Genomic DNA, 57167 nt, shown 5'->3' on the forward strand with positions numbered 1-57167 from the left:
CCAGGGGCTGGTCGCCTTCACTCCCGTACGGCGCATGATGAGAGGCACCGTACGGGCCGGGCGAGGCGGGCGGGGTCATGAATCCTCCGGACAGGACAGCAGGACTGGCAATAATGCCGTCGAGCGCGGGCCGGTGGGGGGTTTTCGGCCGTACGGTCGGACGGGATCTGCGGAAAACATCGGTCAGTTCAGCAGGCTGCCCTGGAGCTCGGCGCGGAGGTCCGGGGTGAGGACGTTGCCCGCGCGGTCGACGAGGAGGGCCATCTCGTAGCCGACGAGGCCGATGTCGCACTCGGGGTGCGCCAGCACGGCCAGCGAGGAGCCGTCGGAGATGGACATGATGAAGAGGAAGCCGCGTTCCATCTCCACCACGGTCTGGTTGACGGCGCCGCCCTCGAAGATGCGGGAGGCACCGGCCGTGAGGGAGGTCAGGCCGGAGGCGACGGCCGCCAGCTGGTCGGCGCGGTCCCTCGGGAACCCTTCGGACATCGCCAGAAGGAGTCCGTCGGCGGAGACCACGACGGTGTGGGACACACCCGGGGTGCTTTCCACGAAACTGGTGATCAACCAGTTCAGGTTCTGCGCCGCCTGGCTCATCGGACTCAACTAACGCTCCTGCTGATAAGTGGGGCCAACGTTGTGGTTGCCGGTGGACGAGGGGCCGCCGGCCTGACGCCCCTGCTGGATGCCCCGGCGGAGGTTGGTCAGACGGCCGCGCACGTCGTCGGGGGCACGCGAGACCTGCGGGCCGACCTGCTGGATCTGCTGCGTCTCCGCGGTGCCCTCGACGAGGTTCGCGCGCGGGACGCGGCGCGGCAGGCCGGACGGCGTGGTGCCGCCCGAGGCGGGCTCGCGGACCTGCTCGGCCCGGCGCCAGCGCTCGTCGTTGGGGGACTGGCGCCAGTTGTCGGCCGGGGCCTGCTGGGCCTGGGGCTGCGGGGTCTGCGGCGGCTGCGGGGCCTGGGACACGCGGCGGGCCTGCGACGGCCGGGTGGGCCGGACCGGCGGGGCCGCCTGCGGGGCCTGGGGCGTCGCACCGAGCGGACCGCGCTCCGGGTCCTCGAGGGACTGGCGCGGCTGACGCTTCGGCAGGCGCTGCGCGGACGCGTCCGCACCCTGCTCCGGCGCGGCGGCCTGGCCCTCGCCGGCTGCGCCGCGGAACCAGTTGGACTCCAGCTCCTCGAACAGCGGCGAGCTGTGCCCGGCCTCACGCAGCGCCGGCCGCGCGAACTGACCGGTGGTGCTGGTCAGCGGGTCGTCGTCGGCTTCCGGCAGCGCGTGCTGGCCGGAGGTGCTGCCCGGGCCCTCGGAGGGCACGGGGCGGTCGTACTGGCCCGAGGTGCTGTTGGGCGCGTCGCCCTGCACGGGGCGGTCGTACTGACCGGACGTGCTGTTGGGCGCGTCACCCTGCACGGGGCGGGCGAACTGGCCGGACGTGCTGCTGGGCGCCTCGCCGAGGGCGGGGCGGTCGTACTGGCCCGAGGTGCTGTTGGGCGCGTCGCCCTGCACGGGGCGGGCGAACTGCCCCGTGCTGCCGGACGCGTCCGGACCCGCACCGATCGCCGGGAACTCGGCGGTGTCGCCGGGGCCTGCGCTCGGGAGGGCCGCACGGGGCGCGGCCTGGGGCCCGGCGAACTGCCCGGTGCTCTCGACGTCCTCGTGGCCGCGCGGCGTCTCCTGCGCGGGGCGCGCGGAGCCGTTGCCGGACACCGGCCAGTCGTCCACGGGGGCGGCGGGCGGCGTCGGGGCCTTGGGCGCGGCAGGGGACTGCTCGCTGCCCCAGCTCGGGGCGGGGCGGGCCGGGAGCTCGCCGGCGGCGTTGCCGTGGCCGGACTGGTCCGGCTGCGCGGGCTGCTGCTTGCGGCGGCCGCCCTTGCCCGCCTGGGGCGGGGGCGGCGGCACCGCGGCGGGGCCGCCGTTGCCACGGGTCGGCAGCGCGGCGCGGCCGCCGGGGCCCTGGGCGGGCGCCCGGTCCGCACCGCCGCGCGGCGCGGTGTCGAAGAGGCTGCCCGCGGCGGGGTTGGCACCGCCGCCGTGTTGCTGGGCGGGACGGGGCGGCATGCCGCCGTCGGGCCCACCCTGGCGCGGGGGCAGCGCGGGGCGCTGCTGGCCGCCGCCGGCCGGCATCTGCCGGCGCGGGGCGGGAGCCGCGAGGCCGGGGTTGCCGCCGGGGACGCCGGGCGCACCGTTGCCGCCGGCCGGGGGCACGGCGCCGGGCATCGGCTTCTTGCCGCCCTGGGCGACGTCGACCGGCAGCATGACGAGCGCGGTCGTACCGCCCGAGTCGGACGGGCGGAGCTGGATGCGGATGCCGTGTCGCAGGGACAGGCGGCCGACCACGAACAGACCCATGCGCCGCGAGACCGAGACGTCCACGGTCGGCGGGCTGGCGAGCCGCTCGTTGATGGAGGCGAGGTCCTCCTGGGACAGACCGATACCGGTGTCGTGGATCTCGACCAGCACCCGCCCGTCGGGCAGCGCGTGACCGGTGACCTTGACCTTGGTCTGCGGGGAGGAGAACGACGTCGCGTTCTCGAGCAGCTCGGCGAGGAGGTGCACGAGGTCGTTGACGACGCGGCCGGCGACCTCGGTCGGCGGCACGCCGCTGAGCTCGATGCGCTCGTACTGCTCCACCTCGGAGGCGGCGGCACGGAGCACGTCGACGAGCGGCACGGGGCGGGTCCACCGGCGGCCCGGCTCCTCGCCCGCGAGGACGAGGAGGTTTTCGCCGTTACGGCGCATACGGGTCGCGAGGTGGTCGAGCTTGAAGAGCGAGGACAGCTGGTCCGGGTCGGCCTCGCGGCTCTCGAGCTCGGAGATGAGCGAGAGCTGACGCTGGATGAGGCCCTGGCTCCGGCGCGAGAGGTTGGTGAACATCGCGTTGACGTTGCCCCGCAGGAGGGCCTGCTCGGCGGCGAGGCGGACGGCCTCGCGGTGCACGTCGTCGAAGGCCGCGGCCACCTTGCCGATCTCGTCGAGGCTGTGCACGCCGACGGACTCCACGGACGTGTCGACGTCCTGCGGGTCGGTCTCGGACAGCTGCTTGACGAGCTCGGGCAGACGGTCCTGGGCGACCCTCTGGGCGGTGTCCTGCAGGCGGCGCAGCGAGCGCACCATGGAGCGGGCCACGACGAAGGCGCCGACGAGCGAGATGCCCAGAACGAGGATGATCAGAACACCGTTGAGGATGGCGTCCTGCTGGGCGTCGTCACGCAGCTCGAGGGCCTTCTGCTCCATCTGGGAGAGCAGGGTCTGCTCGATCTTGGACATCTCGCCGATCTTGACCGAAGCCTGGTCGTACCAGTCCATGTAGGACTTCGGCTCGTTCTTGATCCCGTCCGGCTTGGAGAAGACGCGGTCGGTGTAGGTCTTGGCGGTCGTGATGTCCGCGTTGCCGCCGTTGATCGCCTGCAGCAGCTGCTGGGAGTCGGCGCCGCGGATGGCCGTGAAGCGACGGATCGCCTCGTTCTCCGCGTCGTACGCCTCGCGGCCGTACTGCTGGTCGTTCGGCGAAAGGGTGGGGCCCTTCTTGTTGGCGAGGGCGGCGCTGATCACGGCGCGCTGGATCGACGCGTACTCCTTGGCGGCGGAGAACGTCGCCAGGGCACGCGTGCTGGTGATCATGTCGGCGTTGCTGGTCGCCTGGGCCATGTCCTGGGACAGCGACAGCAGCGCGTTGATCAGGCCGTCGTAGTTGTTCACCGAACGAGCGATGTAGTCGCTCTCCTTCGGCTGGAACGAGCTCGTACGGACGTCCTGGATCTTCTTCAGCTGCCGGCTGATGTCGACCAGCGTGGTCTGCACACCGACCATCGTCGGGTCGGTCGGCTTCACGCTCTTGGTGGTGTCGGTGAAGGCGCTGATCGCCTGGTCGGTCTTCTCCCGGGACACCAGCACGGCGTCGGCGCCGGGGTTGCCGTCCGTCAGCGGACCGGCGGACTTGTCGCGCTCCTCCTGAAGGGCGTTGGCGAGCTGGGTCGCCTTGCCCGTCATGTCCGTGAGGAGCTTCATGTGGTCGAGCTGGTCGACGTTGGTGAGCGCGTCGTTGATGCGCAGGCCACCCAGCGTCGTCGCGGCGACGACCGGCAGGGCCAGCAGGGAGATCAGACGGGTACTGATGCGCCAGTTGCGCAGGGCTATTCGTGAGCCGGGCCCACTCGGCAGCTTGGCCTTGTTCGCCTTGGCATTCGCCTTTGACGTGGCCTGCGGCCGGTCGGCGGATCCGTCGCCGGCCTGCCCGTCGGCGGGCGTGCCGCGGTCGGTCGCACCGCGCGGCTCCGGCTCCGCCGCAGCGCTGCCATCCCTCTTGAAACGTCCCTGCACTAGCGTCGCAACCTCTGGACCAGGCGCCCCGCCGGTCGAACGGCGGGACGGTGTCGAGTCGTGGGGGGACCGCGGTTGCCCCCTGGCGGTCCGTGGAATTCCAGCACAGTGCCAGATCTCCAACAAGGCCGGTGCACCCCACCGGCCCCGGCATCACGCTCAGTGCCGGAATTCGTCACGGGGCGTAGAGGACCAGCGCCTTTATAAAGGGTGTATCCGGACAGAACGCTGGGCCGGTGGGGAGCCCCGCCTGGTGTCCCAGATTCCATGATCAGGAGCGGAACGTCTGGTTCAGCCCTGCAATGTCCGTTTCGTGAGCGCCGGACGGCCGCCCGGTTTGCGGCATATTTCGACTCGTTCGTGAGCAAACTCACAAGCAAGTCAGGACTTCTCCCGCGGACGGGTGGGGATAGGCGCGCCTAGCCTGGTCCTTTACACAGGCCGCGAGAACGACCAGCGCACCACGACACCGCGAGGCAGCAAGTGAAGACCACCACGACGAAGCTGACGTCCCGGAAGGCGACCCGGAAGGCGATCCGGAGGACCGCCAACCCGCGCCGCACGACGCTCGTCCACCTCGAGGACAGCGCCTCCCTGCGGATCGCGGAGGCCGTCGCCCACGCCGCCGAGCTGCCCCCGGTCACCGCGAACCCGCGGCGCACCGTGCTCATGACGGCCCCGGTCGTCGTCATCCCCCAGGACTGACCCGCAGAGCCCTTCCTCTTACGGAGCCCACGGAGCCCCTCGCAAGGTCCCGGCCGGACCTCACGAGGGGCTCGGTGAAGACCTCACGAGGGGCTCCGTGAAGCAAGGGGCTCCGTGACAAGGGGCTCGGTAAGCACGGACCGCGCATCCCGCCCGCGGCGGATGCGGGCGCCCCGTGGGACACCGGCCCCGCCCCGCAGGGCCCCGGCCGCCCCGCAGGGCCGGCCCTCCCCGGCGGAGCCGCCGCGCACGGGCGGCCCGCGGCCCCCGCGATAGCCTGGGGTGTCAGACTCCGGCCGGATCAGATAAGGGGCAAAAGCTTCCCGTGCGCATCGCCAGGTTCTCCATCGACGGCAACGTCGGATACGGCGTCGTGGAGGGTGACGCCGCCACAGAAGGCGGCCCCGTCCTCGACATCATCAAGGGCATCCCCTACGGCGACTTCGAGCGCTCCGGGACGAAGGTCCCGCTGGACAAGGTCCGGCTGCTCTCGCCTGTCCTGCCCAGCAAGGTCGTGGCCATCGGCCGCAACTACGCCGAGCACGCCGCCGAACTGGGCAACGAGGTCGGTGACCTGCCCGTCGCCTTCCTCAAGCCCTCCACCTCGGTGATCGGCCCCGGCGGCAGCATCGAGTACCCCTCCTTCTCCAGCGAGCTGCACCACGAGGCTGAGCTGGCCGTCGTCATCGGCCGCATGTGCCGCGAGGTGCCCCGTGAGCGCGTCAAGGACGTCATCCTCGGCTACACCTGCGCCAACGACGTCACCGCGCGCGACGCCCAGCAGCGCGAGAAGCAGTGGGCCCGCGCCAAGGGCTTCGACACCTCCTGCCCGCTCGGCCCGTGGATCGAGACCGAGCTCGACCCGGGCGACCTCGGGATCATGTGCACGGTCAACGGCGAACAGCGCCAGCTGGGCCGCACGGCCGACATGGTGCGCTCCGTCGAGGACCTGATCGTCCACATCACCGAGGCGATGACGCTGCTCCCCGGCGACGTCGTCCTCACCGGCACCCCGGCCGGCGTCGGACCCCTGAACGTCGGCGACGAGGTCGCCGTCACCATCGAAGGCATCGGCACTCTCACCAACAAGGTGATCAAGCGTGGCTAACGCGAACGTCCGCGTACGTTTCTGTCCCTCGCCGACCGGCAACCCCCACGTGGGTCTGGTCCGCACCGCCCTGTTCAACTGGGCGTTCGCCCGCCACCACGGCGGCACCCTGGTCTTCCGCATCGAGGACACCGACGCGGCCCGCGACTCCGAGGAGTCGTACGAGCAGCTCCTCGACTCGATGCGCTGGCTGGGCTTCGACTGGGACGAGGGCCCCGAGATCGGCGGCCCCCACGCGCCGTACCGCCAGTCGCAGCGCATGGACATCTACAAGGACGTCGCGCAGAAGCTCCTGGACGGCGGCTACGCCTACTACTGCTACTGCACCGCCGAGGAGCTCGACGAGCGCCGTGAGGCCGCCCGCGCCGGCGGCCGGCCCTCCGGCTACGACGGCAAGTGCCGCGTGGTCACCGCCGAGCAGAAGGCGGCGTACGAGGCCGAGGGGCGCCCCTCGATCGTGCGCTTCCGGATGCCCGACGAGGCCATCACCTTCACCGACCTCGTGCGGGGCGAGCTGACCTTCACCCCGGAGAACGTGCCGGACTACGGCATCGTCCGGGCCAACGGCGCGCCGCTCTACACGCTGGTCAACCCGGTCGACGACGCCCTGATGGAGATCACCCACGTCCTGCGCGGCGAGGACCTCCTCTCCTCCACGCCCCGGCAGATCGCCCTGTACAAGGCGCTGATCGAGCTGGGCGTCGCCAAGACCGTCCCCCAGTTCGGCCACCTGCCGTACGTGATGGGCGAGGGCAACAAGAAGCTCTCCAAGCGCGACCCGCAGGCCTCCCTGAACCTCTACCGGGAGCGCGGCTTCCTCCCGCAGGGCCTGCTCAACTACCTGTCGCTGCTCGGCTGGTCCCTCTCCGCCGACCAGGACATCTTCTCGATGGACGAGATGATCGCGGCGTTCGACATCAAGGACGTCAACGCCAACCCGGCCCGCTTCGACCTCAAGAAGGCCGAGGCGATCAACGCCGACCACATCCGGCAGCTGGACGTGAAGGCGTTCGCCGAGGCCTGCGAGCCGTGGCTGCGGGCGCCCCACGCCCCCTGGGCGCCCGAGGCCTTCGACCGGGCGGCGTGGGAGGCCATCGCGCCCCATGCGCAGACCCGCCTGACGGTCCTCTCCGACATCACCGCCAACGTCGACTTCCTCTTCCTCGACGAGCCGGCCGAGGACGAGGCGTCCTGGGCGAAGGCGATGAAGGAGGGCTCGGACGCGCTGCTGCGCACGGCGCGCGCCAAGCTGGCGGACGCGGACTGGAACGCCGAGGCCATCAAGGCCGCCGTCGTCGCCGCGGGCGAGGAGCACGGCCTGAAGCTCGGCAAGGCCCAGGCGCCGGTCCGGGTGGCCGTCACCGGCCGTACGGTCGGCCTGCCGCTGTTCGAGTCCCTGGAGGTCCTGGGACGCGAGCGCACGCTCGCCCGCATCGACGCGGCGCTGGCCAAGCTCGCCGCCTGACGCACCCGGCGCAGCCGCCGCACCCACGTGCCCGACGCGCACGGCGCGCTCGCTGTCTGCGCCTGACGGGCCCGGCAGGGTCGCCCCACGGGGCCCGGCAGCCTCACACGAGGCTGCCGGGCCCCGTGGCGTTTGCGCGGGGCGTCTATCGATTTTGGCGCCCCGTCCTCCTTCGGGTAATGTTCTTCCTGCGCCGCCCGAGAGGGCCGAGAGGCCGGAGCGGAGGGCGCAAGCCGGACAAGCCCCCCTGAGGGGGGTGGAGTTACGGTGGGGTATGGTGTAATTGGCAGCACGAGTGATTCTGGTTCACTTAGTCTAGGTTCGAGTCCTGGTACCCCAGCAAGAGAAATTCTTCGCCGAAATTCTCTCGCAAAACTACTGATAAAGTAGGAAGCGCGCGAAAGCGCAAAAGCGAAGTGCAAGCCCCCGTTGTGTAGCGGCCTAGCACGCCGCCCTCTCAAGGCGGTAGCGCCGGTTCGAATCCGGTCGGGGGTACAGATTTCCACTCAGGGGGACCTGGAGGAGATCGCTAGGGCCCCCGTTGTGTAGCGGCCTAGCACGCCGCCCTCTCAAGGCGGTAGCGCCGGTTCGAATCCGGTCGGGGGTACTGGTTATAAAACCACCATGGGCTATGGTGTAATTGGCAGCACGAGTGATTCTGGTTCATTTAGTCTAGGTTCGAGTCCTGGTAGCCCAGCGCAGATTGCTTTTTGAGTCTGCCGAGCAAAACAAAAGCAAGCCCCCGTTGTGTAGCGGCCTAGCACGCCGCCCTCTCAAGGCGGTAGCGCCGGTTCGAATCCGGTCGGGGGTACCACTGAGAGAATGCCTCCTGCATAAGCAGGGGGCATTTTTTCATGCGGCCTTCCGCGCGCCCCGGCCCGGCCCGATAATCCCCCCATGGCCCATCCCAGCGGCGGCCGGTGCCGGCTCCGTCGCGCCACGAAGCCCTGCCTGCCGCGGAGTTCGGGCACCGGCGGGGCGCCGGAGCCGCAGCACCACGGCATCCGCCGCCGAGAGCCCGCCGCGCCGGACGCCCCCGCAGCGGCCCATCCCAGGAGCGTCGAAGTGGATCCTCTCGTCCGCACGGCCGAACTGACCGTCGTCCCCACCGTCAGCCCCCCGGGACTGCGGATCGAAGGGGTGGTCGACGCTTGCTCCCACCGCCACCTCAGGGAGGCCCTGCAGTCGGTGGCCTCCGTCCGCGGCGACCTGCGCCTGGAGATGTCCCGGGTGGAGTTCCTGGACCTCGCCGGGCTGCGGCTGCTCATGACCTTCGCCCGGGCCCGCGCGGCGCGCCACTGCACCGTGGAGCTCGCCTGCTTACCGCCGCACCTCCGGCAGGTCATCACCCTCATCGGCTGGGACACCACGCCGGGCCTGCGCCTCGGGGCCGTGCATGGCTGCTGACCGCGCCGGCCCGGCCGCCGGATTCACCCACCACGCCTGTCTGTACGGTTCCGACGCGGAGTTCCTGGCGATGGCCGTGCCCTTCGCACGGGACGGGTTCGCAGCCGGGGAACCCGTCCTCGCCGCCACCACGCCCGCCAACATCGAGCTCCTGCGGGAGGCGCTGGGGGACAGCGCCCACCACCTCGACACCGCCGAGACCGCCTACTTCGGCCGCCGCCCCGTCGACCGGGTCTCCGCCTTCCTGCGCTACCACGAGCGCCGGACCCGCCCCGGGCGGCGCACACGCATGATCGCCGAACCCGTGTGGGCCGGCCGCTCCGCCCGCCAGACCGCCGAGTGGAAACGCATGGAGTCCGGGCTCAACGTGCTCCTCGCGGACCTGCCCGTGTGGATGGTCTGCCCGTACGACCTCCGCACCGTGCCCGGCGACGTGGCGGAGGCGGCCGTGGCCACCCACCCCGTCCGCCTGGACGGCGAGCGGCAGGCGCCTTGCGCGGCCTACACGGACCCTGCGGCGTACGCGGCCGCAGTGGAGGCGCCGGCCGCCCCGTGCGCGCCGCTCCCCGCCGCCTGCACGGAGCCCACGGCCGATGCGGGGGTGCTGCGCCGTCTGGCCCGTGAGCGGGCCGCAGGCGCGGGCCTGACCGGTGACCGGCTGGCTCTGGCCGAACTGGCGGCGCATGAGGCCGCCGCCTACCTCCTGGCTCCGGACGGCGCGCGCGTCGTGCTGCGGGTCTGGGAGGAGCCGGGCGCGGTGGTGTACGAGCTGCGGCGCACGGAGCCTGACGGCGGGCGCACGGGGCCGGACGCCGCCGTCCCGCCGTTCGCGGGCTACCGCCCGCCCGCGCCGCCCGGAGGAGCCCGCAGCCTTGAGGACAGCCTGTGGCTCGCCCGCAGCCTCGGCGAGTCACTGGAGGTGCACGCACGGGGCCCGGAGACCGTCCTCGTGCTGCGAGTGGCCGGGCCGGGGGACGCGGAACGCTTGTGAGGCGGGCGCGGGGCCCGGTGGGGCGGCGTGAGGCTTGTCGGGGCGTGGGGCCGGCGGCGCGGTGCGAGGCTTGGGTGGGGCTTCACGCCCGGCGGGGCCTCGTGCCTGGGCGGGGCCTCATGCCCTGGGAGGGCCTCATGCCGGCAGGGCCTCATGCCGGCAGGGCCTCATGCCGGCAGGGCCTCATGCCTCGCAGGGGCGGCGCTCAGGCCTCGTCGACGGCCGTGAAGCGCCGGGCTGATTCCTCGGCGTGCGCGAGGCGCCGCAGGCTCAGCAGCACCGGCTCGTAGAGCACGGTCAGGGCGACGGCCGCCTCGATCTGCCCGGCCTCCGTGGGCTGCTCCTCGATCAGGTCCAGGTCCGTGACCGCGAGCTGCGCGGCGAGCCGGGCGTACGGGAGCAGGTGGGCGACGCCGCAGGGGTAGCCGAGGCGCCGCAGCGCGGCGACGGCCGCGACCAGCGTGCGGTAGGCGGGGGAGACGGCACTGCGGCTCTCGTCGTGCTGCCACCCGACGTGCTCCAGCAGGGCATCCACCGTGCGGCCCGCGGCGTCGGCCTCCGGGTCGCCCTCCGCGGGCTCGGGACCGTGCGCCAGGGCCCACGTGGCCGCGCCGAGTCTCCGGTGGTGGTCCAGCGAATCGTCCTCGGCCGCGGCGATCACCTCGCGCGCCCTGGCCACCGGCACCTTGCCGAGCTGGATCAGCGCCCGCACGAGGCGCAGCCGGCGGACGTGCTCGTCGTCGTACTCGGCCTGGGTGGCGGAGACCCTGCGACCCGGCTGCAGCAGCCCCTCGCGCAAGTAGTACTTGATCGTCGCGGTGGAGACCCCGCTGCGTTCGCTCAGTTCCGCCAGTCGCATATCTCTTGCGCCCTTCCTTGGGGAGTGGCACTATCCAAGCATGGATAGCAGCGCTATCCAATGATTCCTGGGGGAGCTCTCATGAGTGCACAGCCGATACCCGGACGCGTCACCGCCGCAGCCGAAGGGGAGGTCGTCGTCTTCGTGATCGGAATGCGCATCAACCGCTGGCGCGCGGTGCGTCACTGGCTGCCCACCCTCAGGGCGATGCCGCGCATGCTCAAGGAGCTCTCGCGCGACCGGGACAGCGGACTGCTGGGCTACCGGACGCTCGCCGGCGGCCCGAGGGAGCTCACCGTCATCCAGTACTGGGAATCACGCGAAAAGCTGCTCGCCTACGCCTCGGACCCGGGCAAGGAGCACCGCCCGGCGTGGGCGGCGTTCAACCGCCGGGTGCGGGGCAGCGAGGGGAGCGTCGGCATCTGGCACGAGACGTATCTCGTGCCGGCCGGTTCGTACGAGTCGATCTACGTCGGCATGCCGGCGTACGGGCTGGGTGCGGCCCACGGCGTCGAGCCGGTGGCCCTGCGCGGGGAGCGCGCGAAGGAGCGCCTCGCGAGCGCATGAGGCGGGGGCACGGGGCGGTGCCTCATGGGCGGTGTCGCATAGAGGGGGCGGGGCATGGGGCGGCCGGGGGTGCTTGCCGGAGGCCGCCGCACAGGGCAGCCCCGGCACCCCCGCATAGCGCATGGGGCGGCCCGCGCGGGGCCTCATGCCCGTGCGGCCCGCCCTATGCGGTCGTCTCAGCCGGCCGTGTCAGCCGGCCTATCGGCCGTTACGGCCATCAGCCGTTGCGGCGCAGCGCCTCCGTGAGTCGCATCGCGGCGTCCAGCACCGCCTGAGCGTGCATGCGGCCCGGGTGCCGCGTGAGGCGCTCGATCGGTCCGGAGACCGAGACGGCCGCGACCACGCGGTTGGAGGGCCCGCGGACGGGAGCGGACACCGAGGCGACGCCCGGCTCCCGCTCGCCGATCGACTGCGCCCAGCCGCGGCGCCGCACGCCGGAGAGCGCGGTCGCCGTGAAGCGGGCTCCCTGCAGGCCCCGGTGCAGCCGCTCCGGCTCCTCCCAGGCCATCAGCACTTGGGCTGCCGAGCCGGCCTTCATGGGCAGCGTGGAGCCCACCGGCACGGTGTCCCGCAGGCCGGACAGCCGCTCCGCCGCGGCCACGCAGATGCGCATGTCGCCCTGGCGCCGGTAGAGCTGCGCGCTCTCGCCCGTGACGTCCCGCAGGTGGGTGAGCACGGGGCCCGCCGTCGCCAGGAGCCTGTCCTCGCCCGCCGCGGCCGCCAGCTCGCTCAGCCGCGGGCCGAGGATGAACCGCCCCTGCATGTCCCGCGCCACTATCCGGTGGTGCTCCAGCGCCACTGCCAGCCGGTGCGCCGTCGGGCGCGCCAGGCCCGTGGCCGTGACGAGCCCCGCAAGGGTCGCCGGCCCGGACTCCAGCGCGCTCAGCACCAGAGCCGCCTTGTCGAGTACTCCCACGCCGCTCGAGGCGCCACCAGTGTTGTCCATGCAACGATACTTGCGTCTCACAGTGTGAAACGCAAGTTCAATTTTCCCGGAGAGGCGCCAACCTGGACGGAGAGCACCCGCAGGCAAACGAACGTGACTGGCGACGGCGCCGGCCGGAGGGACAGCGATGGGACGCACACTCGCAGAGAAGGTTTGGGACGACCACGTCGTCAGGCGCGCCGAGGGCGAGCCCGACCTCCTCTACATCGATCTGCACCTGCTCCACGAGGTCACCAGCCCGCAAGCCTTCGACGGCCTCCGCAAGGCCGGCCGCCCCGTGCGGCGACTGGACCTCACCATCGCGACCGAGGACCACAACACCCCGACCCTCGACATCGACAAGCCCATCGCCGACCCGGTCTCCCGCACCCAGCTGGAGACGCTGCGCAAGAACTGCGCGGAATTCGGTGTCCGGCTGCACCCGCTGGGCGACGTCGAGCAGGGCGTCGTCCACGTAGTGGGACCGCAGCTGGGACTGACGCAGCCCGGCACCACCGTCGTCTGCGGCGACAGCCACACCTCCACGCACGGCGCCTTCGGCGCACTGGCGTTCGGCATCGGCACCAGCCAGGTCGAGCACGTCCTCGCCACCCAGACGCTGCCGCTGGCCCCGTTCCGCACCATGGCGGTCACCGTCGACGGCGAACTGCCCGAGGGCGTCACCGCCAAGGACCTGATCCTCGCCGTCATCGCCCGCATCGGCACCGGCGGCGGCCAGGGCTACGTCATCGAGTACCGCGGCACGGCCATCGAGCAGCTGTCGATGGAAGCGCGGATGACCGTGTGCAACATGTCCATCGAGGCAGGCGCCCGCGCCGGCATGATCGCGCCCGACGAGACCACCTTCGCCTACCTGAAGGACCGGCCCCATGCCCCCCGGGGCGACGACTGGGACGCCGCCGTCGAGTACTGGCGCACCCTCCGCACCGACGACGACGCGGTCTTCGACCACGAGGTCGTCATCGACGCCTCCGAGCTCTCCCCGTTCGTCACCTGGGGCACCAACCCGGGGCAGGGCGCGCCCCTGTCGGCGGCCGTTCCCGACCCCGCCGCGTACGCCGACCCGTCCGACCGCCTTGCCGCCGAAAAGGCCCTGGAATACATGGGGTTGACGGCAGGTCAGCCGCTCCGCGACATCAGCGTCGACACCGTCTTCGTCGGCTCGTGCACCAACGGCCGGATCGAGGACCTGCGTGCCGCCGCGGCCGTCCTGGAGGGCCGCCGGATCGCCGGCGGCATCCGGATGCTGGTCGTCCCCGGCTCCGTACGGGTGGCCCTGCAGGCCGTCGACGAGGGGCTCGACAAGGTCTTCACCGCGGCCGGCGCCGAATGGCGCCACGCGGGGTGCTCGATGTGCCTCGGCATGAACCCCGACCAACTCGCGCCGGGCGAGAGGTCCGCATCGACCTCCAACCGCAACTTCGAGGGCAGGCAGGGCAAGGGCGGCCGTACGCACCTCGTCTCGCCCCAGGTGGCCGCCGCCACCGCCGTACTGGGCCATCTGGCCTCCCCGGCCGATCTGCCCGCCCCGTCCGGCCCGGCCGGCACGTCCGACGTCCGCACTCCCCTGGGGGCCTGAACAGCCATGGAAGCCTTCACCACGCACACCGGCCGCGCCGTACCCCTGCGCCGCAGCAACGTCGACACCGACCAGATCATCCCCGCGCACTGGCTCAAGAAGGTCACCCGCGACGGATTCGAGGACGGCCTGTTCGAGGCCTGGCGCAAGGACCCCGAGTTCGTCCTGAACCGTCCCGAGCGCCGCGGGGCGAGCGTCCTGGTGGCCGGCCCGGACTTCGGCACCGGCTCCTCCCGCGAGCACGCGGTCTGGGCCCTGCAGAACTACGGCTTCAAGGCGGTCATCTCCGCGCGCTTCGCCGACATCTTCCGTGGGAACTCGCTCAAGAACGGACTGCTGACCGTTGTCCTGCCGCAGGAGACCGTCGACGCCCTCTGGAAGCTGACCGAGACCGACCCCACCGCCGAGGTGACCGTCGACCTCGTCGCCCGCCAGGTCCGGGCCGCGGGGATCACGGCTGGTTTCGACCTTGACGAGAACGCCCGGTGGCGTCTGCTGGAGGGGCTCGACGACATCGGCCTGACCCTCCGGCACGAGGCCGACATCGCCGCCTTCGAGGCCGGAAGGCCTGCTTTCAAGCCCTCCACGGCCCGGATCTGACACGGATTTCACGTCTCTTCGGACGCCCGCCACGGCCCCCGGGGCACCCCGGATTTTCGCTGCTCACCCAGGGTTTGGCATGATGCGCCCCCTGTCTTCGGACAGGGGGCGCATCGTTCTGTTGAGGCCCTGTGAAGCGACAACTCGCCTCAGATGGCACAATCGGTGCATGGAACGCGACAGCCAACTCGAGCTTTACCGGCTCGTTGCGGACCGGCTCAAGGAAGCGCACTCCCGGGTGCGCACACTGCAAGTCCCGGAGGGCGTACGGATGGCGCTGTCCCGGAAGCTGCTGGCCATCACGGCCGCGGCGAAGCACGATCTCTCAGGCGCCGCAATGCGTCTGGACCGGCTGATGAACGACCTCGACGAGGGCCGTTTCCCCGAAGGGCCCGACCGTGACGGAACTCCGTGACGGCCGAGTTCGTTGCGGCACAAGGGTGATTAGACCGTTTCGTGTTTGATTTGCGGTATATATCTGCCTAACGTGCGAAAAGGCTGGAGCGCATTCGTTCCAGCAATGTCTCCGAAGGGGAAGACGTGAACAAGGCGCAGCTCGTTGAAGCGATTGCCGACAAGCTCGGCGGCCGTCAGCAGGCCGCAGACGCCGTCGACGCGGTGCTCGACGCGATCGTCCGCGCGGTCGTCGCGGGTGACCGGGTCTCGGTCACCGGCTTCGGCTCGTTCGAGAAGGTCGACCGCCCGGCCCGTTACGCCCGCAACCCGCAGACGGGTGAGCGCGTGCGGGTCAAGAAGACCTCGGTGCCGCGTTTCCGCGCGGGTCAGGGCTTCAAGGACCTGGTGAGCGGCTCGAAGAAGCTGCCGAAGAACGACGTCGCCGTCAAGAAGGCCCCCAAGGGCAGCCTTTCGGGCGGCAAGGTCACCGCCAAGGCCGCGGCCAAGAAGGCCACCGCCAAGAAGGCCACGGCGAAGAAGGCCACCACGGCCGCCACCACCAAGAAGGCCGCCGCCAAGAAGACGACGCCGGCCAAGAAGACCACGGCCGCCGCCAAGAAGACCACGGCCGCGAAGAAGACCACGGCCAAGAAGGCCGCGCCCGCGAAGGCCACCGCCAAGAAGGCCGCGCCGGCGAAGAAGGCCACCACGGCCGCCACCACCAAGAAGGCCGCCGCGAAGAAGACCGCGCCCGCCAAGAAGGCCACGGCGACCAAGGCCACGACGCGCAAGACCACCGCGCGCAAGACCACCGCCAAGAAGACCGCCGCCAAGAAGTAAGAAGGCGGCGAACGGCGTCACGCGCCGGGCCGGGCTCCCCTCGGGGAGCCCGGCCCGCGGTGTGTCGGCGACCTGGTTTCAGGATGTCCGCCCGGAACGCCCGCCGTAGCGCCCGTCAGGGCGTCCGCTCAGAACGTCTGCAGCGTCACCAGCGTCACGCGGCGCCCCCCAGGGGCATCCTCCGCGCCCGCGGCGGGCTCCGTGCACTCGATGCGCACCCGCTGGCCCGGCCGCAGCAGCCTCAGGCCCCCCGCGTCGAACGCCGCGGCGTCGAAGGACAGCGGGGTGCCGTCGTCCAGGAGCACGCTCCCGGAGCGCGTCTGAGGGTCGAAGGTGTACGCGGTGGCCTGCATGTCAGCAGCCTAGTCGGCGCATGGGGCGGAGCGTTCCGCAGCGGCCCCGTGCGGCCCCGTGCCCGCCTCATGCGCCGGCCCCGTGCCCGCCCCGTGCGCCGGCCCCGTGCCCGCCCCGTACGCCTGCCGCACGGGGCGGCCGCCGAACGCGCCGCGCGCCATCGCGGGAGTTCCCACGGCCGCAGCCGTACGGGGCCCCACGCCCAGTGCCAGGGCGGCCCGCAAATCCTCCTCCGTGTCCACGTCGAGGCGCACGGAATCCACTCCCGTCAGCCCGATCTCACGGGCTCCCGAACCCCGGTGACGGGCGCGCGAACGTCCTTCGAACGCCGGCGCCAATTCCCTTCCCGGCGCCGCTGCCAGCAGCGTCGTACCGATTCCCGCCGCATCCGCGAGAAATGCACGGGGAAATTCCGCGGCCGAATCGAGCACCCGCGCCAGTTCAGCGGGGCGCAGTGCGGGAAGGTCCGCATTGAGCGTCGCCACCGCCGCGTCCGGCCGCCCCGCCCGTACGCTCCGGGCCCCGTGCGCAAGAGCGCCGTTCAGGCCGCCCGGCCCCGCAGGTTCGGCCACGACGCGCGCCCCGAGAGCGGCCAGCTCGGCCCCCGCCAGCGGATCGCCCGTGACGACCACCACATCCCGTACCGCCCCACAGGCCAGCGCCGCGCCCACCGTGTCCACCGCGAACGCCAGCGCGAGGGCTGCCCGCGCCCCCGCCCCGGCCCCCCCGGCGAGACGGCTCTTGGCCAGGGCCAGCGGCTTCACCGGCACCACCAGCGTCCAGACCACATCCGCCCCCTCTCTTCGCAACGGCCTCATTGTCACCCGCTGCCGCAGCCGCCCGCGGAGCGCGGGGTTACGGTGTTCTCGACAGACCGGGGACCTGGGGCGACACTTGTGCGGCCTCCGGGTTCAGCACATCAGCACAGCGTTCAGGTCCCAAGAGAAGGGTGTCCGAGTGTCCCGCCGCAGAATCGGCTTCTGGTACCGCTTTACGGCGGTGTTGGCCAAACCGCCGCTCGTGGTTCTGTTCAAGCGGGACTGGCGGGGAATGGAGCACATTCCGGCCGACGGCGGTTTTATTACCGCCGTCAACCACAACTCGTATCTCGACCCGCTCTCCTACGCCCATTACCAGTACAACACCGGGCGTGTCCCGCGCTTCCTCGCCAAGGCGGCCCTCTTCAAGGGCAGCTTCGTCGGCGCCGTCCTGCGCGGCACCGGCCAGATCCCGGTCTACCGCGAGTCGGCCGACGCCGCGGCCGCCTTCAAGGCCGCCGTAGCAGCCATCAACAAGGGCGAATGCGTGGCCTTCTACCCCGAGGGCACCCTCACCCGCGACCCCGACATGTGGCCCATGGAGGGCAAGACCGGCGCCGCCCGCGTCGCCCTGCTCACCCGCGCCCCCGTCATCCCCGTCGCCCAGTGGGGCGCCAACGAGGCCATGCCCCCGTACGCCAAGGAGAAGAAGCTCCGGCTCTTCCCCCGCAAGACCCTCAAGGTCATGGCCGGCCCGCCCGTCGACCTCTCCGCGTACTACGGCAAGGAACCCACCGCGGACGTCCTGCGCGCGGCGACCGAGGACATCATGAACGCCATCACCGCCCTCCTCGCCGAACTGCGCGGCGAGCCGGCCCCCGCCGAGCCGTACAACCCCAGGAAGGCCCGCGCCGCGGCCCGGCGCAAGGCCCAGGAGGACGACAAGTGACGCGCTGCGCCGTCTACGGCACCGGTTCCTGGGGAACCGCCTTCGCCATGATCCTCGCGGACGCCGGCTGCGAGGTCACCATGTGGGGCCGCCGCGCCGCCGTCGTGGAGGCGATCAACACCACCCGCACCAACCCCGACTACCTCCCCGGCACCGAGCTGCCGCCCACCGTGCGGGCCACCACCGACCCCGCCGAGGCCGCACGGGGTGCCGACTTCACCGTCCTCGCCGTCCCCTCCCAGACCCTGCGCGGCAACCTCACCGAGTGGGCGCCCCTGCTGCCCGCGGACACCGTCCTCGTCTCCCTGATGAAGGGCATCGAGCTCGGCACCGCCAAGCGCATGAGCGAGGTCATCGAGGAGGTCGCCAAGGTCTCCGCCGGCCAGGTGGCCGTCCTGACCGGCCCCAACCTCGCCAAGGAGATCGCCGCCCGGCAGCCCGCGGCCGCCGTCGTCGCCTGCCGCGACGAGTCCGCGGCCAAGCGGCTCCAGGCCGCCTGCCACACCGCCTACTTCCGCCCGTACACCAACACCGACGTGGTCGGCTGCGAGCTCGGCGGGGCCGTCAAGAACGTCATCGCCCTCGCCGTCGGCATCGCCGACGGCATGGGGCTCGGCGACAACGCCAAGGCATCCCTCATCACCCGCGGCCTGGCCGAGACCACCCGGCTCGGCCTCGCCATGGGCGCCGACGCGCACACCTTCGCCGGTCTCGCCGGCATGGGGGACCTCGTCGCCACCTGCGCCTCGCCGCTCTCCCGCAACCGCACCTTCGGCGCCGGCCTCGGCCGCGGCATGACCCTGGCCGAGACCGTAGCGGTCACCAAGCAGACCGCAGAGGGCGTCAAGTCCTGTGAGTCGGTGCTCGATCTGGCCCGCCGCCACGGCGTCGACATGCCGATCACGGAGACCGTGGTGGAGATCGTGCACGAGGGCAAGCCGCCGCTCGTCGCCCTCAAGGAACTGATGTCGCGCAGCGCCAAGCCCGAGCGGCACTGACGCGGCCCGCACCACGAGGTACTCTCGTCGCGATATGAGCAGCGAGATCACCCCCCAGAGCCCTGGCCGCAAGCCGCGTGTGGCGGTCGTCTTCGGCGGCCGCAGTTCCGAGCACGCCATCTCCGTGGTCACCGCCGGCGCCGTGCTGCGCGCCATCGACCGCACGAAGTACGACGTGCTGCCGATCGGCATCACCACCGACGGCCGTTGGGCGCTCACCGCGGACGACCCCGAGCGGATGGCCATCGCCGACCGCACGCTGCCGAGCGTCGAGCAGCTCGCCCAGTCGCCCGACGGCACCGTCGTCCTGCCCGTCGACCCCTCCGACCGCGAGGTCGTCTACACGGAGCCGGGCGCCGTGCCCAAGGCGCTGGGCGAGGTCGACGTGGTCTTCCCCGTGCTGCACGGCCCCTACGGGGAGGACGGCACCCTCCAGGGCCTGCTGGAGCTCTCCGGCATCCCCTACGTGGGCGCCGGAGTGCTCGCCTCGGCCGTCGGCCAGGACAAGGAGTACATGAAGCGCGTCTTCGTCTCCTTCGGCCTGCCCGTCGGCCCGTACGAGGTCATCCGCCCCCGCGAGTGGGACACCGACCCGGCAGCCGCCCGCAAGAAGATCGTCGACTTCGCCGGCGAGCACGGCTGGCCCGTCTTCATCAAGCCCGCCCGCGCCGGCTCCTCCATGGGCATCACCAAGGTCGACGACGTCTCCGGCCTGGACGACGCCGTCGCCGAGGCCCGCCGCCACGACCCGAAGATCCTCGTCGAGTCGCTGCTGCGCGGCCGGGAGATCGAGTGCGGCGTCCTGGAGTTCGAGGACGGGCCGCGCGCCAGCGTCCCCGCCGAGATCCCCCCGGTCACCGCCCACGACTTCTACGACTTCGAGGCGAAGTACATCGACTCCGCCGCCGGCCTCGTCCCCGCGCCGCTGACGCCGGAGGAGACGGCACGGGTGCAGGAGCTCGCCATCCGGGCCTTCGACGCCGCCTCGTGCGAGGGCCTCGTGCGCGCCGACTTCTTCCTCACGGAGGACGGCGAGTTCGTCATCAACGAGATCAACACCATGCCGGGCTTCACTCCGATCTCCATGTACCCGCGCATGTGGCAGGAGAGCGGCGTCAGCTACCCCGAGCTGATCGACAGCCTCGTCCAGGCGGCGCTGCGCCGGCCCACGGGCCTGCGCTAGCCGAACGGGCCTGCACGGGCCTGCGGGTCCGCGCGGGCCTGCGGGCTCGCGCTAGACGACCCCCACCGGGATCGTCTTCGCGACGGCGCCGGCGAGATCGGTGAGCGCACTGAGATCGCCGGCCCCGCCGACGACCTTCCCGGGCAGCGTCACTTCCACGAACGCCTCCCGCAGGGTGGTCGTGCAGCGGACGCTGCCGTCCGGCTGCCGTTCCGGCAGCCAGTCCACCCCGTCGATCTCCACCGAGTCCGCGGCGGGGTTGTAGTGTTCGGAACCGGGCTTGATGATCTCGGGCCGCTCCACACCGCAGCGCAGGGCGATCGGGGGATCACCCCACACGGCGGTGAAGTCCGAGACGGGATCGGCGGTGCGCCGCTGCTTCCCGTCCACGGTCTTCGGCAGTTCCTTGTGCAGTGCCCGGCAGAGCCCCGCCGCCCGCGCCGACGGCGTGGGGACGGCGGGACCCTCCGCGCCGCCCGCCGGCGAGCAGCCGGCGGCCGCGCACAGCACGACGACAGCGGGCAGTCCGAAGGGCCGGCGGAGGAAAGACTTCACCGGCCGAGCATACGGGGGACCTAGAGATGGACGACCGGGCAGGTCAGTGTGCGGGTGATGCCTTCCACTGCCTGGATCCTGGCCACCACCATGCGGCCGAGCTCGTCCACGGTCTCGGCCTGGGCGCGCACGATCACGTCGTACGGACCGGTCACGTCCTCGGCCTGGATCACCCCCGAGATCTTCGAGATGACTTCGGCCACGGTCGACGCCTTGCCGACCTCGGTCTGGATCAGGATGTACGCCTGTACCACGGAACCTCCAGGGCGGCTACGAGGATCATGTGGGGAGAAGAGACGCCACGGTACCGCGTCGCCGCACGGCGCGGGGAGACCCGCGCTGCCTGCGCGGCGCGGCGTATGTCACAACCGATACTCCTAGGAGGAGCTCAGTGAAAGGCACCGTGGGCGAGTTGGGGGAGTTCGGGCTCATCAGAGAGCTTACTTCCCGGCTCACCACCACCCCTGCGGTCCGGCTCGGGCCGGGTGACGACGCCGCGGTGGTGGCTGCGCCCGACCGCAGGGTCGTGGCCAGTACGGATGTGCTTCTGGAGGGGCGGCACTTCCGCCGCGACTGGTCGACCGCCTACGACGTCGGGCGCAAGGCCGCCGCGCAGAACCTCGCCGACATCGCGGCCATGGGCGCCGTGCCCACCGCGATCCTGCTCGGCCTGGTCGTCCCCGCCGAACTCCCCGCCACCTGGCCGACCGAGCTGATGGACGGCATCCGCGACGAGTGCCAGGTCGCGGGCGCGGCCGTCGTCGGCGGCGACGTGGTCCGCGGCGACACCATCACCGTCGCCATCACGGCCCTCGGCGACCTGCGCAACCACGAGCCGGTCACCCGCTCCGGCGCCCAGCCGGGCGACGTCGTCGCCGTGACCGGATGGCTCGGCTGGTCCGCCGCAGGCCTCGCGGTCCTCGCGCGCGGTTTCCGCTCGCCCCGTGCCTTCGTGGAGGCCCACCGCCGCCCCGAGCCCCCGTACCACGCCGGCCCGGCCGCGGCGAGCCTCGGCGCCACCGCGATGACCGACGTCAGCGACGGCCTCGTCGCCGACCTCGGGCACATCGCCGAGGCCAGCAAGGTCCGGATCGACCTGCGCACGGCGGCCATCGACGTACCGACCCAGATGTCGGACATCGGGCAGGCCGTCGGGGTCGACCCGCTGCAGTGGGTCCTGACCGGAGGCGAGGACCACGCGATCGTGGCGACCTTCCCGCCGGACGTGAAGCTGCCGGCCCGCTGGAAGGTCATCGGCGAGGTCGTCAGCCCCTCCGCCCTGCCCCAGGTCACGGTGGACGGCGCCCCGTGGGACAAGACCAGCGGCTGGGACCACTTCGGGGACCTGGAGCCGGGGGAGTAGCACAAGAACGGGAGAGGCAGCGGAGGGCCGGGGGAGCGGCGCGGGGCCGCGAGTGCTTGTACGGGGCTCGCCGGCCGCATGGGGCCGTGGCGCGGCATGGAGCGGGCGGTGCTGGGCCGCGGCACGGGGCGGTGGTGTGCGCCTGCACGGGGCCCCGCGAGCTGCACGGGCCCCGAGGGCCCGCATGGGGCGGCGCTGTAGATTCGGCCCCATGCCGATACCCCCACGCGTGCTGACCGTCGCCGGATCCGACTCCGGCGGCGGCGCGGGCATCCAGGCCGACCTCAAGACCATGCTCGCCCTCGGCGTCCACGGCATGAGCGTCCTCACAGCCGTGACCGCGCAGAACTCGCGCGGCGTGCAAGGTGCCTGGGAGCTGCCCGCCGAGGCCGTACGGGCCCAGTACCGCAGCGTCGTCGACGACATCGGCGTCCAGGCCGTCAAGACCGGCATGCTCGCCTCCGCCGGCCTCGTGCGGACCGTCGCCGAACTCCTCGCCGGCACCCCCGCCCCCGTGGTCGTCGACCCCGTGGGCATCTCCAAGCACGGTGACGCCCTGCTCGCCGCTTCCGCCCTGGACGCGGTCCGCACGAAGCTGCTCCCGGTCGCCACCGTCGCCACCCCCAACCTGGACGAGGTCGCCTGGCTGACGGGGCTACGGGTCACGTCGGAGGACGGCATGAGGCGCGCGGCGGACGCGGTGCTCTCCTACGGGCCCCGGTGGGCGCTCATCAAGGGCGGCCACCTGGAGGGCGACGCGGTGGACCTGCTCAGCGACGGCACGGAGGAGCACTGGCTGCGGGCCCCGCGCCACGACAACCGCCACACGCACGGGACGGGCTGCACGCTGGCGAGCGCGATCGCCTGCGGTCTCGCCAAGGGGCACACGGTGCCGGAGGCAGTGACGGCGGCCAAGGACTACGTGACGGGCGCCATCGCGGCCGGCTTCCCCCTGGGGGGCGGCATCGGGCCGGTCGACCACGGGTGGCACCTGCGCCCGTAGGGCGTGCCGCGCCGGTGGCATGAGGCGCTGGTGGGCTACGGCGCCGGTGGCGTGGGGCGCCGCACGAGGCGCGCTCCGGGCATGGCAAAAGCCGGCCCACCGCAAGGGTGGACCGGCTCTCAAGGCAACCAGATGGGCAGCGCCACGACGTGAACGTCACAGCGAGACCGGCTCGCCCCCGCTCGCGCGGGGGACAGCACTCGCTTAGCGCGAGACCTTGTCGGCCTTGATGCACGAGGTGCAGACGTTGAGCCGCTTCGGCGTCCCACCGACCACAGCACGCACCCGCTGGATGTTGGGGTTCCAACGACGGGGGGTACGGCGGTGCGAGTGCGAAATAGCGTTGCCGAAGCCCGGCCCCTTGCCGCAGACGTCGCAGTTGGCAGCCACGGGTTACTCCAAAGACGGGTCACCCCCGCTTACGCGGAGACGACAGGCACGTACGGAAAATCCCTGCGTGCCGAGATCTGTAGTGACCGGCATTACCAGGGGGGATGGCCTGATTCTCATCAGGCAACCGGAGCAGCATACAACGACCGCTCCCGTTCAACGAAACTACCATGGCTGCCCGGGCTGTGACCTGTCGTATCGCCCCCCGGCCGCCCGTCTTCCCGCCGGGACCCGCCCCGGGGCTAGTCTGCGATCACCGTTCCACAGCCCAGGGAGTCCGAGGAGGACACAGGTGCCGCACACGCTCGACGCCGCTGCGGTACGCACCTGGTGCGCGCTGGCCCTCGACGCACTGGGGCGGGCCCGCGAGGAGATCGACGCCATCAACGTCTATCCCGTCCCGGACGGCGACACGGGCACGAACCTATACCTGACCCTCGAATCCGCCGCCAGGGCCGTCGACGCCGTCTTCGACGGCCACGCCACCACGGGTCCCTCCTCCCGCCCCACGCTCCCCGACGCCGTCCGCGCCATGGCCCACGGCGCCCTCATAGGCGCGCGCGGCAACTCCGGCACGATCCTGGCCCAGCTGCTGCGCGGCATGGCGGAGGTCTTGGCAGAGGGCTCGGAGAGCTCGGGGAGCACAGACGGCTCGAAGGCCACGGACGGCACGGAGGGCACGGGCGCCGCGGAGGCCGCGGGCAGGCCCCATGAGCCCGGGAACGAGGCTGCAGCCGCAGAGGGGCCCGCCGCCGGGAACGGAACCGGCCCGCACGAGGCCCGCCCCATGCCCCCCGCCGCCTCCCGCCCCATGCCCCCCGCCGCCTCCGGCCCCATGCCCCCCGCCTGCACCCGCACGGGGCACCCCACCGCCCACGACGCCGAACAGTTGCGACGCGCCCTGCGGCGGGCCGTGGAGTCCGCCTACGAAGGCGTCGCCCGCCCCGTCGAAGGCACCATCCTCACCGTCGCCGCAGCCGCCGCGGAAGCCGCCGCCACCGCACAGGGCGACAGCGCCGCCGTGGCCCGCGCCGCGGACGAGGCCGCCCGCTCCGCCCTGGCCATGACCCCGGGCCAGCTCGACGCCCTCGGCCGGGCCGGAGTGGTCGACTCCGGCGGCCTCGGCCTCGTCGAGGTGCTCGGCGCCCTCGCCCGCGCCCTGTCCGGCGAGGCGCCCCCCTGGGGATCGCGCGGCACGCGCGCGTGGACGCGCCCCGCCGCCCCGTACGGGCAGCCCGCCGAACCGGCCCCGCCCCAGGCCGAGACGCGGAGCCACGGCCCCGTGCCCTGCCCCGGCGCCGCCCCGGGCAGCGCCTCGCCCGCCTTCGAGGTCATCTACCTCCTCGACGCCGGCGACACGGCCGTCGCGCGCCTGCGCACCCGCCTCGACGCCCTGGGCGACTCCCTCGTCGTCGTCGGCGGCGACGGCCTGTGGAACGTCCACGTCCACGTGGACGACGCCGGAGCCGCCGTCGAGGCCGGCATCGAGGCGGGCCGCCCCCACCGCATCCGCATCACGCACTTCGCCGCCCCCGCGGCCACCCCGGGGGAACCGGCCGCAGCCCGGCACCGCGAACCCGCCCCGCGCGCCGTCGTCGCAGTCGTCCCCGGCGAGGGCCTCGCCGGGCTCTGCGCCGAAGCCGGCGCCACCGTGGTCGCCGCCCGGCCCGGGGAGCCCCCCGCCAGCGGCGAGCTCGTCGACGCCATCCGGCGCGCCAACGCCCGCGAGGTCGTCCTGCTGCCCAACGACCCCGAACTGCGCCACACCGCGGCGGCCGCCGCCGAACAGGCCCGCGCCGAGGGCATCCGCGTCGCCCTCATCCCCACCCGCGCCGCCGTCCAGGGCATCGCCGCCCTCGCCGTCCACGAGCCCGCACGCCGCTTCGACGAGGACGTCGTCGCCATGACCTCCGCCGCCGGCGCCACCCGCTACGCCGAACTCGCCGTCGCCGAACGGCAGGCCTGGACCATGGCCGGCGTCTGCCAGGCGGGCGACGTGCTCGGCCTCATCGACGGCGACGTGGCCGTCATCGGCTCGGACCTCGCCGTCACCGCCGCCACCGTCCTCGACCGCATGCTCGCCGCGGGCGGGGAGATGGTCACCCTCGTCCTCGGCGCGGACGTGCCCGACGCCGTCGCCGACCGCTTGGAGCGGCACGTACGGGGCGGGCACCTCGCCGTCGACACCGTCGTCTACCGGGGCGGGCAGCAGGCGCCGCCGCTGCTCATCGGCATCGAATGACACCGGCCACGCGGCAAGCGGCACGGGCCCCGCAGCGGCGAACCGCACCGAATGACGCGGCCTGTCAGTGCCGTGGTGTGCAATGGGACGCGTGCCCGCGCTTCACGAACCCCTGAAGAAGATCCTCGGCGGCAGCACCGCGAAGGTGATGGCCGAGCACCTCGACCTGCACACCGCCGGCGATCTGCTGCACCACTACCCGCGCCGCTACGCCGAGCGCGGCGAGCTGACGCGCCTCGCGGACCTGCCGCTGGACGAGCACGTCACCGTCGTCGCCCAGGTCGCCAAGGCCGCCATGAAGACGTTCAACCACGGCAAGGGCGTCCGCCTGGAAGTCGTGGTCACCGACGGGAGCGGCTCCCTGACGCTCGTCTTCTTCGGCCGCGGCGCCTACGCGCGGGAGAAGGAGCTGATCCCCGGCCGCCGCGGCATGTTCGCCGGCAAGGTCTCCGTCTTCAACCGCACCCGCCAGCTCCTCCACCCCGACTACGAGCTCCTGGACCGTGACAGCGAAGCCGGGGCCGCCGAGGCCTTCGCGGGCCGCCTGCTGCCGATCTACCCCGCCTGCAAGCAGTTCCAGTCGTGGAAGCTCACCAAGGCCGTCGACACCCTGCTGGACCTCTTCGAGGCCGAGCAGTGGCAGGGCCTCACCGACCCGCTGCCCCCCTCCCTGCGCGACGGCCGGGGCCTGGCGGAGCTCCCCGACGCCTTCCGCAAGGTCCACCGGCCCCGCACCAAGGCCGACATCGAGGACGCCAGGGCCCGCCTGAAGTGGGACGAGGCGTTCGTCCTCCAGGTCGCCCTCGCCCGCCGCCGGCACGCCGATTCCCAGCTGCCCGCCGTCGCCCGCAAGCCCGTCGCAGGCGGCATCCTCGACGCCTTCGACGCCAAGCTGCCCTTCACCCTCACCGAGGGGCAGCGCACCGTCTCCGCGGAGATCTTCGACGACCTGGCCACCGAGCACCCCATGCACCGCCTCCTCCAGGGCGAGGTCGGCTCCGGCAAGACCATGGTGGCGCTGCGCGCCATGCTCGGCGTCGTCGACGCGGGCGGCCAGGCCGCCATGCTCGCCCCCACCGAAGTGCTCGCCCAGCAGCACCACCGGTCGGTCACCGAGATGATGGGGGAGCTCGCCGAGGGCGGCATGCTCGGCGGCGCCGAGCAGGGCACCAAGGTCGTGCTGCTCACGGGCTCCATGGGGGTGGCCGCCCGGCGGCAGGCGCTGCTCGACCTCGTCACCGGCGAGGCAGGCATCGTCATCGGCACCCACGCCCTCATCGAGGACAAGGTGCAGTTCCACGACCTCGGGCTCGTCGTCGTGGACGAGCAGCACCGCTTCGGCGTCGAGCAGCGGGACGCCCTCCGCTCCAAGGGCAAACAGCCCCCGCACCTCCTGGTGATGACGGCGACCCCGATCCCGCGCACCGTCGCCATGACCGTCTTCGGCGACCTGGAGACCTCCGTCCTGGACCAGCTGCCGGCCGGTCGTTCGCCCATCGCCACGCACGTGGTGCCCGCCAAGGACAAGCCGCACTTCCTGGCCCGCACCTGGGAGCGGGTCCGCGAGGAGATCGAGGGCGGCCACCAGGCGTACGTGGTCTGCCCCCGCATCGGCGACGACCTGGGGGAGGAGAACGGCACCAAGGCCCCCGCGAAGAGCGGCCCCAAGAACGACCCGGAGAAGGCCGCCGAAGCGGACGGCGAGCGGCGCCCGCCCCTCGCCGTCGTGGACGTCGCCGAACAGCTCACCAAGGGGCCTCTGACGGGGCTCCGCGTGGAGGTGCTGCACGGCCGCATGCAGCCCGACGCGAAGGACGACGTGATGCGCCGCTTCGCCGCCGGCGAGGTGGACGTCCTGGTCGCCACGACCGTCATCGAGGTCGGCGTGAACGTGCCCAACTCCACCGTCATGGTGATCATGGACGCGGACCGGTTCGGCGTCTCCCAGCTCCACCAGCTGCGCGGCCGCGTGGGGCGCGGCTCCGCCGCAGGCCTGTGCCTGCTCGTCACCGACGCCCCCGAGGCGAGCCCCGCCCGCGCCCGGCTCGCCGCCGTCGCCGGCACCCTGGACGGCTTCGAGCTGTCCCGCATCGACCTCGAACAGCGCCGCGAGGGCGACGTCCTCGGCCAGGCCCAGTCCGGCGTGCGGTCCTCCCTGCGCATGCTGACCGTCATCGACGACGAGGAGATCATCGCCGCCGCCCGCGAGGAGGCCGCGGCGGTCGTCGCCGCCGACCCGGACCTGGAAGCGCTCCCCGAGCTGCGCACCGCCCTGGACGCCCTGCTGGACGAGGAGCGCGAGCAGTACCTCGACAAGGGCTGAGCGCGGCCGGAAGGCCGGCAAGGGGCCGGCCGGGGACGAGCGGCCTGCCCGCCCCGGCGCGGGGCCGGGGGCGAGCCGGACGCCCTCCGCCGGCCGCCGGGCGGGCCGCCCGCCGGAGCCCGCGGAGACGCCCGCACGGTGCCGACGCCCTAGGCTGAAGGGACGGCGCCCCGACCGGCCGACTGTCAGGCCGCCGTCGCTCCGTCACACCGTCGCGAAGGACCGAGGACCCCATGACCCGCGTGATCGCCGGCACCGCCGGCGGACGCCGCCTCGCCGTGCCCCCCGGCACCGGCACCCGCCCGACCTCCGACCGGGCGCGCGAAGGCCTGTTCTCCACCCTGGAGTCCCTGCTGGGCACCCTCCACGGCACCCGCGTCCTCGACCTCTACGGCGGCTCGGGCGCGGTCGGCCTGGAGGCCCTCTCGCGCGGCGCCGCGCACGTCCTGCTGGTGGAGTCCGACGCCCGCGCGGTGCGCACCATCCGGGAGAACGTCCGCACACTGGGCCTCCCCGGCGCCGAGGTCCGCTCCGGAAAGGCCGAACACGTCGTCGCCGGCCCCGCGCCCACCGCCCCGTACGACGTGGTGTTCCTGGACCCGCCCTACGCCGTCACCGACGAGGCGCTCCGCGAGATCCTCCTCACACTCCGTACGGGAGGCTGGCTTGCGGACGAAGCACTGGTCACCGTGGAGCGCAGCACCAGAGGCGGGGAATTCCCCTGGCCGGACGGTTTCGAGGCACTGAGGGCCCGTCGCTACGGCGAGGGGACGCTTTGGTACGGTCGCGCCGCCTCGACGTGCGCCGAAGAGACATCTCCCCGCGCGTCATGAATGGACCGGAGAGCGAGGAGACACCGTTGCGCCGCGCCGTCTGTCCGGGGTCGTTCGACCCCGTCACCAATGGACACCTCGACATCATCGCCCGCGCTTCCAGGCTGTACGACGTCGTCCACGTCGCAGTGATGATCAACAAGTCGAAGCAGGGCCTGTTCACGGTCGAGGAGCGGATAGACCTGCTCCGCCAGGTCACGGCCGAGTACGGGAACGTGAAGGTGGAGGCCTTCCACGGCCTCCTCGTCGACTTCTGCAAGCAGCGCGACATCCCCGCCATCGTCAAGGGGCTGCGGGCGGTCAGCGATTTCGACTACGAGCTGCAGATGGCCCAGATGAACAACGGGCTCTCGGGCGTCGAGACCCTGTTCGTCCCCACCAACCCGACGTACAGCTTCCTGTCGTCCAGCCTGGTCAAGGAGGTCGCGGCCTGGGGCGGCGACGTCTCCCACCTGGTGCCGCCGCTGGTGCTGGAGGCGCTCACCGAACGCCTCGGCAAGCGCTGACGACCACCCTCCGCCGGCGGCTGTCGGGCGGGGCCCGACTGCCCGTACAGTCGTCCCCGTTCGTGTCGTCCGGCAGAAGAAAGTGGCGAGCGCCAGGTGGACGTCCAGAAGAAGCTCGACGAGATCGTCGCGACCGTCACCGCCGCACGGTCCATGCCGATGTCCGCCTCATGCGTCATCAACCGCGCCGAACTGCTCGCCCTGCTGGAGGAGCTCCGCGCCGGGCTGCCCGGCTCGCTCGCCCGCGCGCAGGAGGTCATCGGCGACCGTGAGCAGCTGGTCGCCGAGGCCCGCGAGGAGGCCGAGCGGATCATCGAGTCCGCCCGGGCCCACCGCGGATCGCTGATCTCCGACACGGAGGTCGCCCGGCAGTCCCAGGAGGAGGCCGACCGCATCCTCGCCGAGGCCCGCCGGCAGGCCGAGGAGATCCGCTCCGAGGCCGACGACTACGTCGACAGCAAGCTCGCCAACTTCGAGGTCGTCCTCACCAAGACCATCGGATCCGTCGACCGGGGCCGCGAGAAGCTCCTGGGCCGCACGGACGGGAGCGGCGGCCACGGTGCGCAGGACCCCGGCGAGGACGCCCCGGAGCCCAGCTCCGACCCCCGCGTCCAGCGGCAGCAGGCCGACGCCTACGTGGACGCCAAGCTGGGCGCCGTCTCGGCGGTCCTGAGCAAGACGCTGGAGGCCGTGGGGCGCGGTCGCGAGCAGCTCCTCGGCGCCCGCCCGGCCGACGAGCTCGGCGCCCACATGGCGGCCCAGGACGGTTTCCGCACCGCCCACCCCACCAGCGACGCCGACTTCCTCGCCGGGCTGGCCGCGCCCCAGGCCCCCGCCGCACCCGAGCCGGTCGCGGCGCACCACGGGGCGCCTCATGCGGCGCCCCATGCGGGCGGCTACGACGGCTACTACGAGGCGCAGGGCTACCAGCCGGACCCGTACGCCTACCAGCAGCAGTACGGGGCGGACAGCGGCTCCCACGGGCACCAGCCGGACCCGTACGTGGCCCAGGGCGGCTACCACCAGGCCGACCCCTACGCCTGGCCCGCCCCGCCGCAGGGCGACGGCTACGGGGCCGCCCCGGGCGGCTACGCGCCCCAGCAGCACCAGCCCGCCCAGAACCCGCCCCATGCGGGCGGCACCCTGGACGAGACGAGCCTCTTCGACACCTCGATGATCGACCTGGAACAGCTCCGCCGGTACGAGCAGGACCGCTGACCGGCGGCGCACGGCGGCCGATTGGGTGTACGGCGACCCGTCCAGTATCCTGGCTCTTCGGTCGCGTGTGCATTCGCGATCTCGGCTGCCCGCGTCGCATGCGGCTGCAGGGCCGCCGACACCGCAGCGTAGAAAGCAGGAAGCCCTGAACGCCCGCCTCGATCACCGTTCCCCTCTCGTGTTCGACACACGCGAGCTGGGCCGGCGTCCCGGTGCGCAGAAGCGGCTCTCCCGCACCGTCCCGGCCCCCGATCACCTCGGTATCGAGGTCATCTCCGTGGCCGAGGGCGCGACCGTCGAGCTCGACCTCCGACTGGAGTCGGTCATGGAAGGGGTGCTTGTCACAGGCACCGCCCGTGCACCGCTCACCGGGGAGTGCGTAAGGTGTCTGGAGCCGCTCGAGCGAGAGCTCGAAGTGGACTTCCAGGAGATGTACTCCTACCCCGACGCCGATGACCGGAGCCGCCCCGCGGATACCGGCGACGACGCCGAGGAAGACGAAGAGGACATGCTCTTTCTCGAGGCCGACTTGCTCGACCTCGAACCCGTGCTGCGCGACGCGGTGGTGCTCGCACTGCCGCTGCAGCCGGTGTGCCGGGAAGACTGCCCCGGCCTGTGCTCCGAGTGCGGCGCACGGCTGGCGGACGACCCGGACCACCACCACGAGACCGTCGACATTCGTTGGGCGGCACTGCAGGGACTCGCCGGTTCCGACCAGGACGGCGAGAAGGACAACGCACCCCGCTCCGGCGGGGATGACTCACAGGAGAAGTAGCCGTGGCTGTTCCGAAGCGGAAGATGTCGCGCAGCAACACGCGCCACCGCCGGTCGCAGTGGAAGGCTGCGGTCACCCCCCTGGTGGCGTGCGAGCGCTGCCACGAGCCGAAGCAGCAGCACATCGCGTGCCCGAGCTGCGGCACCTACAACAAGCGCCAGGTCCTCGAGGTCTGATCGGCGGGTGACAGGCTTCATGTCAGACGCCACTACGCCGAAGAGGGCGCCGGCGGACACGGCCTCGTCTCACACGCTTCTGGAAGGGCGGCTCGGGTACAGACTCGAGACCGCCCTTCTGGTGCGTGCGCTGACCCACCGTTCCTACGCGTACGAGAACGGCGGTCTGCCGACCAACGAGCGCCTGGAGTTCCTCGGGGACTCCGTGCTCGGCCTCGTGGTCACGGACACGCTCTACCGCATCCACCCCGACCTGCCCGAGGGCCAGCTGGCCAAGCTGCGGGCCGCGGTGGTCAACTCCCGTGCACTGGCGGAGGTCGGCCGCGGGCTCGACCTCGGCTCCTTCATCCGGCTCGGCCGCGGTGAAGAGGGCACGGGGGGCCGCAACAAGGCGTCCATCCTCGCGGACACCCTCGAAGCGGTCATCGGTGCGGTCTATCTCGACCAGGGGCTCGACGCCGCTGCCGAGCTCGTCCACCGGCTCTTCGATCCCCTGATCGAGAAGTCCTCGAACCTCGGCGCCGGCCTGGACTGGAAGACCAGCCTCCAGGAGCTGACCGCGACGGAGGGACTCGGCGTGCCCGAGTACCTGGTCTCCGAGACCGGTCCCGACCACGAGAAGACCTTCACGGCTGCTGCCCGCGTCGGTGGTGTCGCGTACGGCACCGGCACCGGCCGCAGCAAGAAGGAAGCGGAGCAGCAGGCGGCCGAGGCCGCCTGGCGCGCCATCCACGAGGCGGCCGAAGCACGTGCGGCCGCCGCAGGGAAGGCCGAGGCCGCACAGCAGGCCGAAGCCGCACCCGAGGCCGAGGCCGGCAAGGCCGAAGCCGCGGAGCAGGCCGGGGCCGAGATGCCCGAGGCCGGCGCCGCATCCTGACGCACACGTCCCCGAACGCCGGGCGGACCTGACTCCAGGCCCGTCCGGCGTTCGGCGACCGTGCCGCCGTACGCAAGTACCGCCCGCCCGGAGGCCGGCCCGCCCCGTGCGCGCCGCCCCATGCGCTGGAGGAGCACCGTGCCCGAACTGCCCGAGGTCGAGGTCGTACGGCGCGGCCTGGAGCGCTGGGTCTGCGGCCGCACCGTGGCCACCGTCGAGGTCCGCCACGCCCGGGCCGTTCGCCGTCACCTCGCCGGGCCCGGCGACTTCGCCGCCCAGCTCACCGGCCGCCGCCTCGGCGCGGCCCGCCGCCGCGGCAAGTACTTGTGGCTGCCTTTGGAGACGGACGGCCCCACGGGCCCGGACCGCGCGATCCTCGCCCACCTCGGCATGAGCGGGCAGCTCCTCGTCCAGCCGCACGAGGCCCCCGACGAGAAGCACCTGCGCATCCGCATCCGCTTCGCCGACGACGCCGGCACGGAGCTGCGCTTCGTCGACCAGCGCACCTTCGGCGGGCTCTCCCTGCACGACACGGTGCCGGGCGACCCCGAGGGGCTCCCCGACGTCATCGCGCACATCGCCCGCGACCCCCTTGACCCCGCCTTCGACGAGGCGGCCTTCCACGCCGCGCTGCGCCGCCGCCGGACGACCGTCAAGCGGGCCCTGCTCGACCAGTCGCTGATCAGCGGGGTCGGCAACATCTACGCCGACGAGGCGCTGTGGCGCTCCCGGCTGCACTACGACCGCCCCACGGCGACCCTCACCCGCCCGCGCAGCGCGGAGCTGCTGACGCACATCCGTGAGGTCATGCACGAGGCCCTCGCCGTCGGCGGCACCAGCTTCGACAGCCTCTACGTCAACGTGAACGGCGAGTCCGGCTACTTCGACCGCTCGCTGGACGCGTACGGGCGCGAGGACGAGCCGTGCCGCCGCTGCGGTACGGCCATGCGGCGCCGCCCGTGGATGAACCGCTCCAGCTACTTCTGCCCGCGCTGCCAACGCCCCCCGCGTCCGGGCGCCGCCTCCTAGCGCCGCCCGGCCGGACCGGGCCCCGTGCCGCCCGCCGGCCGGCCGGCACCGCGGCGCCGGGCAGCGCTCAGTAGCCGAAGTCCTGGGTCCACCACGGGCCGCTGGGGCTGGCGTTCAGCCCGATGCCGAGCGTCCGGTACTCGCCGTTGAGGATGTTCGCGCGATGCCCCGCGCTGTGCATCCAGGCGTCCATGACGGCGCGGGCGTCCGGATGGCCCCGTGCGATGTTCTCCCCGCCGAGGTTCCGGATGCCTCGCTTGGCCGCCCGGTCCCAAGGCGTACGGCCGTCCGGGTCGGTGTGGTTGAAGAACCCCCGCCGGGCCATGTCGTCGCTGAACGACTGGGCGAGCCCCATCAGCCGCGTGCTGGCCCGCAGGGGCTTGCAGCCCGCTTTGGCCCGCTCCTGATTGACCAGAGCGAGCAGCTGCCGGGCCATCTCCGGGTAGGTGCCGGTCTGTTCGGCGGTGACCTCTTGGACGGCCGGTTGCGCATGAGCGGCGGCCCGGGTCTCGTCCTGCGCCCGACCCTGCTCCTGACTCCGGGTCTGATCCTGCGCCTGGGGCGCGGGGGCCGTACGGTCCTGCCCCGTGCTGCCGGCGGAAGGTGCGCCGGCGGAGCCACCGCCGGATCCGGTGCCCGCCCCCTGCTGCCCCGGCGCGGGCGCTGCGCCGGCCGGCGCCGCCGAGGGCGCGGACGGGGCGGAGGGTTCAGCCGGCGCTGACGGCGCCGAAGCGGCACCGACGGGCGCTGCGGTGTCCATGCCCGGCGCGAGGGGCCGTTCGGTGCGGCGGCTCACATGCGACTGTCCTCGGCCTGCCGCCGCGGTGTCGGGCAGGGCGAACTCGACGGGCGGCTCGTCCGTCCGCACCTGCCGGTCTCCGCTGGTGTCGCTGCCGAGCTGGAGGGTGCTCCCGCCGGAGAAGAGGCCGGAGGTCATCGCGACCACGCCCATGGCCATCGCGGCTGACGCGCCCAGCAGGCCCGTCCGGACCGGTGTCTTCGCGCGGCTGCGGCCGGGGCGGCGGGTGCCCGGCGGCCACGGCCCCGCCGCCGGGCCGCCGCGTTCGTCAGGGGGGCCGGGGTCCGGCGCGCCGTGCGTCGCCCCGGCTGCCGGGGGAGCGGGGACGGGGCTGCCTGCGGTCCGGGGGGCAGAGCGTCGGTGGCGACCCATCCGCGTGCCTTCCTTACGTGCTCGGCTCGATGTGCGTCACTCGTACGGGGAGACCTTGTCGACCGGCGACTGTACGGCAATAGACGAGGGGCCGAAGTGCTGATTATGCAATTGGCCGGTTAGCGTGCAGACATGAACGAGAATGTCCGTCTCACGGCGTGGGTCCGTGGACATGTGCAAGGTGTCGGCTTCCGGTGGTTCACGCGGGAGAACGCTTTGCGCATCGGAGCGCTGGCCGGCTTCGCGTCGAATCTCTCCGACGGCCGGGTCCAGGTCGTGGCGGAGGGCCCGCGCGAGGGGTGCGAACTCCTGCTCGACTGGTTGCGGAAGGGGGACACGCCCGGACGGGTCGACGGGGTCACCGAGATCTGGGGTGACCCACGGGGCGGGTACGACGGGTTCGAGATCCGCTGAGGGGTCCGCCGTAGGTCCGCCGACATAACGGTTCGGAAAACGGAAAGTCATTCCGGAGGGGTGTGCGGGGGCCGTGAAGAACGGGTGCGGAGGGTCGCGATGACCTTAGTGATATTCCTTTGGCATATGCGAAGGGCAGAAATTCCCTGATGGTTGCCAAGTCGGCCCCGGCGTGGAAGGCTGCCAGTCAACGGATGATCTCCACGCCCCTCCGGGCCCCGGCCGAGTCGGCGCCGCGCACGAACCGCCGCGCCCCCCGGGACGCCCACGGATACGGGGTGTGATCGTGTTGACCGTCAAACCTTTTGGTGAGACTCTGGAAGCCCCGCGCACCTTAGCTGTTTGGCATTGAAGACGCAGTAGCGATGGCAGACACCGCGGGTGCGAATCCCTCACGACCCACACCGCTTCGGTCGGTCACTCAGTGTGGAGGACCATCCATCATGGCAAAGGCGCTTCTCGGTTACGTCGGCGGCTCCGACCCCCGAGTCCTCGCCGAGATGCGACGGCTTCAGCAGCGTGTCCAGGACCTCGAATCCGAGCTCATCCGGATGCAGGCCGAGAATGACGCGCTGTCTGCCGCCGCTCACCACGGCGACTCGCTGCTCGACAGCATCGACGTTTCCAAGGCGGAGCCTGCGCTCGCCTGACCAGAGGCCCTGCCCCGGGGGCCGGTCGGGCTGCACTGTCAGCCGCTTGAGAGTTGTAAGGGACGCTTCGGCGTCCCTTCGTCATATCCGATCATCGTACGGTCGCGGTATATCCGCTGAGTGCGGCTATTTTTTCCCACTTTTCGGTGTGCTCTTAAGGACTGATGTGCCCTGCTCCTTCCGGGGCGAAACCCTTTGCGGCGGCGCGGCACGCCAGCACCCCGCACGGGGCGGTGCCGGGAGAGCACCGGGCGGTAGAGTCCTTCCGCGTGCACCTCAAGAGCCTGACCCTGCGGGGGTTCAAATCCTTCGCCTCCGCGACGACCCTGCGCTTCGAGCCCGGGATCACCTGCGTCGTGGGGCCCAACGGCTCCGGCAAGTCCAACGTCGTCGACGCCCTCTCCTGGGTCATGGGCGAGCAAGGGGCCAAGTCCCTGCGCGGTGGCAAGATGGAAGACGTGATCTTCGCCGGGACGACCGGCCGCCCGCCGCTGGGCCGCGCCGAGGTCTCCCTCACGATCGACAACTCCGACGGGGCCCTGCCGATCGACTACTCCGAGGTCACCATCACGCGGATCATGTTCCGCAACGGCGGCAGCGAGTACCAGCTCAACGGCGACACCTGCCGGCTCCTCGACATCCAGGAACTCCTCTCGGACTCCGGCATCGGCCGCGAGATGCACGTCATCGTCGGCCAGGGGCAGCTCGACTCCGTCCTGCACGCCGACCCCGCCGGCCGCCGCGCCTTCATCGAGGAGGCGGCGGGCGTCCTCAAGCACCGCAAGCGCAAGGAGAAGGCGCTCCGGAAGCTCGACGCCATGCGCGCGAACCTCGCGCGCGTCCAGGACCTCACCGACGAGCTGCGGCGGCAGCTCAAGCCACTCGGCCGGCAGGCCGCGGTCGCGCGGCGCGCCGCGGTCATCCAGGCCGACCTGCGCGACGCACGGCTGCGGCTCCTCGCCGACGACCTCGTCACCCTCCGGGAGGCGCTGCGCGCCGAGCTCGCCGACGAGGCCGCCCTCAAGGCCCGCAAGGACGCCGCCGAGACCGAACTGAAGGCCGCGCTCCAGCGGGAGGCGGCCCTGGAGGAGCAGGTGCGGGCGCTCACTCCGCGCCTGGCCGGTGCCCAGCAGACCTGGTACGAACTCTCCCGCCTCGCCGAGCGGGTACGGGGCACGATCGGCCTCGCCGACGCCCGCGTCACCAGCGCGACGTCCGCCCCCGCCGAGGAGCGGCGCGGCCGCGACCCGGAGGACCTGGAGCGCGAGGCGGCGCGCATCCGCGAGCAGGAGGCCGAGCTGGAGGCCGCCCTGGAGGCGGCGAGCCGGGCCCTGGAGGACACCACCGAGCACCGTGCCGCCCTGGAGCGGCAGCTGGCGGAGGAGGAGCGCCGCCTCAGGGACGCCGCCCGGGCCATCGCCGACCACCGCGAAGAGCTCGCCCGGCTCCAGGGCCGCGTCTCCGCGGCACGCGGCCGGGCGGCCTCCGCACAGGCGGAGATCGACCGGCTGGTGACCGCCCGCGACGAGGCCCGGGAGCGCGCGGCGGCCGCCCAGGAGGAGTACGAGCGACAGCAGGCGGAGGTCGCGGGGCTCGACGCCGGGGACGCCGCACTGGCGGGCCGGCACGAGGCGGCCAAGCAGGAGCTCGCCGCCGCGGAAGCCGCGCTGACCGAGGCCCGCGAGGAGGCGACGGCCACCGAGCGCCGCCGCGCCGCGACCGGTGCCCGCCGTGACGCGCTCGCCCTGGGGCTGCGCCGCAAGGACGGCACGGGGGCGCTGCTGGCGGCGCAGGATCGTTTGTCCGGACTCGTGGGCCCGGCCGCCGGGCTGCTGACCGTGGCTCCCGGGTACGAACTCCCGGTCGCCGCGGCCCTCGGCGCCGCCGCGGACGCCCTCGCGGTCACCGACACCGCCACGGCGGCCGAGGCGCTGAGGCTGCTCCGCAAGCAGGACGCGGGGCGGGCGGCGCTCGTCGTGGCCCAGGGCCTGGAGCGCAGAGCGGCACAGGCCGACGGCCCCGTGCCGGGCCCCGTGCCGTCCTCCGCACGGGGTGCGCACGAGGCCCCGTGCGGGCCCCGCCCCGCCCTCGACCTCGTCGACGGCCCCGCCCCCGTCATCGACGCCGTCCGCGCGCTGCTGCGCGACGTCGTGGTCGTCGCCACCCTGGAGGACGCCGAAGAACTGGTCGGCGAGCGGCCCGGGGCCGTCGCGGTGACCGCCGAGGGCGATGTCCTCGGGGCCCACTTCGCCCAGGGCGGCTCCGGCGGCGCACCGAGCCTCCTGGAGGTCCAGGCGGCCGTCGACGAGGCCACTGCCGAACTCGCCGACCTGGACGCACGGTGCGCCGGCCTGCAGGCCGCCCAGCACGAGGCGGCCGCACGGCGCGCCGAGTGCGCCGCGCGCGTGGAGGAGCTGGCCTCCCTCCGCAGCACCGCCGACCGGGAGAAGTCACAGGTCGCCCAGGCTCTCGGAAGGCTCGCGGGGCAGGCGCGCGCGGCCGCCGACGAGGCCGGCCGGACGGCCGCCGCCGTGGCCCGCGCCGAAGAAGCCCTCGCCCGGGCCCGCGAGGAGGCCGAGGAACTGGCCGAGCGGCTGGCCGTGGCCGAGGAGACCGCCCCGGGTGAAGGCGCGGGGGAGCCCGACACCTCCGTACGGGACCGGCTCGCCGCCGACGGCGCCAACGCCCGCCAGACCGAGATGGAGGCGCGGCTCCAGGTCCGTACGCACGAGGAGCGCGTCAAGGCCCTCGCGGGGCGGGCGGACGGCCTGGACCGGGCGGCCCGCGCCGAGCGCGAGGCCCGGACCCGCGCGGAGCAGCGCCGCGCCAGGCTGCAGCACGAGGCCCGGGTCGCCGCGGCCGTCGCGGCCGGGGCCCGGCAGCTCCTCGCGCACGTCGAGGTCTCCCTCGTGCGCGCCGACGAGGAGCGGCGCCACGCCGAGGAGGCGAAGACCGCCCGGGAACGCGAGCTCGTCGCCGAGCGCAACCGGGGCCGCGAGTTGAAGGGCGAGCTGGACAAGCTCACCGACTCGGTGCACAAGGGCGAGGTGCTCGGCGCGGAGAAGCGGCTGCGCATCGAGCAGCTGGAGGCCCGGGCCCTGGAGGAGCTCGGCGTCGAACCCGCCGGCCTGGTCGCGGAGTACGGACCGGACCAGCCCGTACCGCCGTCCCCGCCGGCCGAGGGCGAGGAGCTGCCGGAGGACCCGGAGCACCCCAGGAACCGGCCCGCCCCGTACGTGCGCGAGGAGCAGGAGAAGCGGCTCCGTGCCGCCGAGCGCGCCTATCAGCAGCTGGGCAAGGTCAACCCGCTCGCCCTGGAGGAGTTCGCGGCGCTGGAGGAGCGGCACCAGTTCCTCTCCGAGCAGCTGGAGGACCTCAAGAAGACGCGCAGTGACCTGCTCCAGGTCGTCAAGGACGTCGACAAGCGCGTGGAGGAGGTCTTCACGGAGGCGTACCGGGACACGGCCCGCGAGTTCGAGGGCGTCTTCTCCCGGCTCTTCCCCGGGGGCGAGGGGCGGCTCGTCCTCACGGACCCGGACGACATGCTGGCCACCGGCGTCGACGTCGAGGCGCGCCCGCCCGGCAAGAAGGTCAAGCGCCTGTCGCTGCTGTCGGGCGGCGAGCGCTCGCTGACCGCCGTGGCGCTGCTGGTCGCGATCTTCAAGGCGCGGCCGAGCCCGTTCTACGTGATGGACGAGGTCGAGGCGGCGCTGGACGACACCAACCTCCAGAGGCTGATCGGGATCATGAAGGAGCTGCAGGAGAGCTCACAGCTGATCGTGATCACGCACCAGAAGCGGACCATGGAGGTCGCCGACGCGCTGTACGGCGTCTCGATGCAAGGCGACGGCGTCTCCAAGGTGATCAGCCAGCGGCTGCGTTGATCTCACAGGTGTTGATCTTGTAGGCGGGCCAGGCGACTTCACCTCTTCAAGTGTTGAACTCAACCTGTGAGAAGCCTGCAGGAAACTTCTTGGTTACGACCTATTGACTTAAGAAAATGAAGACATAGGGTCTGCAGCGTTGCTAATACCTTCAAGTGGTAGGCCCCCAGGTCCTGTGCCCCACTTGAAGTGCCAGCCCCCCACGCCCGGCAGTGCCGCCGGGCCTCAGGAGTACACGTTGACCAGCACTGCGATGGCGCAGGGGTCCGAGGGCCGCAAGGCCCAGCCGGACCACCTCGGCCATGTCATCTTCATCACCGCGGCCGCGGCCATGGGTGGCTTTCTCTTCGGCTACGACAGCTCCGTGATCAACGGCGCCGTCGAGGGCATTCGCGGGAAGTACGACATCGGCTCCGCCGCCCTGGCCCAGGTCATCGCCATCGCCCTCATCGGCTGCGCGATCGGCGCCGCCACGGCGGGTCGGCTCGCGGACCGCATCGGCCGCATCCGCGTCATGCAGATCTCCGCGACGCTCTTCACGATCAGCGCCGTCGGCTCCGCCCTGCCGTTCGCCCTCTGGGACCTCGCCTTCTGGCGCGTCCTCGGCGGCATCGCCATCGGCATGGCCTCGGTCATCGGCCCGGCCTACATCGCCGAGGTCTCGCCGCCCGCCTACCGCGGCCGTCTCGGCTCCTTCCAGCAGGCCGCGATCGTCATCGGCATCGCCGTCTCCCAGCTCGTCAACTGGGGCATCCTCAACGTCGCCGACGGCGACCAGCGCGGTCACGTCCTGGGCATCGAGGCCTGGCAGCTGATGCTCGGCGTCATGGTCGTTCCGGCCGTCCTCTACGGCCTGCTCTCCTTCGCGATCCCCGAGTCGCCCCGCTTCCTGATCTCCGTCGGCAAGGTCGACAAGGCCAAGAGCGTGCTGGCCGACGTCGAGGGCCGCGGCGTCGACCTCGGCAAGCGCGTCGCCGAGATCGAGCTCGCGATGCACAGCGAGGAGAAGTCCACCTTCAAGGACCTCATCGGCAGCAAGGCGGGCTTCCTGCCCATCGTCTGGGTCGGCATCGGCCTGTCGGTCTTCCAGCAGCTCGTCGGCATCAACGTGGCCTTCTACTACTCGGCCACCCTGTGGCAGTCCGTGGGCATCGACCCGAGCGACTCGTTCCTGTACTCGTTCACCACGTCGATCATCAACATCGTCGGCACCGTGATCGCGATGATCTTCGTCGACCGCGTCGGCCGCAAGCCGCTGGCGATCGTCGGTTCGGCCGGTATGGCCGTCTCCCTCGCCCTCGAGGCCTGGGCCTTCTCCGCGCAGGGCGGTGACGGCTCCCTGCCGACCGCGCAGGGCACGGTCGCCCTGATCGCCGCGCACGCCTTCGTGCTCTTCTTCGCCCTCTCGTGGGGCGTCGTGGTCTGGGTCTTCCTCGGCGAGATGTTCCCCAACCGCATCCGCGCCGCCGCGCTCGGCGTCGCCGCCTCCGCGCAGTGGATCGCCAACTGGGCCATCACCGCGAGCTTCCCGAGCCTGTCGGACTGGAACCTCTCCGGCACGTACGTCATCTACGCGGTCTTCGCCGTGCTCTCCATCCCCTTCGTGCTCAAGTACGTCAAGGAGACGAAGGGCAAGGCGTTGGAGGAGATGGGCTAACCCCCCCCGCCGCCCTCTCCTCAACAGGACGCTGCCCCGGCTCACCGACGAGCCGGGGCAGCGTCCTGTTCGCGTACGGGGGCGCCGCCTCATGGGGGGGGCGGCGCACCCGCCCCATGCGCGTCCGACGGGGCCCCTCTGCGCCGGCTGAGGGGCGCCGATGCTGCCGCGGCGCCGGGGCCGCGGCGCTGGGCATGGGGCCACTGACCCGCGGGGCGATACGGGACCGGTCCCGGAGCGGGCCTCATGCGCCCGAGAATCCGGTACGGGTGCCCCAACGCGCCGCCCTCTTCCCCTCGCAGCGCCGGCTGCAACGCGTACCACCGGGCCGCAACGGGTCCAACGGCTGCAATCCGTACGGCGGGCTGCAACGCGTACGTACGGCGGTGCCGTACCGCCCCCCCGCGCCACACAGCCCGGCCCCGCATGGGGCGGGCCCGCCACGCCGCCGGTGGCTCACTCCGCGGCGAGGCATGGGGCGCGCATGAGGCCTGGCACGGGGCGCGGCACAGGGTGTGCGCATGGGGCCAGGACAGCGGCACGGGGCCCGACGCAAGGCGCGAGTGACACCGCCCCACCCGCCCCGTGCGGCATCGCGCGAAAACGCGGGCGCCCCCACTGCCGTAGCAGTGGGGGCGCCCGCGTGCAGAGAGTGGTGGCGCGTCAGGCGCCGACCTTCACCTGCTCCTTCTCGTCCGCAGTGGCACCGGCCGCCCCGGTGGCGGCCGCCGGAGCGACCTCCCGCGGCGTCGGCAGGACGGCCATGATCAGAGCCGAGATGGCGATCGTGGCGGCCCAGCCCAGCCCGTACTTGCCGACGAACGTGGAAGCCAGCGGGCCGGTGAACCAGTCGCACTGGGTGAAGCAGATGCCCGCGGCGAGCGCGACCGTCCAGGCGGTCATCGCCTGCCAGCAGAAGCCGCCGACGTACCAGTAGCGGCTCGTGCGGCCGGTGTCCATCAGGGCCTCCGCGTCGTACCGCACGGCGCGGGACTTGCGGCGCGCCATGTCGACCGCGTAGACGCCGATCCAGGCGGAGAAGGAGACCGCGAGCAGGATCAGGAAGGTGATGAAGGAGCTGAGGAAGCTCTTCGCGACGAGCATCAGCAGCAGACCGCCGACCAGCGAAATGACGGCGTTGATGCTGACGGCCATGGCACGCGGCAGCTTGACGCCCATCGTCTGGGCGGTGAAGCCGGCCGAATACATCGAAAGGCTGTTGATCAGCAGCATGCCGACGATCGCGGTGATCAGGTAGGGCACGGCCAGCCAGGTCGGCAGGATGTCGCCGAGGAAGGAGACCGGGTCCGGCGCCTCGGCCAGGTCGGGGGTGGCGACGGCCATGACCCCGCCCATGAGGACCATGGGAACCATCACGAGGCCCGCACCCGAGACGGTCGCACCGACGATCTTCTTGCCGGACGCCGCGTGGGGCAGGTAGCGCGCGAAGTCGGGGCCGGTGGGCACCCAGCTGATGCCGCCGGCGGCGATCGTGCCGATACCGGCGATCATCATCGCGGTGGTGCCGGCCGGCTTCGAGAAGACGTCGTTCCACTTGATGTTGGCGATCAGGTAGACGAGCACCAGGACGCTGAAGATGCCGAAGAGGTACGTCGACCACTTGTTGCACACGTTGAGCGCCTTGCGCCCCATGCCGCTCACCAGGAAGGTGCAGGCGACGAACGCGAAGAGCGTGACGACGATCAGCGGGGTGTTGCTCTTGATGCCGAAGACCAGGTCGAGGACGGTCAGCACCGCGTAGGCGCCGGTGACCGCGTTGATCGTCTCCCAGCCGAAGCGCGCGACCCACAGGATCGAGCCCGGGAAGAGGTTGCCGCGGACGCCGAACGTCGCGCGGGAGAGCATCGCGCCGGGCGCGCCGCCCCACTTGCCGGAGACCGACAGGACGCCGACCATGCCGAACGACGCGAGCGCGGCGCAGGCGGCGACGATCAGGACCTGCCAGAAGTTCAGCTTGTTGAAGACCACCAGGGCGGCGCCCATGGTGAGCAGCAGCACACTGATGTTGGCCGCGACCCAGGTCGGGAAGAGCTCACGGACCCGGCCGTGACGCTCGTGATCCGGAACGGGCTCGATGCCGCGGGTTTCTATCGCGCCGCCGGATTCGGCGGCGGACAGCTTGGACGCGTTGTCCATGTGGGGGGCTCCGTGCGGGTGAAGCGGGGCGGGAAGCCGGGCAGAAAAGGTCTTTGGGGACTCTACGCGCGTCGCACAGCCCCACGCCATCGTACTTTGCTCCAACTTTAACCCATTGGTGTGATTAGTCCTTGGAGGAATCCCCAAAGGCGCACGTCACCGGCGAGGCCCCCCGCGGGCGGCACCCGTGTCCGATACTGGGGGCGTTATGGAAATCGTCATCCTTGCTGTAGTCATCGCTGTGGTCGCCCTCGGTGCGATCAGCGGGCTCGTGGTCAGCAGCCGTAAGAAGAAGCAGCTGCCCCCGGCCCCGCCGAGCAGCCCGTCCGTCACCGCGCCGCCCGCCGAGCCCCAGGTGGGCGAGGAGGCCGAGCCCCCGAGCGCCGAGCCGCGCCGGACCGTCGAGGAGGTCGAGCTGCCGGCCCCCGAGGCCCCGGCAGCAGAAGCCGAGCCCGAGGCGCCCGTCGCCCCGGCCGAGCCCGAGGCGCCCGCCGCGCCCGCCGTCGAGGTGCCCGAGCCCACCGCCGGCCGCCTCGTGCGGCTGCGCACGAGGCTCTCCCGCTCCCAGAACTCCCTCGGCAAGGGTCTGCTGACCCTGCTGTCCCGCGAGCACCTCGACGAGGACACGTGGGAGGAGATCGAGGACACCCTGCTGACCGCCGACGTCGGCGTCGCACCCACGCAGGAGCTCGTCGAGCGCCTCCGCCAGCGCGTGAAGGTGCTCGGCACCCGCACCCCCGAGGAACTGCGCGCCCTGCTCCGCGAGGAACTGCTCACCCTCATCGGCACCGACGCCGACCGCGCCGTCCACACCGAGCCCGGCGTGGGCGTGAACGGCGAGGAGAAGCCCGGCGTCGTCATGGTCGTCGGCGTCAACGGCACCGGTAAGACCACCACCACGGGCAAGCTCGCCCGCGTGCTCGTCGCCGACGGCAAGTCCGTCGTCCTCGGCGCGGCCGACACCTTCCGTGCCGCCGCGGCCGACCAGCTGCAGACGTGGGGCGAGCGCGTCGGCGCCCGCACGGTCCGCGGCCCCGAGGGCGGCGACCCGGCGTCGATCGCCTTCGACGCCGTCAAGGAGGGCATCGCCGAGAACGCCGACGTCGTCCTGATCGACACCGCCGGCCGGCTCCACACCAAGACCGGCCTCATGGACGAGCTCGGCAAGGTCAAGCGGGTCGTCGAGAAGCACGGCTCGGTCGACGAGGTGCTGCTCGTCCTGGACGCCACCACCGGCCAGAACGGCCTCGTGCAGGCGCGCGTCTTCGGCGAGGTCGTCAACATCACCGGCATCGTTCTCACCAAGCTCGACGGCACCGCCAAGGGCGGCATCGTCGTGGCCGTCCAGCGCGAGCTGGGCGTGCCCGTGAAGCTCGTCGGCCTCGGCGAGGGAGCGGACGACCTCGCGCCGTTCGAGCCGGAGGCGTTCGTCGACGCGCTCATCGGCGACTGACGCGCCGCGCGCTCATCCGGAAGCGTCCGGCCGGGGCTCCGCCAGCGGCCGGACGGCCGGCCGGAGGCGCCCGGCCGTGGGCCCCATGCCGAGCCGCCTGGCGCGCCGGGAGAGGGCGGACCGCAAGCCGGAGAAGGCTACGAGACGCGAAGGCGTCACGAGCCGGGAAAGCCGAGAAAGGGCCCCTTCCGCAGGTGCAGCTGCGGAGGGGGCCCTTTCGTACGGGGCGGGCCGGGGGAGCCCGCTTCGCGCGGGGTCGGCCGGCGGAGACCGCCGGCGCTCAGGAGGCCGCCGACCGGTGGCACACGTACGCGAGGGTGCCGAGGAGCAACCGGGCCTGCGGGGGGCGCCCCGCGGTGTCCAGCGTGGGCGGCCGGAGCCACCGCATGGGGCCCAGGCCGGCGTGGTCCGACGGCGGTGCGGTGATGTACTCGCCGGCGCCCAGGCAGTGCAGGTCGAGCCGGGCGTCGTCCCACCCCATGCGGTAGAGCAGCTGGGGGAGCTCCTGCGCGGCACCCGGGGCGACGAAGAACAGCGCACGGCCGTGCGGGGTCAGCGCCACGGGGCCGAGCGGCAGCCCCATGCGCTCCAGCCGGACCAGCGCGTGCCGCCCGGCCGCCTCGGCAACCTCCAGGACGTCGAACGAGCGGCCCACCGGCAGCAGCACGGCGGCGCCCGGAACCTCGGCCCATGCGGCTGCAGCGGCGTCCAGCGTGGCGCCTGCGGGCACGGGAGGGGCGAAGGCGAGCGGGTGCGCGCCGGGAGAGGGGCAGTCGTCGGCACCGCACGAGCAGACCGCGCCGGCCGGGCGCCCGCCGCGGGAGGCGCGGGCGCCGGGCACCACATCCCACCCCCACAGGCCGGTGTACTCCGCCACCGTCGTCACGCACTCGGGCGCGCGTCCGCGGCGCCGAGAGCTCGAGCGCAGGTCCCGGATGCCGCCGATTGTGAAGCCCATGCCCCCTCCAACGGGTCGTGCTCGCAGATGGTTACGAGTCGGAGTGTCTCGAACACGGACCGTTGCCGAGTCCCTTCCCGGTGCGGCGTGAAGGTGTGCGACGGGTGGTGCGGAGCCCGATGCGCTCCGGAGCACACATCGATCCACCCCCTCCCCGGGCGCTCCCTGATCGTCCGGTGTCAAGTCAATCGCGTGGAGGTGGGGCCGAGTTCATTCCTTGGGGTGGCGAATGGTGGCGTTTACTGGACTGCCCTCGCGTCAGCAGTGATCGTAGGATTACTTTCGGTGCACGAACCCATGGGAGACGTGCCCCGCCGGTGGGTATGCCGGAGGCATGCACCGTCTCGTCGCCCGGCCGGAATTCCCTTGCGGCCGGGGGTGCATCACCACACGGACAGCCGCAAGAAGCGGCAAGCTGTGGGTGGTTCACACGGTTCCAGGCACAGACAGAGTTCGGGATGGGGGCTTCCAGGTGGGCGGCAACGGCAGCGGCACCGGCGGTGCCGAGAAGGCTGACAAGCGCCCCAACGAGCAGTTGGGCTCCTGGTTCCTGCGCAGCGGATGGTCCAAGGGCGAGCTGGCGCGCCAGGTCAATCGCAGGGCCCGGCAGTTGGGTGCCCATCACATCAGCACGGACACCTCGCGCGTGCGCCGCTGGCTGGACGGCGAGCAGCCCCGCGAGCCCATCCCGAAGATCCTCTCCGAGCTGTTCTCCGAGCGCTTCGGCTGCGTCGTCGGCATCGAGGACATCGGCCTGCGGGCGGCCCACCAGTCCCCGTCCGTCTCCGGCGTCGACCTGCCCTGGGCGGGCCCGCAGACCGTCGAGCTGATCAGCGAGTTCTCCCGCAGCGACCTGATGCTCGCCCGGCGCGGTTTCCTCGGTGCCTCGCTCGCCCTCTCCGCCGGCCCCGGGCTCATCGAGCCCATGCAGCGCTGGCTGGCCCCCGGCCTCTCCGGCAAGGACGGCTCCGGTCCGCGGACGCAGGAGCGCTCGCGCCCGGGCCGCCTCTCCGGCCCCGAGCTCGACCTCCTCGAGTCGACCACCATGATGTTCCGCCAGTGGGACGCCCAGTGCGGCGGCGGCCTGCGCCGCAAGGCCGTCGTCGGCCAGCTCCACGAAGTCACCGACCTGCTCCAGGAGCCCCAGCCCGAGGCCACCTCCAAGCGGCTCTTCCAGGCCGCCGCCGAGCTGGCCGAGCTCGCCGGCTGGATGAGCTACGACATCGGTCTGCACCCCACCGCCCAGAAGTACTTCGTCCTCGCGCTCCACGCCGCCAAGGAGGCCGGTGACCGCTCCCTCGGCGCGTACATCCTCTCCAGCATGAGCCGCCAGATGATCCACCTCGGCCGCCCCGACGACGCCCTGGAGCTCATCCACCTCGGCCAGTACGGATCCCGGGAGACGGCCACCTCCCGCACCCAGGCCATGCTGTACGCGGTGGAGGCCCGCGCGTACGCCAACATGGGGCAGCCCGCCAAGTGCAAGCGCGCGGTCACCATGGCGGAGGACTGCTTCTCCGACTGCACGTCCGGCGACGGCGACCCCGACTGGATCCGCTTCTTCTCCGAGGCCGAGCTCAACGCGGAGAACGCCCACTCCTACCGCGACCTCGCCTATGTGGCCGGCCGCAGCCCCACGTACGCCTCCCTCGCGCGGCCCAAGATGGAGCGCGCGGTGGAGCTCTTCGAGCAGGACAGCGAGCACCACCGTTCGTATGCGCTCAACCTCATCGGCATGGCCACCGTCCATCTCATGGAGGGCGAGCCCGAGCAGTCCGCCGTCCTCGCCGGCAAGGCCCTCAGGATCGCCAAGCAGGTGCGCTCCGAGCGGGTCAACAACCGCCTGCGTAAGACCGTCGACAACGCCGTGCGCGACTTCGGGGACGTCGCCGAAGTCGTCGCCCTCACCGAGCAGATCTCCGTCCACCTGCCGGAATCGGTGGAGGCCGTCCCAGCGGTCTGACCACCCCCCGGCCCCCCTCCCCGGCCGTGGCGCTCCTCCCGAACAGCCCGACTCGGCTCCCCCACGCCAGGTCACACCGGGCGGACGCCGCGGCCGGCCTCGCATGCCCGAGGCGGCGGCGGAGCCTAGCGGCGATCACGCAGCCGCCGCGCCCGCTTCACCCGGGCGTAACACTCCCGCCGTCTTCGTCACTGCGGCGAAACAACCGGCTTCATCGGCTGAAATCCCGCTGCGCCAACCTCATGGCGAAAACCGGCCCGTTCGGGCCGCCGCTTCGAGGAGACACCGACCATGAATGGCGCAGACACCGCATTCGTATTGATCAGTGCCGCACTCGTGATGCTGATGACACCGGGGCTGGCTTTCTTCTACGGCGGCATGGTGCGGGTCAAGAGCGCCCTGAACATGCTGATGATGTCGTTCATCTCGCTCGGCATCGTCACCGTCCTGTGGGTGCTCTTCGGCTACTCGCTCGCCTTCGGCGACGACGCCGGCGCCGGACTGATCGGCGACCTCGGCCACATCGGTTTCAAGGGCATCGGCCCGGAGACCCTGACCGGAGGCAAGGAAGGCATCCCCGTCTTCGCCTTCTCGCTCTTCCAGCTCATGTTCGCCGTGATCACCCCCGCACTGATGAGCGGAGCGCTCGCCGACCGCGTGAAGTTCAGCGCATGGGGCCTGTTCATCACCCTCTGGGTCAGCGTCGTCTACTTCCCCGTCGCCCACTGGGTCTGGCAGGCGGACGGCTGGCTGTTCAAGCTCAAGGTGATCGACTTCGCGGGCGGCACCGCCGTCCACATCAACGCCGGCATCGGCGCACTCGCGGCCGTCCTCGTCGTCGGCAAGCGCATCGGCTTCAAGAAGGACCCCATGCGCCCGCACAGCCTGCCGCTGGTGGTGCTCGGCACGGGGCTGCTGTGGTTCGGCTGGTTCGGCTTCAACGCCGGCTCCGCGCTCGCCGCCAACGGCACCGCCGCCAACATGGCCATGAACACCCAGGTCGCCACCGGCGCCGCCATGCTCGGCTGGCTCGCCTACGAGCGCATCCGGCACGGCGCCTTCACCACCCTGGGCGCGGCCTCGGGCGCCGTCGCCGGCCTCGTCGCCATCACCCCCTCGGGGGCCGCCGTCAACGCCTTCGGCGCCCTCCTCATCGGCGTCGTCGCCGGCGCCGTCTGCTCCTGGGCCGTCAGCCTGAAGTTCAAGCTCGGCTTCGACGACTCCCTCGACGTCGTCGGCGTCCACCTCGTGGGCGGCGTCATCGGCACCCTCCTGGTCGGCCTCCTCGCCACCGACGGCATCGGCGGCCTCACCCAGCTCGGCCGGCAGGCCGCCGGGGCGTTCTCCGTCATGGCCTACTCGTTCACCGTCTCCTGGCTCCTCGCCAAACTCGTGGACAAGACCATCGGCTTCCGGGCCACCGAGGACGACGAGGTCGGCGGCCTCGACCAGGCCTTCCACGCCGAGACCGCCTACGACCTCACCGGGGTCGGCGCCGTCACCCGCAGTGCCGCGCCTGCCCCGCAGCGCCCGGCCGGCGCCCCGGAGCAGACCGGACCGGACCAGGCGGGCACGCCGCAGAACAAGAAGGTGGACGCATGAAGCTCATCACCGCAGTCGTCAAGCCCTTTCGCGTCGACGACATCAAAGAAGCCCTCCAGGCGTTCGGCATCCAGGGCCTGACCGTCACCGAGGCCAGCGGCTACGGCCGCCAGCGCGGCCACACGGAGGTCTACCGCGGCGCCGAGTACCAGGTCGACCTCGTCCCCAAGGCCCGCATAGAGGTCCTCGTCGAGGACGGCGACGCCGAGGACGTCGTCGACGTCATCGTCAAGAAGGCCCACACCGGCAAGATCGGCGACGGCAAGGTCTGGGTCGTCCCCGTCGAGACCGTCGTCCGCGTACGCACCGGCGAGCGCGGCCCCGACGCCCTCTGACCTCGATCCGCCGGACCCGCACCGGGTCCGGCAGCCCGCCGTGAAGGGAACCGAGTTGACCGACCCGCAGACCCGCCCCGCCGACTCGGAGCCCGGCGGCTACGCGGCGGCCCGGCTGCACCTCCTGCACCAGGGGGCGCTCACCGGGCCGCCGCGCCGCGCCGCCCTCGCCCGGCTCACCGACCAGTGGCTCGGCGCCCTGCTGGGCGAGACCCGGGGAGTCGCCCTCGTCGCCGTCGGCGGCTACGGGCGCGGCGAACTGTCCCCCCGCAGCGACCTCGACGTCCTCCTCCTGCACGACGGCACCGCGGACATCTCCAAGATCGCCGCCATCGCCGACCGCGTCTGGTACCCCGTCTGGGACATGGGCCTCGCCCTCGACCACTCCGTGCGCACCCCCGCCGAGGCCCGCCGCACCGCGGCAGGCGACCTCAAGGTCCACCTCGGCCTCCTCGACGCCCGCCACCTCGCCGGCGACGAACAGCTCACCGCCGCCCTGCGCAGCACCGCGTACGCCGACTGGCGGGCCCAGGCCCCCAGCCGCCTCCCCGAACTGCGCGAGCTCGGTGAGGACCGCACCCGGCACCAGGGCGAGCTCCGCTTCCTCCTCGAACCCGACCTCAAAGAGGCACGGGGCGGCCTCCGCGACGCCACCGCCCTCCGTGCCGTCGCCGCCTCGTGGCTCGCCGACGCGCCCCGTGCCGGGCTCGAACGCGCCCGCACCCATCTCCTCGACGTCCGCGACGCCCTCCACCTCACCACCGGCCGCGCCACCGACCGGCTCGCCCTCCAGGAACAGGACCAGGTCGCCGAGGTCCTCGGCCGCACCGACGCCGACGCCCTCCTGCACGGCGTGTACGAGGCGGCCCGCACGATCTCCTACGCCGCCGACGTCACCTGGCGCGAAGTCGGCCGCGTCCTGCGCGCCCGCTCCGCGCGGCCCCGGCTGCGCCGCATCCTGGGCGGCCGCGGGGGGCGCGGCGGGTTCGCCGAGGCCGAGCGGCTCTCCCTCGCCGACGGCGTCGTCGAGCAGGACGGCGAGGCCGGGCTCGCCCGCACCGCGCGGCCCGAGCACGACCCCGTCCTGGCGCTGCGTGCCGCTGCTGCGGCGGCTCAGGCGGGTCTGCCGCTGTCGCCCCATGCGGTGCGCCGCCTCGCCGCCTCGGCGGGCCCCATGCCCCGGCCCTGGCCGGCCGAGGCCCGCGAACAGCTCGTGACCCTCCTCGGCGCGGGGCCGCCCACGGTGGCCGTCTGGGAGGCCCTCGAAGCCGAGGGGATCGTCTCCCGGCTGCTGCCCGAGTGGGACCACGTGCGCTGCCGGCCCCAGCGCAATGCCGTCCACCGCTGGACCGTCGACCGGCACCTCGTCGAGACGGCCGTCCGCGCAGCCGCCCTCACGCGCCGCGTCGGCCGCCCCGACCTCCTGCTCGTCGCCGCTCTGCTGCACGACATCGGCAAGGGCCTGCCCGGCGACCACTCCGTCACGGGCGAGGGCCTCACGCGCGGTATCGCCCGCAGGATCGGCTTCGACGCCGCCGACACCGACGTCCTCGCCACGCTCGTCCGCCACCACCTGCTGCTGATCGACACCGCCACCCGGCGCGACCTCGCCGACCCGGAGACCGTCCGCACCGTCACCGACGCCGTCCCGGACGCGGCCACACTGGAGCTCCTGCACGCACTCACCGAAGCGGACGCCCTCGCCACGGGGCCCGCCGCATGGAGCGCCTGGCGCGCGTCGCTCGTCGCCGAACTGGTCGGCCGTGCCGCGGCGGCCCTCGCGGGGGACGCGACCCCGGCGCCCCATGCGCCCGGCCCGCCCGGTCCGGAAGCGCTCGGCCTGGCCGCCGAGGCCGTCCGCACGGGCGGCCCGGTCGTGAGGCTGGAGCCCCGCCCGGAGGGCATGGAGCACGGCGGGGACGACGCCCCGTGCCCGGTCGGCATGGAGCTGCGGATCGCGGTTCCCGACCAGCCCGGCGTCCTGCCGGCGGCGGCCGGCGTCCTCGCGCTGCACCGGCTGACGGTACGGACCGCGGACCTGCGCGCCGTGGACGGAGCGCTTCTGCTGAACTGGCGGGTCGCGGCCGAGTACGGTTCCCCGCCCGAGGCCGCCCGGCTGCGCAACGACCTCGTGCGCGCCCTGGACGGCTCCTTCGACGTCCCGGGCCGCCTCGCCGAGCGCGAGGCCGCGTACAGCAGGCGGCGGCGGGGCGTGGTGCACGCCCCGCCGAGCGTGCAGGTGGCCGCGGCCGCCTCGCACGGGGCCACCGTCCTGGAAGTCCGCGCCCAGGACGAGCCCGGCCTCCTCCACCGCATCGGACGGGCCCTGGACGGGGCGGGGGTCTGGGTGCGCAGCGCCCGTGTGAGCACGCTCGGGGCGAGTGCGGTGGACGCGTTCTACGTGACGGGTCCGGACGGGGCCGCGCTGACGCCCGCCGCGGCCTCCGCGATCGCTCGTGCCATGGAGGAGGCGCTGGGCGGCTGACCGCACCGGGAGGGTGCGGATACCCTTGGGGGTCAGCCGCCGACTTGACACTCAACAAGAAGGATCCGCGACCACCGTGTTCGATACCCTCTCCGACCGCCTCGCAGCGACTTTCAAGAACCTCCGGGGCAAGGGCCGCCTCTCCGAGGCGGACATCGACGCCACCGCGCGCGAGATCCGTATCGCCCTGCTCGAGGCGGACGTGGCCCTGCCCGCCGTCCGCGCGTTCATCAAGCAGGTCAAGGAGCGGGCGCTCGGCGCCGAGGTCTCGCAGGCCCTCAACCCCGCCCAGCAGGTCATCAAGATCGTCAACGAGGAGCTCATCGGCATCCTCGGCGGCGAGACCCGCCGCCTGCGCTTCGCCAAGACCGCGCCGACCGTCATCATGCTCGCCGGCCTCCAGGGTGCCGGTAAGACGACGCTCGCCGGAAAGCTGGGCCGCTGGCTGAAGGCTCAGGGCCACGCCCCGCTGCTCGTCGCCTGTGACCTCCAGCGCCCCAACGCCGTCAACCAGCTCTCCGTCGTCGCCGAGCGCGCCGGAGTCGGCGTCTACGCGCCGCAGCCGGGCAACGGCGTCGGTGACCCGGTCCAGGTCGCCAAGGACTCGATCGAGTACGCCCGCACCAAGCAGTACGACATCGTCATCGTCGACACCGCCGGCCGCCTCGGCATCGACGCCGAGATGATGCAGCAGGCCGCGGACATCCGCGACGCGGTCTCCCCGGACGAGATCCTGTTCGTCCTCGACGCCATGATCGGCCAGGACGCGGTCAACACCGCCGAGGCCTTCCGCGACGGCGTCGGCTTCGACGGCGTGGTGCTCTCCAAGCTCGACGGCGACGCCCGCGGTGGTGCCGCCCTGTCGGTCGCGCACGTGACCGGCAAGCAGATCATGTTCGCCTCGAACGGCGAGAAGCTGGACGACTTCGACGCGTTCCACCCGGACCGCATGGCGTCCCGCATCCTGGGCATGGGCGACATGCTCAGCCTGATCGAGAAGGCCGAGCAGACCTTCAGCCAGGACGAGGCCGAGAAGATGGCGGCCAAGCTGGCGAAGGGCCCCAAGGAGTTCACGCTCGACGACTTCCTGTCCCAGATGGAGCAGGTCCGCAAGATGGGCTCCATCAGCAAGCTCCTCGGCATGCTGCCGGGCATGGGGCAGATCAAGGACCAGATCAACAACCTGGACGAGCGCGACGTCGACCGCACCGCCGCGATCATCAAGTCGATGACCCCGGCCGAGCGCCAGGACCCGACGATCATCAACGGCTCGCGCCGTGCCCGTATCGCCAAGGGTTCGGGCGTGGACGTCAGCGCCGTCAAGAACCTGGTGGAGCGGTTCTTCGACGCCCGCAAGATGATGTCCCGCATGGCGCAGGGCGGCGGCATGCCGGGGATGCCGGGCCTGCCGGGCATGGGCGGCGGCGCCGGCCGCAAGAAGAAGCAGCAGAAGCAGGCCAAGGGCAAGCGCCAGAGCGGCAACCCGATGAAGCGCAAGGCCGAGGAGCAGGCCGCGGCCGCCCGCCGCGAGCAGGGTGGTGCGCTGGGTCTCCCCGCGGGCCAGGAGGCGAAGGACTTCGAACTTCCGGACGAGTTCAAGAAGTTCATGGGCTGACCCTGCCGGCCCCTCGGCTCGGCGCTCCGCCGTACGCGGACGGTGCGCCGCCGGGAGCACGTCGCAGGCAGCGTGCCGAAGACAGTACGTCGCAGCCCCCGCGGCCGAGAGGCCACGGGGGCTGTCGCGTGCGTGCCGCCTCGTGCGGCGCTAGGCGCGGGCTATCAGGTAGCGGAAGACGTTGGGCATCCACACGGTGCCGTCGCGGCGCAGATAGGGGTGGAGCGCCTCGGTGAGCTCCTTGACGACCTGCTCCTCGTCCGTGGCGCGGGCGGCCGCGTCGAAGGCACCGGTGGAGAGCATGCCGCGCAGCGCGCTGCCCATGTCCGCATAGCCGTACGGGCAGGCGACCCGCCCCGAGCCGTCCGGCCGGAGCCCGGCCTCGTGCGCCAGGTTCTCCAGGTCGTCGCGACCGCTCGGCCGCCAGCGCGCCGGCGCGCACATGGGGTCCGCGAGCCGGGCCGCGACCCGGAGCGCCCCCGAGGCCGCGCACCGCTCCTGGGGGCCCCAGCCGGCCAGCACCACGGGGGCACCCCGCTCGGCGCACGAGGCGGCCCGCGCGAGCGCCGTGGCCATGCCGTGCGCGCTCCCGCCCGCGCAGTACAGCGAGTCGAAGGCCGTGACGAGGTTGAAGGGCGGGGCGCCCTGCTCGGTGACGCTCTCGGGCGCTCCCTGCCCCAGGCGCGGGGCGCTCCCGCCCTCGGGCAGCAACCGCTCGTGGGCCAGCCGGAGCCGGCGCACGTCCGGGTCGACGCCGGAGACCGTGGCGCCGCGCGCGGCCGCCATGAGCAGGGCCAGGCCGGAGCCGCAGCCCAGGCTGAGCAGCCTGGTGCCCGCGCCGACCTCAAGGCGCTCGTACACCGCTTCGTAGAGCGGCACCAGCATCCGTTCCTGGATTTCCGCCCAGTCGCGGGCCCGCAACTCGGGCGACGAAGAGGACGGCCGGTGCCGCCGTACGAGCGTAGGTGTCATGGAAAGCGCCCCAATCCGCCGAGAGACGTGTGCATGCCCAATCCGCCGCCCCCCGTGTACTGCCGTGCGCGTCGCTGAAAAACACCCCCCGTGCCAGGGAACTGCGCTTCGCTTCCCGAGTCCAGGGGGTGGCGCGGGCGCGTTCCCGTACGCCCACGATGGCATGTGCCGGGCGCATCCGCACGGGAGGCGTACAGGGGCGCGGACCGGCCGGGGCGGCGTACGGACGGCGCGGGGGAGGAGCAGGGGGAGCGGATTCACGCTCGGACGGATCGGCCCCGTACCATTCGCATCATGGCAAAGGCTCCCATTCTCACCCCCCGGGCGGACGACTTTCCGCGCTGGTACCAGGACTTGATCAACAAGGCCGAGCTGGCCGACAACGGCCCCGTGCGCGGCACCATGGTCATCCGACCGTACGGGTACGGGCTCTGGGAGCGCATGCAGCAGGAGATGGACGCCCGCATCAAGGACGCGGGCGCCTCCAACGCGTACTTCCCCCTCTTCATCCCGCAGTCGTACCTGACGCGCGAGGCCGAGCACGTCGAGGGCTTCGCCCCCGAGCTGGCCGTCGTCACGCACGGCGGCGGCAAGGAGCTGGAGGAGCCGGTCGTCGTCCGGCCCACCTCCGAGACGATCATCAACGAGTACTTCTCCAAGTGGGTGCAGAGCTACCGCGACCTGCCCCTGCTGATCAACCAGTGGGCCAACGTGGTCCGTTGGGAGATGCGCCCGCGCGTCTTCCTGCGCACGAGCGAGTTCCTCTGGCAGGAGGGCCACACGGCGCACGCCACGTACGAGGACGCGCGCGACTACGCCGCCCGCATCCACCGCGACGTCTACTACGACTTCATGGTCAACGTCCTGGGCATCGACGTCGTCCTGGGCCGCAAGACTGCCAAGGAGCGCTTCGCGGGCGCGATCAACACCCTCACCCTCGAGGGCATGATGGGCGACGGCAAGGCGCTGCAGATGGGCACCAGCCACGAGCTGGGCCAGAACTTCGCCAAGGCCTTCAACACCTCGTACCTGTCCAAGGACGGTCACCAGGAGCTGGTGTGGCAGACGTCCTGGGGCGTCTCCACCCGCATGGTGGGCGGCCTGATCATGTCGCACGGCGACGACAACGGCCTGCGCGTCCCCCCGCGCCTCGCGCCTGTCCAGGCCGTCGTCCTCGCGATCAAGGGTGACGACGCCGTCATCGCCAAGGTCCGCGAGATCGGCGACCAGCTGAAGGCCGCCGGCATCCGGGTGCAGGTCGACGATCGCACGGACACGCCGTTCGGCCGCCGTGCCGTGGACTGGGAGCTCAAGGGCGTCCCGGTGCGCATCGAGGTCGGCCCGCGCGACCTGGAGAACGGCACCGCGATGCTGGCCCGCCGCATCCCCGGCGGCAAGGAGCCGGTCCGTCTCGACGAGCTCGTCGGGCTGCTGCCGAAGGTCCTGGAGGAGGACCAGGCGCTGCTGCTGGCCCAGTCGCGCGAGCGCCGCGAGTCCCGCACGGCCGACGTGGCCACCATCGAGGAGGCCGCCGAGGCCGCCGTCGCCGGGGGCTGGGCGCGGATCCGCTGGGCGGACCTGGGCCCCGAGGGCGAGGCCAAGCTGGCCGAGCAGGCCGTGACCGTCCGCTGCCTGGTGGGCGAGGACGGCTCCGTGCCGGAGTCGGACGACGCCCCGGGCACGATCGCGATCGTGGCGCGCGCCTACTAGGAAGCGCGCGCCTGGGGCGCCCCGCCCGCACGGGGGGCCGGCATGAGGCGGCGGCATGAGGCGGCGACGGGGGTGCCACCACGGACCACCGCGCCGCTCCGGCCACCGCCTTCCACGCTCCGTGGTGCGTCGCCGGGCGCCCGCCGGCCCGAAGGGGCGCACACTCCTCGGCGCACGCTTACTGATGAGTCAGTACGTCCCGGGTTGCGAACGGGTGCGCGGCTTCTCCATAGATCTGCGCACCCGCCCTCGTCGGGACGCATGAGCGTGAAACTGACTGGTACGTGCAAATTATTTGGGATGGCCCGGTATCGGAACACCGGGCCATCCCTGCTCGTTGTCACGACGTGAGCACGACACCACCTGTTCTCGCCGCAGAACTGGCGCAGGCGTGGGCCGACATTCAACGGCACCACCCCGAGCTGCCGGATCTAGCCGCGCCCGAATCGCTGATCGGGGAGTCGTCGTCCGCATGCGGCGCCGAGCTCTCCTTCGAACGGCTGCTGCACGAGGCAGTGCACGGCATCGCGGCCGCCCGCGGTGTCCGTGACACGTCACGCGCAGGCCGCTACCACAATCGCCGGTTCCTGGCGATCGCCGAGGAGCTCGGGCTCGACCACAGCGACGATCCGCATCCCAGCAGCGGCTTCTCTCTGGTCGTGCTCAACCCGGAGGCGCGCAAGCGCTACCGCCCTACCATCGACAGACTCCAGCGCGCCCTCAAGGCGCACACGGTCGCCACCACCGCCGACACCTCGCGCACCTTCCGCGGGCCGGCCGCCCGGCACGGCTCGTCGGGCGGCGGAGTACGGGTCAAGGCGGT

49 protein-coding genes, 5 tRNA genes and 1 pseudogene (2 of these 55 cut by a window edge) are annotated in these 57167 nt (G+C 72.4%); 41 read left to right on the forward strand and 14 right to left on the reverse strand.

Annotation, left to right across the window (positions count from 1 at the left end; translation table 11 throughout):
* From ACFZCD_RS13345 to ACFZCD_RS13355, 3 genes are all read right to left on the reverse strand, one after another.
* On the reverse strand, positions 1-79 hold the start of the coding sequence (locus ACFZCD_RS13345; RefSeq protein ID WP_391830108.1) for a DUF742 domain-containing protein. The gene continues 329 nt to the left of window position 1, outside the view; only the first 79 of its 408 coding nucleotides appear in the window; the start codon lies at positions 77-79; the stop codon falls past the left edge of the window.
* Positions 80-183: 104 nt separating this feature from the next.
* Positions 184-606 (reverse strand): roadblock/LC7 domain-containing protein, encoded by a 423-nt coding sequence (locus tag ACFZCD_RS13350; RefSeq protein ID WP_344031778.1) that lies wholly within the window; start codon positions 604-606, stop codon positions 184-186.
* A complete protein-coding gene (locus ACFZCD_RS13355) occupies positions 607-4323 on the reverse strand; it encodes a nitrate- and nitrite sensing domain-containing protein (protein ID WP_391830111.1) in 3717 nt (1238 codons plus the stop codon).
* 483 nt (positions 4324-4806) lie between these two features.
* Between ACFZCD_RS13355 and ACFZCD_RS13360 the strand changes: the two genes are divergently transcribed.
* The 10 genes from ACFZCD_RS13360 (at position 4807) to ACFZCD_RS13405 (ending at position 9999) form a co-directional block, all read left to right on the forward strand.
* A complete protein-coding gene (locus ACFZCD_RS13360; protein ID WP_391830113.1) occupies positions 4807-5028 on the forward strand; it encodes a hypothetical protein in 222 nt (73 codons plus the stop codon).
* A gap of 325 nt (positions 5029-5353) precedes the next feature.
* Positions 5354-6136 carry a fumarylacetoacetate hydrolase family protein gene (locus ACFZCD_RS13365; protein ID WP_391830115.1) on the forward strand — a complete coding sequence of 261 codons (783 nt, stop codon included), beginning with the start codon at positions 5354-5356 and terminating at the stop codon, positions 6134-6136.
* Positions 6129-7601: a glutamate--tRNA ligase gene (gene gltX / locus ACFZCD_RS13370; protein WP_391830117.1), complete on the forward strand. Its 1473-nt coding sequence runs from the start codon at positions 6129-6131 to the stop codon at positions 7599-7601. The genes ACFZCD_RS13365 and gltX overlap by 8 nt, the downstream gene beginning before the upstream one ends.
* A gap of 268 nt (positions 7602-7869) precedes the next feature.
* A tRNA-Gln gene (locus ACFZCD_RS13375) sits at positions 7870-7941 on the forward strand.
* An 82-nt stretch (positions 7942-8023) separates the two neighbouring features.
* Positions 8024-8096 (forward strand) — tRNA-Glu (locus ACFZCD_RS13380).
* A 39-nt stretch (positions 8097-8135) separates the two neighbouring features.
* Positions 8136-8208: transfer RNA gene (locus tag ACFZCD_RS13385), tRNA-Glu, on the forward strand.
* Between the two features lie 18 nt (positions 8209-8226).
* Positions 8227-8298, forward strand: a tRNA-Gln gene (locus tag ACFZCD_RS13390).
* 41 nt (positions 8299-8339) lie between these two features.
* Positions 8340-8415 (forward strand) — tRNA-Glu (locus tag ACFZCD_RS13395).
* A gap of 251 nt (positions 8416-8666) precedes the next feature.
* A complete protein-coding gene (locus tag ACFZCD_RS13400; RefSeq protein WP_391830119.1) occupies positions 8667-9008 on the forward strand; it encodes an STAS domain-containing protein in 342 nt (113 codons plus the stop codon).
* On the forward strand, positions 8998-9999 hold the full coding sequence (locus tag ACFZCD_RS13405; protein WP_391830121.1) for an anti-sigma factor RsbA family regulatory protein: 1002 nt from the start codon (positions 8998-9000) through the stop codon (positions 9997-9999). The genes ACFZCD_RS13400 and ACFZCD_RS13405 overlap by 11 nt, the downstream gene beginning before the upstream one ends.
* A gap of 205 nt (positions 10000-10204) precedes the next feature.
* Here the strand turns inward: ACFZCD_RS13405 and ACFZCD_RS13410 are convergent, their stop codons facing one another.
* Positions 10205-10858 (reverse strand): MerR family transcriptional regulator, encoded by a 654-nt coding sequence (locus ACFZCD_RS13410; RefSeq protein WP_391830123.1) that lies wholly within the window; start codon positions 10856-10858, stop codon positions 10205-10207.
* An 81-nt stretch (positions 10859-10939) separates the two neighbouring features.
* On the opposite strand from ACFZCD_RS13410, the gene ACFZCD_RS13415 reads away from it, so the two are divergent.
* Positions 10940-11425: a DUF4188 domain-containing protein gene (locus ACFZCD_RS13415; RefSeq protein WP_391830124.1), complete on the forward strand. Its 486-nt coding sequence runs from the start codon at positions 10940-10942 to the stop codon at positions 11423-11425.
* Between the two features lie 217 nt (positions 11426-11642).
* On the opposite strand, the gene ndgR is transcribed toward ACFZCD_RS13415, so the two are convergent.
* Positions 11643-12371: an IclR family transcriptional regulator NdgR gene (gene ndgR, locus ACFZCD_RS13420; RefSeq protein ID WP_391830126.1), complete on the reverse strand. Its 729-nt coding sequence runs from the start codon at positions 12369-12371 to the stop codon at positions 11643-11645.
* Positions 12372-12498: 127 nt separating this feature from the next.
* Between ndgR and leuC the strand changes: the two genes are divergently transcribed.
* The 4 genes from leuC to ACFZCD_RS13440 all read left to right on the forward strand — a co-directional run bounded on the left by leuC (position 12499) and on the right by ACFZCD_RS13440 (position 15786).
* Positions 12499-13950 carry a 3-isopropylmalate dehydratase large subunit gene (gene leuC, locus ACFZCD_RS13425; protein WP_391830128.1) on the forward strand — a complete coding sequence of 484 codons (1452 nt, stop codon included), beginning with the start codon at positions 12499-12501 and terminating at the stop codon, positions 13948-13950.
* A 6-nt stretch (positions 13951-13956) separates the two neighbouring features.
* The gene (gene leuD / locus ACFZCD_RS13430; RefSeq protein WP_391830130.1) at positions 13957-14550 is read left to right on the forward strand and encodes a 3-isopropylmalate dehydratase small subunit; all 594 of its coding nucleotides are present in this window, start codon (positions 13957-13959) and stop codon (positions 14548-14550) included.
* A 169-nt stretch (positions 14551-14719) separates the two neighbouring features.
* The gene (locus tag ACFZCD_RS13435; protein WP_391830132.1) at positions 14720-14965 is read left to right on the forward strand and encodes a hypothetical protein; all 246 of its coding nucleotides are present in this window, start codon (positions 14720-14722) and stop codon (positions 14963-14965) included.
* A gap of 125 nt (positions 14966-15090) precedes the next feature.
* Positions 15091-15786, forward strand: a complete 696-nt coding sequence (locus ACFZCD_RS13440) for an HU family DNA-binding protein (RefSeq protein WP_391830134.1) — start codon at positions 15091-15093, stop codon at positions 15784-15786.
* A gap of 128 nt (positions 15787-15914) precedes the next feature.
* On the opposite strand, the gene ACFZCD_RS13445 is transcribed toward ACFZCD_RS13440, so the two are convergent.
* Together ACFZCD_RS13445 and cofC are read right to left on the reverse strand one after the other, a co-directional pair.
* Entirely contained in the window at positions 15915-16139 is a 225-nt protein-coding gene (locus tag ACFZCD_RS13445) for a hypothetical protein (RefSeq protein WP_391830136.1), read from the reverse strand.
* A 177-nt stretch (positions 16140-16316) separates the two neighbouring features.
* A pseudogene (cofC, locus tag ACFZCD_RS13450) lies at positions 16317-16958 on the reverse strand (2-phospho-L-lactate guanylyltransferase); the annotation flags it as partial.
* A 139-nt stretch (positions 16959-17097) separates the two neighbouring features.
* Between cofC and ACFZCD_RS13455 the strand changes: the two are divergent.
* Genes ACFZCD_RS13455 through ACFZCD_RS13465 form a run of 3 tightly spaced genes read left to right on the forward strand, consistent with a single transcriptional unit; the run spans position 17098 to position 20028 of the window.
* Entirely contained in the window at positions 17098-17847 is a 750-nt protein-coding gene (locus ACFZCD_RS13455) for a lysophospholipid acyltransferase family protein (RefSeq protein ID WP_391830138.1), read from the forward strand.
* Complete coding sequence (locus ACFZCD_RS13460) at positions 17844-18845, forward strand: NAD(P)H-dependent glycerol-3-phosphate dehydrogenase (protein ID WP_391830140.1); 1002 nt, start codon at positions 17844-17846, stop codon at positions 18843-18845. Before ACFZCD_RS13455 ends, ACFZCD_RS13460 begins: the two co-directional genes overlap by 4 nt.
* Before the next feature lie 34 nt (positions 18846-18879).
* Positions 18880-20028 carry a D-alanine--D-alanine ligase family protein gene (locus tag ACFZCD_RS13465; RefSeq protein ID WP_391830142.1) on the forward strand — a complete coding sequence of 383 codons (1149 nt, stop codon included), beginning with the start codon at positions 18880-18882 and terminating at the stop codon, positions 20026-20028.
* A gap of 51 nt (positions 20029-20079) precedes the next feature.
* Here the strand turns inward: ACFZCD_RS13465 and ACFZCD_RS13470 are convergent, their stop codons facing one another.
* Together ACFZCD_RS13470 and ACFZCD_RS13475 are read right to left on the reverse strand one after the other, a co-directional pair.
* Entirely contained in the window at positions 20080-20583 is a 504-nt protein-coding gene (locus ACFZCD_RS13470) for a DUF3515 domain-containing protein (RefSeq protein WP_391830144.1), read from the reverse strand.
* Between the two features lie 20 nt (positions 20584-20603).
* Positions 20604-20837: an Lrp/AsnC family transcriptional regulator gene (locus ACFZCD_RS13475; RefSeq protein ID WP_030369306.1), complete on the reverse strand. Its 234-nt coding sequence runs from the start codon at positions 20835-20837 to the stop codon at positions 20604-20606.
* Between the two features lie 137 nt (positions 20838-20974).
* Between ACFZCD_RS13475 and ACFZCD_RS13480 the strand changes: the two genes are divergently transcribed.
* Together ACFZCD_RS13480 and thiD are read left to right on the forward strand one after the other, a co-directional pair.
* Positions 20975-21946, forward strand: a complete 972-nt coding sequence (locus ACFZCD_RS13480; protein WP_030369307.1) for a thiamine-phosphate kinase — start codon at positions 20975-20977, stop codon at positions 21944-21946.
* A 184-nt stretch (positions 21947-22130) separates the two neighbouring features.
* The gene (gene thiD, locus ACFZCD_RS13485; RefSeq protein ID WP_391830146.1) at positions 22131-22949 is read left to right on the forward strand and encodes a bifunctional hydroxymethylpyrimidine kinase/phosphomethylpyrimidine kinase; all 819 of its coding nucleotides are present in this window, start codon (positions 22131-22133) and stop codon (positions 22947-22949) included.
* A gap of 204 nt (positions 22950-23153) precedes the next feature.
* Here thiD and rpmB read toward each other — a convergent pair whose 3' ends face one another.
* Positions 23154-23339, reverse strand: coding sequence for a 50S ribosomal protein L28 (rpmB, locus tag ACFZCD_RS13490; protein WP_078660562.1), 186 nt, complete (start codon positions 23337-23339; stop codon positions 23154-23156).
* Between the two features lie 247 nt (positions 23340-23586).
* Here rpmB and ACFZCD_RS13495 point away from each other — a divergent pair, with 247 nt between their 5' ends.
* The 9 genes from ACFZCD_RS13495 (at position 23587) to mutM (ending at position 33318) form a co-directional block, all read left to right on the forward strand.
* Positions 23587-25581, forward strand: coding sequence for a DAK2 domain-containing protein (locus ACFZCD_RS13495; protein ID WP_391830388.1), 1995 nt, complete (start codon positions 23587-23589; stop codon positions 25579-25581).
* A gap of 82 nt (positions 25582-25663) precedes the next feature.
* Positions 25664-27904, forward strand: a complete 2241-nt coding sequence (recG, locus tag ACFZCD_RS13500) for an ATP-dependent DNA helicase RecG (protein WP_391830148.1) — start codon at positions 25664-25666, stop codon at positions 27902-27904.
* Between the two features lie 233 nt (positions 27905-28137).
* The gene (gene rsmD, locus ACFZCD_RS13505) at positions 28138-28737 is read left to right on the forward strand and encodes a 16S rRNA (guanine(966)-N(2))-methyltransferase RsmD (protein ID WP_391830150.1); all 600 of its coding nucleotides are present in this window, start codon (positions 28138-28140) and stop codon (positions 28735-28737) included.
* A complete protein-coding gene (gene coaD / locus ACFZCD_RS13510) occupies positions 28734-29243 on the forward strand; it encodes a pantetheine-phosphate adenylyltransferase (RefSeq protein WP_391830152.1) in 510 nt (169 codons plus the stop codon). The genes rsmD and coaD overlap by 4 nt, the downstream gene beginning before the upstream one ends.
* Positions 29244-29339: 96 nt before the next feature.
* On the forward strand, positions 29340-30461 hold the full coding sequence (locus ACFZCD_RS13515) for a cell division initiation protein (protein ID WP_391830154.1): 1122 nt from the start codon (positions 29340-29342) through the stop codon (positions 30459-30461).
* 178 nt (positions 30462-30639) lie between these two features.
* Positions 30640-31236 (forward strand): YceD family protein, encoded by a 597-nt coding sequence (locus tag ACFZCD_RS13520; protein ID WP_391830156.1) that lies wholly within the window; start codon positions 30640-30642, stop codon positions 31234-31236.
* Positions 31237-31238: 2 nt separating this feature from the next.
* Complete coding sequence (gene rpmF, locus ACFZCD_RS13525) at positions 31239-31412, forward strand: 50S ribosomal protein L32 (protein ID WP_015657589.1); 174 nt, start codon at positions 31239-31241, stop codon at positions 31410-31412.
* A gap of 19 nt (positions 31413-31431) precedes the next feature.
* Positions 31432-32289 (forward strand): ribonuclease III, encoded by an 858-nt coding sequence (gene rnc, locus ACFZCD_RS13530; RefSeq protein WP_391830158.1) that lies wholly within the window; start codon positions 31432-31434, stop codon positions 32287-32289.
* A gap of 138 nt (positions 32290-32427) precedes the next feature.
* On the forward strand, positions 32428-33318 hold the full coding sequence (gene mutM / locus ACFZCD_RS13535) for a bifunctional DNA-formamidopyrimidine glycosylase/DNA-(apurinic or apyrimidinic site) lyase (protein WP_391830160.1): 891 nt from the start codon (positions 32428-32430) through the stop codon (positions 33316-33318).
* Between the two features lie 67 nt (positions 33319-33385).
* On the opposite strand, the gene ACFZCD_RS13540 is transcribed toward mutM, so the two are convergent.
* Complete coding sequence (locus tag ACFZCD_RS13540; protein ID WP_391830162.1) at positions 33386-34489, reverse strand: CAP domain-containing protein; 1104 nt, start codon at positions 34487-34489, stop codon at positions 33386-33388.
* 132 nt (positions 34490-34621) lie between these two features.
* Between ACFZCD_RS13540 and ACFZCD_RS13545 the strand changes: the two genes are divergently transcribed.
* The 4 genes from ACFZCD_RS13545 (at position 34622) to ACFZCD_RS13560 (ending at position 41094) form a co-directional block, all read left to right on the forward strand.
* The gene (locus ACFZCD_RS13545; RefSeq protein ID WP_391830164.1) at positions 34622-34903 is read left to right on the forward strand and encodes an acylphosphatase; all 282 of its coding nucleotides are present in this window, start codon (positions 34622-34624) and stop codon (positions 34901-34903) included.
* 443 nt (positions 34904-35346) lie between these two features.
* Positions 35347-35553 carry a hypothetical protein gene (locus ACFZCD_RS13550; protein WP_030369319.1) on the forward strand — a complete coding sequence of 69 codons (207 nt, stop codon included), beginning with the start codon at positions 35347-35349 and terminating at the stop codon, positions 35551-35553.
* A gap of 269 nt (positions 35554-35822) precedes the next feature.
* On the forward strand, positions 35823-39437 hold the full coding sequence (gene smc, locus ACFZCD_RS13555) for a chromosome segregation protein SMC (RefSeq protein ID WP_391830166.1): 3615 nt from the start codon (positions 35823-35825) through the stop codon (positions 39435-39437).
* Between the two features lie 253 nt (positions 39438-39690).
* On the forward strand, positions 39691-41094 hold the full coding sequence (locus ACFZCD_RS13560; protein WP_391830390.1) for a sugar porter family MFS transporter: 1404 nt from the start codon (positions 39691-39693) through the stop codon (positions 41092-41094).
* Between the two features lie 663 nt (positions 41095-41757).
* Here the strand turns inward: ACFZCD_RS13560 and ACFZCD_RS13565 are convergent.
* Positions 41758-43251: a purine-cytosine permease family protein gene (locus tag ACFZCD_RS13565; protein ID WP_391830168.1), complete on the reverse strand. Its 1494-nt coding sequence runs from the start codon at positions 43249-43251 to the stop codon at positions 41758-41760.
* A gap of 208 nt (positions 43252-43459) precedes the next feature.
* Between ACFZCD_RS13565 and ftsY the strand changes: the two genes are divergently transcribed.
* Positions 43460-44704: a signal recognition particle-docking protein FtsY gene (ftsY, locus tag ACFZCD_RS13570; RefSeq protein ID WP_391830170.1), complete on the forward strand. Its 1245-nt coding sequence runs from the start codon at positions 43460-43462 to the stop codon at positions 44702-44704.
* 280 nt (positions 44705-44984) lie between these two features.
* Here ftsY and ACFZCD_RS13575 read toward each other — a convergent pair whose 3' ends face one another.
* A complete protein-coding gene (locus ACFZCD_RS13575) occupies positions 44985-45662 on the reverse strand; it encodes a bifunctional DNA primase/polymerase (RefSeq protein ID WP_391830172.1) in 678 nt (225 codons plus the stop codon).
* Between the two features lie 472 nt (positions 45663-46134).
* Here ACFZCD_RS13575 and ACFZCD_RS13580 point away from each other — a divergent pair, with 472 nt between their 5' ends.
* The 5 genes from ACFZCD_RS13580 (at position 46135) to ffh (ending at position 53662) form a co-directional block, all read left to right on the forward strand.
* The gene (locus tag ACFZCD_RS13580) at positions 46135-47625 is read left to right on the forward strand and encodes a hypothetical protein (protein WP_391830174.1); all 1491 of its coding nucleotides are present in this window, start codon (positions 46135-46137) and stop codon (positions 47623-47625) included.
* 291 nt (positions 47626-47916) lie between these two features.
* Positions 47917-49227 carry an ammonium transporter gene (locus ACFZCD_RS13585; RefSeq protein ID WP_391830176.1) on the forward strand — a complete coding sequence of 437 codons (1311 nt, stop codon included), beginning with the start codon at positions 47917-47919 and terminating at the stop codon, positions 49225-49227.
* Positions 49224-49562 (forward strand): P-II family nitrogen regulator, encoded by a 339-nt coding sequence (locus ACFZCD_RS13590; protein WP_391830178.1) that lies wholly within the window; start codon positions 49224-49226, stop codon positions 49560-49562. The genes ACFZCD_RS13585 and ACFZCD_RS13590 overlap by 4 nt, the downstream gene beginning before the upstream one ends.
* A 55-nt stretch (positions 49563-49617) precedes the next feature.
* Positions 49618-52047: a [protein-PII] uridylyltransferase gene (locus ACFZCD_RS13595; protein ID WP_391830180.1), complete on the forward strand. Its 2430-nt coding sequence runs from the start codon at positions 49618-49620 to the stop codon at positions 52045-52047.
* 76 nt (positions 52048-52123) lie between these two features.
* Positions 52124-53662, forward strand: a complete 1539-nt coding sequence (ffh, locus tag ACFZCD_RS13600; RefSeq protein WP_391830182.1) for a signal recognition particle protein — start codon at positions 52124-52126, stop codon at positions 53660-53662.
* Between the two features lie 150 nt (positions 53663-53812).
* Here ffh and ACFZCD_RS13605 read toward each other — a convergent pair whose 3' ends face one another.
* Positions 53813-54634, reverse strand: coding sequence for a class I SAM-dependent methyltransferase (locus tag ACFZCD_RS13605; protein WP_391830184.1), 822 nt, complete (start codon positions 54632-54634; stop codon positions 53813-53815).
* Between the two features lie 294 nt (positions 54635-54928).
* Here ACFZCD_RS13605 and proS point away from each other — a divergent pair, with 294 nt between their 5' ends.
* A complete protein-coding gene (gene proS / locus ACFZCD_RS13610; RefSeq protein ID WP_391830186.1) occupies positions 54929-56344 on the forward strand; it encodes a proline--tRNA ligase in 1416 nt (471 codons plus the stop codon).
* Between the two features lie 347 nt (positions 56345-56691).
* Positions 56692-57167 carry the 5' portion of a hypothetical protein gene (locus ACFZCD_RS13615; protein WP_030369332.1) on the forward strand. Its footprint extends 115 nt past the window's final position, so only the first 476 of its 591 coding nucleotides appear in the window; the start codon lies at positions 56692-56694; its stop codon lies beyond the right edge, outside the window.

It is taken from the genome of Streptomyces sp. NPDC008001, assembly GCF_042958085.1.
Lineage (GTDB): Bacteria > Actinomycetota > Actinomycetes > Streptomycetales > Streptomycetaceae > Streptomyces.

Bases quoted from the DNA above. Each gene is read 5' to 3' on its own strand.
- ACFZCD_RS13605 (WP_391830184.1), bottom strand. From the start codon at position 54,634: ATGACACCTACGCTCGTACGGCGGCACCGGCCGTCCTCTTCGTCGCCC.
- thiD (WP_391830146.1), top strand. From the start codon at position 22,131: ATGGGGCGGCGCTGTAGATTCGGCCCCATGCCGATACCCCCACGCGTG.
- leuD (WP_391830130.1), top strand. From the start codon at position 13,957: ATGGAAGCCTTCACCACGCACACCGGCCGCGCCGTACCCCTGCGCCGC.
- ACFZCD_RS13405 (WP_391830121.1), top strand. From the start codon at position 8,998: ATGGCTGCTGACCGCGCCGGCCCGGCCGCCGGATTCACCCACCACGCC.
- rnc (WP_391830158.1), top strand. From the start codon at position 31,432: ATGTCAGACGCCACTACGCCGAAGAGGGCGCCGGCGGACACGGCCTCG.
- ACFZCD_RS13465 (WP_391830142.1), top strand. From the start codon at position 18,880: ATGAGCAGCGAGATCACCCCCCAGAGCCCTGGCCGCAAGCCGCGTGTG.
- ACFZCD_RS13575 (WP_391830172.1), bottom strand. From the start codon at position 45,662: ATGGGCTTCACAATCGGCGGCATCCGGGACCTGCGCTCGAGCTCTCGG.
- ndgR (WP_391830126.1), bottom strand. From the start codon at position 12,371: ATGGACAACACTGGTGGCGCCTCGAGCGGCGTGGGAGTACTCGACAAG.
- rsmD (WP_391830150.1), top strand. From the start codon at position 28,138: ATGACCCGCGTGATCGCCGGCACCGCCGGCGGACGCCGCCTCGCCGTG.
- coaD (WP_391830152.1), top strand. From the start codon at position 28,734: ATGAATGGACCGGAGAGCGAGGAGACACCGTTGCGCCGCGCCGTCTGT.
- ACFZCD_RS13435 (WP_391830132.1), top strand. From the start codon at position 14,720: ATGGAACGCGACAGCCAACTCGAGCTTTACCGGCTCGTTGCGGACCGG.
- ACFZCD_RS13410 (WP_391830123.1), bottom strand. From the start codon at position 10,858: ATGCGACTGGCGGAACTGAGCGAACGCAGCGGGGTCTCCACCGCGACG.
- ACFZCD_RS13545 (WP_391830164.1), top strand. From the start codon at position 34,622: ATGAACGAGAATGTCCGTCTCACGGCGTGGGTCCGTGGACATGTGCAA.
- ACFZCD_RS13415 (WP_391830124.1), top strand. From the start codon at position 10,940: ATGAGTGCACAGCCGATACCCGGACGCGTCACCGCCGCAGCCGAAGGG.
- ACFZCD_RS13565 (WP_391830168.1), bottom strand. From the start codon at position 43,251: ATGGACAACGCGTCCAAGCTGTCCGCCGCCGAATCCGGCGGCGCGATA.
- ACFZCD_RS13590 (WP_391830178.1), top strand. From the start codon at position 49,224: ATGAAGCTCATCACCGCAGTCGTCAAGCCCTTTCGCGTCGACGACATC.
- ACFZCD_RS13540 (WP_391830162.1), bottom strand. From the start codon at position 34,489: ATGGGTCGCCACCGACGCTCTGCCCCCCGGACCGCAGGCAGCCCCGTC.
- proS (WP_391830186.1), top strand. From the start codon at position 54,929: ATGGCAAAGGCTCCCATTCTCACCCCCCGGGCGGACGACTTTCCGCGC.
- recG (WP_391830148.1), top strand. From the start codon at position 25,664: ATGGGACGCGTGCCCGCGCTTCACGAACCCCTGAAGAAGATCCTCGGC.
- ACFZCD_RS13585 (WP_391830176.1), top strand. From the start codon at position 47,917: ATGAATGGCGCAGACACCGCATTCGTATTGATCAGTGCCGCACTCGTG.
- ACFZCD_RS13550 (WP_030369319.1), top strand. From the start codon at position 35,347: ATGGCAAAGGCGCTTCTCGGTTACGTCGGCGGCTCCGACCCCCGAGTC.
- ACFZCD_RS13445 (WP_391830136.1), bottom strand. From the start codon at position 16,139: ATGCAGGCCACCGCGTACACCTTCGACCCTCAGACGCGCTCCGGGAGC.
- ftsY (WP_391830170.1), top strand. From the start codon at position 43,460: ATGGAAATCGTCATCCTTGCTGTAGTCATCGCTGTGGTCGCCCTCGGT.
- leuC (WP_391830128.1), top strand. From the start codon at position 12,499: ATGGGACGCACACTCGCAGAGAAGGTTTGGGACGACCACGTCGTCAGG.
- ACFZCD_RS13560 (WP_391830390.1), top strand. From the start codon at position 39,691: ATGGCGCAGGGGTCCGAGGGCCGCAAGGCCCAGCCGGACCACCTCGGC.